Origin of the sequence: Mesorhizobium sp. WSM3873 (genome assembly GCF_001672445.1) — a bacterium.
In the GTDB taxonomy this organism is placed as follows: Bacteria; Pseudomonadota; Alphaproteobacteria; order Rhizobiales; family Rhizobiaceae; genus Mesorhizobium.
The window spans coordinates 1-55,000 of record NZ_LYTM01000003.1; the positions used below are offsets into that span (position 1 = coordinate 1).

Sequence of the window (55,000 nt, forward strand, 5' to 3'; positions counted from 1 at the left end):
GAAACAGAAGTTCAGCAAGATCATGCCGCGCGTTGATGTCGCGCGGATCGCGAACTGCTTGCAGGATCGACAAAACAAGCCGCACTCGGGCCTCCTCTGCTACGAGAAAGCCTCTCAAGAATCCTTCCTTTGCGGCTTGGCAATAGCCAATCAACTTATCTGCGATTCCCCTGCCCTCGAGGGGGGAGAGGTGGCTCGGCGAAGCCGAGACGGATTGGGGGAACCACTAGGCAATCGCCGCGAACGCAAACAGAAAATGGACAAGGCGAAATCATCGTCTCGCCTTGCGCCAAGGGTCGCCGACGCAGGTCTCCTTTGCGTCACTATCGATCAGGGCGCCCTACGCCGCCTTCCTCCACCCATCCCTGATATGCCTGTACCCTTCGCGATACACCGCCTCCGGGCTTTCGGCAAAATCCCGCCACACCTTGGTCGCTGCCGCCAGATCCTTCAGCGAACGCCCGAACGACTCGATGGTCAGCCAGTCGTCATAGCCGCTCTTGCGGATCGCGGCGAAGGTTTCCTTCCAGGGAATATTACCCCGCCCCGGCACGCCGCGGTCGTTTTCCGAGATGTGGATGTGGACGACGTTCCGGCGATTGCGCGTATAGGCGCCGATCGGATCGACCTCCTCGATATTGGCGTGAAAGGTGTCGTACATCGCCTTGATGTGCGGGCGGTCGATCGCGTCGACATGCTCGGAAAGGTCGTCCATCGTGTTGACCAGATAGCATTCGAAGCGGTTCAGCGCTTCGAGCCCGATGGTGACGTCCCTCTTGCCGGCATGATCGCCAATGGCCCGCTGCGAGGCGACCGAGCGCTTCTTCTCGGCCGCTGTCGGCCCGCTGCCGGAAAAGGCGCCCAGCGTGGAATGCAGCGGCCCGCTCAGCCTGTCCGCGCCGAGCGCCGCGCTGCAGTCGATCGCCCATTTCATGTAATCGATGCCGGCCTTGCGCGTCGCGGTATCCGCAGAGATCAGGTTCATCGCCGGGTCGCCCATCGCCGAGACCGCGGTGCGCTCCAGTCCGATGCGATCGAGCATCTCGCCGAGCCTCTGGTAGTCATCCGGTTCGCCCGCGAAGACCGGTATCTCGACGCCGTCGAAGCCGGTTGCCTTGATGTCCTTCAGCAGCGCCTCGTGCTTTTTCGAGACGCTCGTCGTCCACAAGAACATGCACATGCCGATTTTCATCGACACCCCTCCTCTGCGGCCCACCACTTGCGCTAGCGGGTCACAATCCCCCTCATCCGGCCCGTGCCGTCGCCGAACCCGCCTTTATAGCCTCGTCCACGCCCCGTTCTTCTTCGAAGACTTCACGCACGCCTCGATGAAGGCCATGCCTTCGACGCCGTCCGCGATCGTCGGGAAGGCGACATCCGTGGCAAGCTTGCCGCCCTTTTTTCGGGCCGCGCGGATGGCGCGGGCCGCTTCCTGGTAGATATTGGCAAAACCTTCGAGATAGCCCTCCGGATGGCCGGAGGGCACGCGGCTGACGCGCGCCGCTACCGGCATCGCGCCGGCGCCCGCCCGGGTCAGCAACTGCTTCGGCTGGCCGAAGGGCGTGTACCAAAGATAGTTCGGGTCGGCCTGGACCCATTCGAGCCCGCCCTTCGAGCCATAGATCCGCAGCTTCAGCCCGTTCTCGTGGCCGGGCGCCACCTGGCTCGCCCAGATCATGCCCTTGGCCGGATGCTTGTTGCCAACCGGCTTGAAGCGCAACAGCACATTGACGTTGTCGTCGAGCTGGCGCCCCGGCACGAAGGCGTCGAGGTCGGCCGAAAGGGAATCGAGCTCCAGCCCCGAGACGAAGCGGGCGAGGTTATAGGCGTGCGTGCCAATGTCGCCGAGCGCGCCGCCGGCGCCGGCCTGCTTGGGGTCGGAGCGCCATGAGGCCTGCTTCTGACCGGTCGCGGCTAGGTCTTCGGTCAGCCAGTCCTGCGGATATTCCGACTGCACGATGCGGATGTCGCCGAGCATGCCCTTGGCCACCATCTCGCGCGCCTGCCGCACCATCGGATAGGCTGTGTAGTTGTGGGTGAGCACGAACACCTTTCCAGCCTTCTCGACCAGCGCGGCAAGCTTCTTCGCCTCGGCGAGCGAGGTCGCGAGCGGCTTGTCGCAGATGACGTGGATACCCGCCTCCAGGAAGGCCTTGGCCGCCGGCACATGCACATTGTTGGGCGTGACGATCGCCACTGCCTCGATGCCGTCCGGGCGTTTGGCTTCGGCCTTGGCCATCTCGGCATAGGAGCCGTAGCTGCGTGACGGATCGAGCCCGAGTTCTTCGGCCGAGGCCTTCGCGCGCGCCGGGTCCGACGACAGCGCGCCGGCCACCAGCACGAAGTCGTTGTCCATGCGCGCCGCAATCCGGTGCACCGCGCCGATGAAAGCGCCCTGCCCGCCGCCGACCATGCCGTAGCGGATCGGGCCGCCTCCCGTTTCCGATTTCGATGCGCCGACCATGCTTTCGTTCTCCCTCATGTTGGTTAGCTCCCCCTTGAGGGGAGGTCGATCCGCACAGCGGATCGGGTGGGGTCGCCGGGCGTGGATCTCGGCATGAACCGACCCAGCCCGGCCCTTTGGGCCACTCTCCCCTCGAGGGGAGGATAAAGGTGCTAAATCCCCATCATCGCGCGCAGCAGCTTCTTGTCGCTGGTGCCGCCGGCGAAATCATCAAAGGCCCTTTCGGTGACCCGGATGATATGATGCTGGATGAAGGGTGCGCCTTCGGCCGCGCCGTCCTCGGGATGCTTGAGGCAGCATTCCCATTCCAGCACCGCCCAGGAATCGTAGTTGTACTGGGTGAGCTTGGAGAAGATGCCGCTGAAATCGACCTGCCCGTCGCCGAGGGAACGGAAACGCCCGGCACGGTTCACCCAGCCCTGATAGCCCGAATAGACGCCTTGCCGCCCCGTCGGGTTGAACTCGGCATCCTTGACGTGGAAGGCCTTGATCCGCTCGTGGTAGATGTCGATGAACTCGAGATAGTCGAGCTGCTGCAAAAGGAAGTGCGACGGGTCGTAATTGATGTTGCAGCGCTTGTGGCCGCCGACCGCGTCGAGGAACATCTCGAAGGTCGCGCCGTCGAACACGTCCTCGCCTGGATGGATCTCGTAGCCGATATCGACGCCGTTCTCATCATAGACGTCGAGGATCGGCTTCCAGCGCTTGCCAAGCTCGGCAAACGCCTCCTCGATCAGCCCAGGCGGCCGCTGTGGCCACGGATAGAGGTACGGGAAGGCGAGCGCGCCGCTGAAGCTTACCGACGCCTTGAGGCCGAGATTCTTCGATGCCCTGGCGCCGAATTCCATCTGCTCGACCGCCCATTTCTGCCGGGCCTTCGGATTGTTGTGCACCTCCGGCGGCGCAAACCCGTCGAACTGCGCGTCGTAAGCTGGATGCACCGCGACCAACTGCCCCTGCAGGTGCGTCGACAGCTCGGTGATCTCGACGCCGGCTTCAGTGCAGATGCCCTTCACCTCGTCGCAATAGTTTTTCGATGACGCCGCCTTTTTCAGGTCGAACAGCCGTCCGTCCCAGGTCGGGATCTGTACGCCTTTGTAGCCGAGCCCGGCCGCCCATCTGGTGATCGAAGCCAGCGAATTGAACGGCGCGGCGTCGCCCGCGAACTGCGCCAGAAACAGGCCGGGCCCCTTCATCGTCGTCGGCATCGGCATCCTCCCTCTCTCGTTTTCATGGACCAAGCATAGCGCCGATTGAAGCGAGGGCTAGCCTCTTCGACCGTTCGTCTCGGCGCCGACAAGCAGCGGCATTCTGGTATTACCAAATACGGCTGTTTGGTCAAGCGGCCAGAAACAGTTGGAATGCGATCCGCACGATTGCCGAAAGGCAGCTTAATCTATTCAAATCAAAGCATTGACTGATAAATTGAGCCCAATAGGCGGTCTCCTTGCCGTTACTGTGAATTTGCTGTAGAGGTTCTGTCAGGCCCAATTGGTCGAACCAGTTTCGAGAAAAAACACTGGAACGCCGTGGGGAGGAGATCATGCGACGGGCTCGGTGGAGAACGCCGCGAAAAAAGTGACAGGCGAATTCTGGGAAGGATAGACCATGCATCTTTCGACGCACAACTGGATGCGGGCGGAGCCGCTGGAGGTGACGCTGAAGCGCATCAAGAAGTTCGGCTATGAGTCGATCGAGATTTCCGGCGAGCCCGAGCAGTACAAGACCAAGGAAACGCGCGCGCTCCTGAAGGAGCACGGCATACGTTGCTGGGGTTCGGTGACGCTGATGCTGGGCGAACGCAACCTTGCCGCCAAGAACCAGGGCCAGCGGGAGCGATCGGTACAGTATGTCAAAGACGTGCTGACCATGGTCAGCGAGCTTGACGGCGAGATCATCACGCTGGTTCCCGCCACCGTCGGCAAGGTGGTGCCCGACGGCACGGAGGCGGAAGAGTGGGGCTGGGTGGTGGACGCCACGCGCGAATGCTTCGCGCATGCCAAGAAGGTCGGCGTCAAGATCGCCGTCGAGCCGCTCAACCGCTTCGAGACCTACCTCTTCAATCGTGGTGCCCAGGCGCTCGCGCTCGCGGATGCGGTGAGCCCGGAATGCGGCGTCTGCCTCGACGCCTACCACATCCATATGGAGGAATTTAACGTCTATGACGCCATCCGCCAGGTCGGCAAGCGCCTCTACGACTTCCATGTCGCCGACAACAACCGCTTCGCCGCGGGTCTCGGCCAGATCGACTGGCCGAAGATCGTCGGCACGCTGAAGGAGATCGGCTATGACGGCGCGCTGACCAACGAGTTCGTCGCCCCGGTCGACCGCACGCCGGCCGCCCCTTATCCGGAGATGGTGGAGCGCAACCCGGTCGACATCTCGCCCGAGCAGCTCAAATTCATCCAGGATCACGGCTCCAGCGTGCTCACCGAGAAGTTCTACACCGATCAGATGCGCATCACCGCCGAAACGCTGCTGCCGCTGATCAAGTAGAGGGTCCGATTTGAGCTTAGCCCTACCGTCCTCGCCGGGCGGCGGGTCCGGGGATCAAGATGCGTATAAAAAGCGTCCAGGCCTGGTGGGTTCGCATACCGATCGAAGTCGCAAAGCAGCATCGCAGCGACTTCGGTCAGGTGACGACGTTCGACGCCGCCATCCTGCGCGTCGAGACCGACGACGGCCTGGTCGGCTGGGGCGAGGGCAAGAACGCCGCCGGCAGCGCCGGCAGCTACGGCGCGCTGGTCCACATGCTGAATCACGAAATTGCGCCGCAGCTCATCGGCCGCGATCCGGCCGATATCGGTATCATCTGGGAGATGCTCTACAACGGCGTGCGACACCACACGGCGGCCCATGCCGGCCATGCCATGCCCCAGCTGGCGCGGCGCGGCATGAGCGTGGCGGCGATCAGCGCCGTCGACATCGCGCTTTGGGACATCCTCGGCAAGTCACTGGGGCAGCCGGTCTGGCGGCTGCTCGGCGGCCGCAAGGTCGAGCGCATGCAGGCCTATGCCTCGGGCGGCTGGGCGCCAGCCGATACCATCGGCGACCAGCTCAAATCCTATATCGCCAAAGGCGGTTTCAAGGCGCTGAAGATGCGCATCGGCGCCATGGACGGCGCGCCGCATATCTCGGCCGCGCGCGTCCGCGCCGCCAGGGAAGCGATCGGCCCTGATGTCGAACTTATGGTGGACGCGCACGGCACCTACACCGTCGCCGAGGCCAAGCGCTTCATCAGCCTCACCGCCGATCTCGATCTGGCCTGGTTCGAGGAGCCGGTGATCGCCGACGACAAGTCCGGTATGGCCGAGGTGCGCGCGTCCGGTTCGACCCCGATCGCCACCGGCGAGAGCGAGGCGACGCGCTACGCCTTCCGCGATCTGGCCGTGTTGAAATCGGCCGACATCTTCCAGCCTGATCCCGCCTTCTGCGGCGGCATCAGCGAGGCGATGAAGATCGGCACCATCGCCAGCGCCTTTAACCTGCGCTTCGCGCCGCATCTGTGGGCCGGCGCGCCCTGCTTCTTCGCCGGACTGCATGTCTGCGCGGCTTCCCCCGCGACCTTCATCGTCGAGTATTCGCTGGGCGCCAATCCGATGATCCACGATCTCGTCGAGGAGACTGTCGAAGCAAAGGACGGTATGATAGCGATCCCTGAAAAGCCCGGATTGGGTTTCACCGTTTCGGAGCGATTCCTGGAGGCGCACGCGCTACGCATTTGACGATGAAAGAAAAGAACCTTCTTGCGGAACTCGCCGCCTATCTGTTCTCCAACTCGGACAAGGAGTCGGGCCGCACGCCGTCGGAGCGCGAGCTGGCGGAGCATTTCGCCGTCAGCCGCGGCCAGATACGCGAGGCGCTTGCCATCCTCGAAGCGATGCGCATCGTCGAGCGCCGCGCCAAGTCCGGCATCTATATCGATACCAAGCAGGCGAGCGTGGAAGCGTTAGCGCTTTTCGCCCGCGCGGGCCTGCCGCTCGATCCGGTGCAGATCTACGAGACCGTCGAGCTGCGCAAGATCCACGAGATCAAGGCGGCCGAGCTTGCCTGCTCACGCGCCACCGAGGAGAATTTCGAGCGGCTGCGCGAGATCCTGAAGGCTTCCGAGGAGCGCATCGCCGCCGGCGAAGGCCTCGCCAGGGAAGACCGCGAGTTCCACCTCGAGATCGTGCGAGCGACCAAGAACGGTGTCTTCCACAACATCTGCAGCGTCTACTACCTGATGGGCGAGCAGCGCCTGCCGATCTATTTCAACGATCTGGAGCGCAGCATGCGCTCGCATGCCGAACACATCCAGATCTACGAGGCGCTGTTGCGCCGCGACGGCAACCTCGCCCAGGCGCTGATGAGTGCGCACCTGCAAGGAGCCGAGAGCTACTGGAAGGGGATTATAGAAGGTCGCTGGACCGAGCCGAAAAGCGCGGCGCTCGAAAGGGCCTGAGTTTCATGCGCAAGATCCTGTCGACGCACCCGCTACATCCGCGCGCGACAAGCATGCTGGCGGGAGCCGGCCGGCTGGTCGTCGCCTCCGCGCTCGATGCAAGAACACTGGCTGCCGAGGCGAAAGACGCAGACATCGTCATCGTCCGAGCGCCGCTGCCGCCGGAGCTGTTCGCAGGCGCGTCCCTGTTGCGCGCCGCGATCCGCCACGGCGCGGGACTGGACATGATCCCGGTCGAGGCGGCCACCGCCGCCGGCGTGCTGGTGGCGAACGTGCCGGCCGTCAATGCCCGCTCGGTGGCCGAACATGTAATGTTCACGGCGCTGGCGCTGCTCAGGCGCTTCCGCATGATGGATCGCGACCTGCGCGCCAGGGGCTGGCTCGCCGGGCGCGAGCATGCCAATTCGACCAGCGAGCTCGCCGGCAAGACGATCGGCATCGTCGGCCTTGGCGCCGTCGGCCAGGCCGTCGGCCACATCGCCGCGCACGGCTTCGACCTCAATGTCGTGGCGACGACGCGCAGCCTGCGCCCGGCGCCCGAGCGCGTCGGTTTCCTGTCGATAGACGCGCTGGTCGAGCAGAGCGACATCATCGTGCTCTGCTGCCCGCTGACCGAGGAGACACGCGGCCTGATCAGCCGCGAGCGCATCGCCCGCATGAAGCCCAATGCGCTGTTGATCAATGTCTCGCGCGGGCCGGTGGTCGATGACGAGGCGCTGATCGAAGCCCTGCGAAGAGGCCGCATCGGCGGTGCGGCGCTCGACGTCTTTGTGACCCAGCCGCTGCCGCCGAGCCATCCCTATTTCAGCTTCGACAACGTCATCATCACTCCGCATATGGCCGGCATCACCGAGGAATCGATGATGCGCATGGGCGTCGGCGCGGCGAACGAGGCCTTGCTGGTGCTTGCCGACAAGCTGCCGGTCAACCTGCGAAATCCGGAAGTGATCGAGCGTTACCGTCGGCGCTTTCCTGCCCCCTGACTGCGTCCCTGTCACGACCTTATCCGCTCAGCAAAGCCTCCACTGCGGCAGCAATTCCGAGCAGACGTCGGTCGTGCCCATGCCTCGCCACCAGCATCAGCCCAGCCGGCAGCTTCGTGCCCGGCATCGGCAGCGAGATTGCACAGAGATCGAACTGGTTGGCGACCTGCGTGTTGCGCAGGAGCAAGCCTTCCGTCCTGTCGCGTAGCGCTTCGTCGCCGGCCATCGCCGCGATCGACGGGGCGACCATCGGCACGGTCGGCAGAGCAAGCGCGTCGATCGTTTGCAGCCGTTCCGCCATGGCCGCGACCAGTTCCGCCCGGCGGCGCATTGTCCTGATATAGGCGGAAGCGGGAACCGTCAGCGCGCGCGACAAAGGCCCACTGACATGTGGGTCGACGGGCACCGAGGCTCCGGTCGCCAGCCAGTCGGCATGCACTTCCGCACCCTCCATCGACGCGATCGAGGCGCGCATGGTCGCCGCGCGCATCTCGCCAAGGAGGTCATCGATCGATAGATCGGTGACGCGTGCGCCTGCCCGCTCCATCTGGCTGGTGCACGCCTCAAAGGCCACGGCGACCTCCGCTAGCGTGTCGTCAAACAGTCGGCCGCGCGGAACGCCGATGCGCAGACCGGCGAGCGGGATCGGCTGGAGGGGAACTGGCTCCTCTCCCGCCATGATCGCGTCGGCAACCGCGCAATCAGCGACGCTGCGGGCGAGCGGACCGATCGAATCCAGTGTCGCCGACAAGAAAAACGCGCCGTCCAAGGACACGCGCCGGGCCGTCGGCTTGAAGCCGACGACGCCGTTGAGCGAGGCCGGAATGCGCACCGAGCCGCCCGTGTCCGAGCCGATCGAGATCTGGCTGCTGCCTTCGCCTACCGCAACGCCGGCGCCGGACGAAGAACCGCCCGGGATCAGGCTGGCATCCGCCGCATTGCCCGGCGTGCCGTGGTGCAGGTTGTCGCCGATCGCGGTGAAGGCGAATTCGGTCATGTTGGTCTTGCCGAGGATCACCGCGCCCGCCTGGCGCAGCCGGCGCACGATCGCCGCGTCCTGCGCGGCGGGCTGAGCACCGGCGAGCATCAGCGAGCCTGCCCGGGTCGGCTCGCCGGCGACATCGAACAAATCCTTGATCGACACGACCACGCCATCGAGCGGCCCGAGGCAGACGCCGGCTCTTTGCCGCGCGTCGGCTGCATCCGCTGCGGCGAGCGCCGCCTGCGCATAGAGCTTGACGTAGACCTTTTCGTCAGCCGCGCGATTGGCAAGACGTGACAGGATGATTTCGAGACGGTCGCGCACGGATTGCATGTCGATGTCGGACTCCGCAAGGATGCAACGTCTTTAAGGCAGCCGATTTGGCTAGCGGATGGATAACCCGGCAAGGGTGCCTTTGCACCTGCCAGCGATGGAAAGAGACTGATGCTGTACAAAGGCAGTTGCCACTGCGGCAAGGTGGCTTTCGAGGTCGCAGGCGAGCTCGGCGGCGCGGTGCGCTGCAACTGCTCGATCTGCGCGCGCAAGGGGGCGCTGCTTTGGGCCGTGCCGCACGCCAGCATGCGCCTGGTTGCCTGGGCCGACGACCTCGGAAAATACACCTTCGGCAAGGGCGCAATCGCGCATCGCTTCTGCCGGACCTGCGGCATCCATCCCTTCGCCGAGGATGTCAGTCAAGGCAGCGAGCGCAGCGCCTACATCAACATCAATTGCCTCGACGGCATCGATCTCGCCGCCATCGAGGTTTTCGAGTTCGACGGCCGCTCGGCTTAGCCCAGACTGCATCGCCCTGCCGACAAGCCGGCCGTACCGGCTGGCTTGTCGGCGTCCAAGGTTATTTAGCCTGTTTCGGCCCGACGGCGAAAGTCACCAGCGCCGCGAGCAGCGTTGCCATGGCACCGTAGCCGAATGCGCTGGCGACGCCGGCATGGTCGACCAGCAGGCCGCCGAAGACTGCGCCCAGCGCGATCGCCACCTGGAACGTCGCTACCATCAGGCCGCCGGCGCTCTCGGCCTGGTCGGGAGCGGCGCGCATCAGCCAAGTCTGCAGCGCGACCGGCACCGCGCCGAAGGCAAAGCCCCATGCCGCAACAGCGATTGCCGCAATCACCGGTGAAGTGCCGACGGTGAGCATGGCAAGCGCCGACAGCGCGATCAGCAGCGGCGCCAATCCGACCGCAAGCTTCAGATTGCGCTCGGCCAGGAAGGCGCCGGCGAAATTGCCGAAGAAGCCGCCGATGCCATAGGCGAGGAGCACCAGCGAGATGGTCTCGATCGGCATGACCGGCACCGTCTCCAGGAATGGCCGCACATAGGTGAAGCCGGCAAACTGTCCCGAGGCGACGAGCAGCACGACCAGCAGGGCGATGCGGATCGTCCGCCGCTTCAGCACCTCGATCAGCGTGCGAAAGCTCGCCACGGCCGTCGGCGGCAGGCTGGGGATGGTGGCAAGCTGTACGAGCAGCGTCAGCGCGCCGACCACCGCCGCGATCATGAAGGCCGTACGCCAGCCCCAGATGTCGCCGACATAGGCGCCGACCGGCGCCGCGGTGACGGTCGCCACCGATACGCCAGTCAGGATGATCGACATGGCGCGCGGCATCAGCCGCATCGGCACCAGCCGCATCGCCATGGCGGCCGACATCGACCAGAAGCCGCCGAGCGCGACGCCCAGCACCACGCGGGCCAGAAGCAGCATCGTGAGCGAGGAGGCGAAGGCGGCAAGCAGGTTGGAGACGATCAGAAGCACGGTGAGCAGCCACATGACCAGCCTGCGGTCCAGCCGCTTGGTGACGATGGCCATCGTGGGTGCTGCGATCGCGCCGACGACGGCCGTCGCCGTCACGGCCTGGCCGGCGGCGCCTTCGCTGACGCCGAGATCCTGCGCCAGCCGCGTCAGCAGGCTGGCGGGCAGAAATTCGGCGGTCACCAAGCCAAACACGCCGAGCGCCAGCGAGACCACCGCGCCCCATACCGGCTCGCTTCGCTCCTCGGCTTCGGTTCTATCGAGAACGGCGGCGTCGATGACGCCTGTGGCGGGTTCGGTCATGGGAAAATCTCCGTTCTGTTTTGCGGCGCCATTTGGAAGACCGCCAGTTCGGGATCCACCCGTTACAGGCCCGGCGCGCGACGCTGCAGTGCAACATAGGGACTGACGGGCTGGAGTTTCCATGCTAGAAACGCCGAAATGAATTACAATTCGTCCATAACCACATTCCCGGCGTCCGGCGATCCGCTGACCGACATGCTGCGCGGATTGCGGCTCGACGGCGTCGATTATGGCCGCTGCGTGCTGGGCGAACCGTGGGCCGTTTCCTTCCCCGCGCAGAAGGCGGCGCGGTTCCATTTCATCGGCCAGCAGGGCTGCTGGCTATTCTCACCGGCCAAGGAATGGATCGAGCTCTCGGTCGGCGACGCGCTCTTGATCCCGCGTGGCGACGAGCATGTGCTGGCGAGCGCGCCGGGCGTTCCGCCCGTGCCGATCGGCCGCTACACGATCGAGCCGGTCTGCGAGAACATCTATGACGTCTCCAACGGCTGCGACGGCCGCAAGACCTTGCTGTTTTGCGGCAGCATGCATTTCAATCTCGACGGCTCGCATCCGCTGCTCGACATGATGCCCGACCTGATGCAAGCGCATAAGCTGATGGCGAACGCGCCGGGCATCCACCATCTGCTCGATGCGATGGCCGGCGAGGTGACGATGGACCGGGTCGGCTCCGGCGGCATTCTCGCCCGCCTGGCTGACGTGCTCGCCGCCACAATCATCCGCTCCTGGGTAGAGAACGGCTGCGGCGACGCGACCGGATGGATCGCCGCGGTCCGCAATCCTGACGTCGGCAAGGTGCTCGCCGCCATTCATCTGCAGCCCGACCGGGATTGGACGGTGGCGGCCCTGGCCCGATTGATGGGCGCGTCTCGCTCCGCCTTCGCGCAGCGCTTCGCCACCGTGGTCGGCGAGACGCCGGCCAAATATGTGCTGCGCGTGCGCATGCATCAGGCGCGGCAATGGCTCGCCCGCGACGGGATGCGGGTGTCGGTGGTGGCGGCGAAACTGGGCTACGATTCGGAAGCTTCCTTCAGCCGCGCCTTCAAGCGGGTGATGGGTGTCGCGCCGAGCCATCTGCGCAACGGCGGCGGCGGCGAGCAATCCTGACAGCCGGCGTTCAGGTCGCTACCAGGCTGGAGGAATTGCCAAGTCTTTTGGACGACGCATCATTCTCCACCGACAGGAAGCGCCTAAGCTGGCCACAGGAGGAACCGCTCATGGCTAACCAACTCGCAGCACTTGCGCTCGCCGCGCTCACCATCTCTCCTGGGCAGGCATTCGGCCTTGAAGACAGCTATCTGCCGGCCGACAAGATCCCTTATGTCGTTGAATCGCCGGACCAGCCGCAGCGCCTCGGCCCGCTATGGGGCTCGCGAGCCGAGGGCGCGGCCGGCACGCTGCTCAAAGTTCCCGGCAACTGGCGCGCGCCGGTCCACGCGCACACCGCCGACTATCGCGCCGTGGTCATCAAGGGGCTCTGGGCGCATTGGCAGATCCAAGGCGGCGAGGCGACCAGGGTCGAGCTGCCGCCGGGCTCCTACTGGACCCAGAAAGCCAACGAGATGCATGACGATGCCTGCCTGTCCGACACCGAATGCGTGATCCTGCTGATCAACGACACGCCCTACGAGACCTATCTGCCGAAGTAAGTGCAAGCCGACAGCATTCGGCCGGTCCGCCCGCTATCCGGCGTGCCGCAAGCTGACGCCGGTGCCCTTATCGAACAGCACCACCTTGTCCGCGTTCCAGGCAAAGCGGACCGGCTGCTCGATCTCGACGGCGGTTCTCGCCGGCACGGTGGCTCTCAGCATCGTGTCGCCGACCCTCAGCGTCACGATCTTCTCGACGCCGTGGTTCTCGATGTCGTGGACCTTAGCCTCGACCGGCGCGCCGCCTTCCAGATAGACGTCCTCCGGACGGATGCCGAAGACGAGCGGGCGACCGTCGCTCGCGCCGCTCGTCTTTAGCCCCCAAGAAACCCTGGCGCCCCCGCCAACCGGCAATTCGAAACTCATCGGCGCCATCACCGCGCGGTCGTCGACCAGCTTGCCGTCGATGAGGTTCATCGGCGGCGAGCCGACGAAGCTTGCGACATAGGTATCGCGCGGATTGTTGTAGATCTCCTGCGGCGTGCCGGTCTGCACGATGCGGCCATGGTTCAGCACGCCGACCTTGTCGCCCATCGACATCGCTTCGATCTGGTCGTGGGTGACGAACAGGAAGGTGGCACCGAGCTGCATCTGCAGGTTCTTCAACTCCGTGCGCAGCGCCTCGCGTAGCTTGGCGTCGAGCGCCGACAGCGGCTCGTCCATCAGGAACACGCGTGGTTTGCGCACGATCGCGCGGCCGATCGAGACCCGCTGCATCTCGCCACCGGAGAGCCGGTCGGTCTTGCGGTCGAGCAGGTGCTCGATGCGCAGCGTGCGGGCGGCGCGCGCGACGCGGTCCTTGATCTCGGCATCCGGCAGCCGGCGGATCTTTGGCTTCAGCGGAAACTCGAGATTCTGCCGCACCGTGTAGCGCGGATAGAGCGAATATTGCTGCAGCACCAAGGCCACGTCGCGCTCGGCCGCGCTCCAGTCGGCGACGTCGACGCCGTCGATGAAGACCTGGCCCTCGGTCGGTTTCTCGAGGCCGGCGATCATCCGGAGCGTCGTCGTCTTGCCGGCGCCGGTTTCGCCCAAAAGCACGAAGAACTCGCCATCGGCGATATCGAGGTTGAGACCCGTCAGCGCGGTATGGCCGCCGAACTTCTTGGTGATGTTCTTCAGTTCGATATGGGCCATTACAGCCTTACTCCCAGCGACTTGCCGCTTGCCGTGTCGAAGAAATGCGCCTGCTCGGGGTCGATGCGGGCATGAACCTTCTCGCCCGGACCCGACACGTAGCCGGCCTTGGTGCGGGCGCGCAGCATCTTGGAGCCGACCTTGAGGTCGACAATGTCGAAGGAGCCGAGCGGCTCGATAATTTGCGCTTCGACCGGCACGTAGCCAGGAGCGGCATCATGCCGGACGAGCACGCCTTCCGGACGGATGCCGAGCGTCAAGCCACCATTGGAATGCCCGTTGAGCCTGGAGAGGAGCTCGCGCGGGAACTCGAAACCCGTCGGCGCACCGCCGACGGTGACGGAGGCGGCGCCGGCCTGATCGGTGACGCTCGCCTCGGCGATGTTCATCACCGGGCTGCCGACGAATTGCGCCACGAACAGGTTTGCCGGATGCGAGTAGACCTCGTCCGGCGTGCCGACCTGCTGGATGAAGCCCTCGTGCATGATGACGATGCGGTCGGCCAGACTCATCGCCTCGATCTGGTCGTGGGTGACATAAATCGTGGTCGATCCCTGCTTGATGTGCAGCCGCTTGATCTCGGCCCGCATTTCCTCGCGCAGCTTGGCGTCCAGCGCGCCGATCGGCTCATCCATCAGCATCGCCTTCGGCCGCCGCACCAGCGCGCGGCCGATCGCCACGCGTTGCATGTCGCCGCCCGAAAGCGCAGACGGCCGCTTGTCGAGCAGGTCGGTGATCCGCAACACCCGTGCGATCTCGCGCACCGAGGTGTCGACCTCACCGCTGCTCATCCGCGTGGCCCGCAACGGAAAGGCGATGTTCTCGAACACCGTCATATGCGGATAGAGCGAGAAGGACTGGAACACCATGGCGATGTCGCGGTCGGCGGCTTTCAGATGCTGCACCGCCTTGCCGTCGATCAGGATGTCGCCCTTATCGATCGTCTCGAGCCCAGCAATCGCGCGCAGCGTCGTCGTCTTGCCGCAGCCCGACTGTCCAAGCAGCACGATGAACTCATTGTCGGCGATGGCGAGGTTCAGATTATGGATGACCTGGACCGCACCGAAGAATTTCTCGATGCCGCGAAGTTCGATCTGCGTCACTGCCCGGCCCCCTCATGCGTCACGGCGCCGGTTTCCTCTCTCTGCTCCGGTGCGATTTTCGACGTGATGTTGAAGCCGATCAGCCCGATCAGGATGATCGTCACCCCATAGGAATGCAGGCTGAGGCTCCATGGCTGGCAGAGCGCGACGATGCCGAGCACCATGAGGATCTGCGATGCCGGCAAAAGGTACTTCTCGTTGACGGCGCGAAAACTCATTTGCGGATCGCTCCGAAAGTCACGCCGCGAAGCAGGTGGTTGCGCAGCAGGAAGGTGAAGATCGCAACCGGCAGCAGGAACAGGAACGTGCCCGCCGCGATCGTGGTCCAGTCCGGCAGGCCGGAGCCGATCTGCGACGGGATGAAGGGCGGCGCCGTCTGGGCGCGCCGGTTGGTCATGATCAGCGCGAAGGCGTACTCGTTCCAGGCGGTGATGAAGCAGAACACGGCGGTGGCGGCGATGCCGGTTGCGGCCTCGGGCAGAACGATCTTGAAGAAGGCCTGCATGCGCGTATAGCCGTCGACAAGTGCTGCCTCCTCATACTCTTTCGGGATCTCATCCATGAAGCCCTTCATCAGCCAGACCGAGAAGGACAGGTTGAAGGCGACGTAGAGGATGATCAGGCCGATATGGGAGTCGTTGAGGCCAACTGCCCGGTACATCAGGAACATCGGGATGGCGACGACCACCGGCGGCAGCATGCGCGTCGAGAGGATGAAGAACAGAAGGTCCGCCTCGCCGGCAATCTTGAAACGCGAGAAGCCGTAGGCGGTGAAGGTTCCCATGCCGACGGCGAGAACGGTGCTGACCACCGCCACGATCAGGCTGTTCATGAACCGGTCGGGATATTGCGAAAGCTGCACATCCTTGCCGACCTTCAGCACCCGCTCGCCGCCGTCGTAGATGCGCTTTTCCCACCAGGGCGCGGCTTCGTAGACTTGCGGGTCGACGGTCTTCTGCATCTGCACGCGCTTGGTGAAGAGCCGCACGAACGGCGTCACCTCGGGCTCGAACAGCACGGTTGGCGGCACGCTGACGGCGAGCTCCTTCGGCTTGAATGCCGTCGAGGCGATCCAGTAGATCGGTGCGAGGAAGACCAGCGTGGCGATCAGCACCGCGGCGATGGCGACACGGTTGAGCGCGACCTCGGAAGAAGTGCGGACAGCGGCCATCTCAGCGCTCCTTCACCTTGTTGAGATACTTCACGTAGAGGTTGGTGATGGCCAGCACCATGATCAGCACGATGTAGGCGAGCGCGCAGGATTTGCCGGTGTCCCACTGCTGGAAGGCCTGCTTGTAGAGCCGGATCGCGATCAGCTCGGCGGTCGGCTGAGTCGTCATCGTGTAGGCGATGTCGAAGGTCTTGAAGGCTTCCATGGTGCGGAAGATCAGCGCGATCAAAAGGATCGGCGAGACCAGCGGCAACGTGATGCGGGTGAAGGTGTACCACCAGCTGGCGCGGTCGATCGCCGCGGCCTCGTAGAGGTGCTGCGGCACCGCCGACAGACCGGCGAGCGACAGCAGCATGACGAAGGGCGACCACATCCAGATGTCGGTGATCGCGACGGCGTAGAGGGCGCTGTCGGGATTGGAGAGCCAGGCGAAGTCGCCGAGGCCGAAGACGTAGTTGATCGGTCCCCAGGACGGGCTGTAGAGCAGCTGCCAGAACAGGCCGACGACCGCCGCCGACATCATCATCGGCAGCAACAGCAAGGTCGTGATCAGGCCCTTCATCGGAAAGCTGCGGTTGAGCAGAAGCGCGAGGCCGAAGCCTACGATCATCTGCCCGGCCACCGACACGATCACATATTTCGCGGTGATGACGAAGTTCGACCAGATGTGACCGTCGCTGAGCAGCTCGCGGTAATTCTGCAGGCCGACGAACTGCCAGGGCTCGCTGCGGTTCGCGGCGAAGTTGGTGAAGGAATAGCCGAGCGAATAGATCAGCGGAAAAATGTTGAAGACGATGAGGAAAACCAGCGTCGGGATGATGAACATGTTGCGGATGGTCAGATCCGACCAGCCTCGCGCGGCGGCCCTGGATGCTGGATCAAGATTGGTAAGGGCTACCGAAGCCAACGGTCGTTCTCCCTGAAAAACAGGAATGCCGGAGGGGAAACCCTCCTCCGGCGTTCTGACTGTGACGCCTACTTGTAGCGGTTGTATTTGGTGAACGTCGCCTTCCAGTCGGCGGCGGTCTTGTCGAGCGCTTCCTGGGCGGTGCCCTTGCCGCCGACCACGAACGGATAGATGTTCTGGTTCAGCTGATCGAGCACTTCGGCATATTCAGGCGTTGCCCAGAAGTCCTTGACCATGAACATCGTGTCGTAGAAGGCCTTGTTATACGGCGTAGCGTTCTGGAAGGCCTCCGACTTAAGCACGGCCTGGCTGCAGGTATAGCCGCCGAGCTCGGCCCACTTCTTCTGGGTCTCGTCCTTGATGAACCACTCAAGGAATTTCATCGCCTCGTCCTTGTTCTTCGAGTACGAGACGACGGAGATGCCCTGGCCGCCGAGAGCGGCGAACCGCTTGCCGTCCGGACCGGCCGGGTTGGCGAAGAAGCCGGTCACGTCGGCGTAGGGGTTGGTGGCCTTGTTCACCAGCGGCGGGAAGAAGGCGAAGAAGTTCATGCTCATCGCGGCGAGCCCGCCGGTGATGGCCTGGTTGTCTTCCACGAAGAACGTCTTGCCCCAGCCGGGAGGCGTGAATTTGTAGAGTTCCTTGTACATTTCGAGGCCGGCGACGGCCTCCTTGGAATTGGTGATGCCGTCGACCTTGTAGGTCGCGTAGTCGCCGAGATCGCCGCCATAGCTGAAGATCGCGCTTTCGACGCCCATCGCCATCGCGTCATACGAGTTGTCGGTGTAGATCGCGACGCCGTAGCGCTTCTGGTCCGGACGATGGAAGAACTCGGCGATGTCGCGCAGCTGCGCATAGGTCTTGGGAACATCGAGGTCGTAGCCGTACTTCGCCTTGAAGGCTTCCTTCTCCTTCGGGTCCTCGAACCAGTCCTTGCGGTAAGACCAGCCGATCGCATCGCCTTCCAGCGGGATCGCCCAGTACTTGCCGGAACCGCCCGGGTACTCGGCATAATATTTGATGGTGGCGGGCGCCATCACATCGCCAAGCTTATGCTTGTTGAAGAAGTCGGTCAGATCCACATAGTGGCCCTGCGTCGAGCCGGCGCCCAGCCATTGCGAGTCGCCGACCACCATGTCGTAGGCGTCGCCATGCGCGTTGAACTCGGTGAAGGCCTTGGTCTGGAAATCAGGCCACGGCGTGGTCTGCACCGTGACTTTCACGCCCGTCTCGGCCGTGTAGTCGTTGACGAGTTCCTGCAGATAGTTCGCCGGATCCCATTCCGCCCAGAAGATGGTGAGTTCCTTGTCTTGCGCGCGGACGGATGTCCCGCAGGCAAGCGCCAGCCCGATACCAGCGATCACGCTGGTCACTATCTTGCGCATAGTTTTCCTCCCTTGTGCGCCTTCTACCTTGTCATGCGGGCCGGCATAGCGGTCGGCCCTGGCAGTTCCTCCCGTGACGGCATTTTCCGGTTTCGGGCCTCCTCGCCCGACCGGAAAAATCGATCGCAACCTTCACCTTCGCTCCGCTTTACGCGTCCTGATCTGGTATTACCAATTCAAGAGGGACGTCAAGTTCTTTCTTGTGCAGTCCAAAACGGCTCCACGAGCCGCTCAAAGCGATATCCCTCTGTTTTCTATAATTTTTCGTACTCCTTGATATGCGGAGACCTTGTCTCCAGCGGTGTATTGCACTCATTGTTGTTGACATCCTCTCCAATCTGGTCGAACCAGATTCAGGACATGTCTATTTCAGCTGATGCCGAACCTCCAGTCGCCTTCGCTCCTGATTCCGCCACCGCCGTGCGCACCAGCGCGCCCGCCGCCCACTCGGCGACCGCCATCATGTCACGGCTGTCCAGCCCCCACATATCCTTCAGCACGATCAGCACCTCGACACCGAACATCATCGACAGCGCCTGGGCAAGACGCTTGAACTGGCGCGGCTTGAGCTGACCCTTGAGCGGAGCGATCGCGTCCTTCAGGAGGTCGATCCGATGGCCGCGCTTGAAAGCCGGTTCGGCGCCTAGCGTTCCAGCCTGCCGTCTCGCCCACTGGTCGAGCGAAAGCTTGAGCGCCGCCTTGAACGTCGCCTCGAAAGCCTCGATGCGCGGCATGGCGGAGGCGAAGAGTTCGGCAACCCGCTGTTCCGGATCTTTCGAATTCGATTTCCAGGTCAGGATCGGTCCGAGCCCCTCGTCGACGACCGCCTGCACCAGCGCGGCCTGGCTCGGAAAGTAGCGATAGGCGGTCGCGCGCGACACTTCCGCAGCCTCTGCAACCTCGCTGACCGAAGGCGTCGCGCCGGACTGCATCAGCCGCGTCGCCGTTTCCAGCATCAGCCGCCTGGTACGGGCGCGGGCCCCCTTCCCGGCTCTCAGCTGCTCGGCGTCATCGGAAGCGGCTTGTTGACGTGAGACATCCATATCAATACGATACGCGCGTCTCAAAAAATTGCAATGGCCGGACCAAGCGCCGGGCCCGAAGCGGCAGGCCGCACCGCCGAGCAGGCCGGCTAACCGAGGAGACGACGGGGAAAGGCGAATGAAGCGTATCTATGTGGTCGGCACCGCCGACACCAAGGGTGAGGAGCTTGCCTTCCTGGCCGACGCCGTCGCCGCCGGCGGCGGCTCGGTCGTCCGCGTCGATATCGGCACACGCGGCGCGACCGTCCCGGTGGATGTCGCGGCAAGCGAGGTCGCCGCGCATCATCCCGATGGAGCCGGCGCCGTGCTCGGCACTGACGACCGCGGACCCGCCGTTGCCGGCATGGGTGTCGCCTTTATCCGCTTCATCCAATCGCGCGACGACGTCGCCGGCGTGATCGGCATTGGCGGCGGCGGCGGCACATCGATTGTCACCGCCGGGATGCGCGCGCTACCGCTCGGTCTACCGAAGATCATGGTCTCGACGCTGGCCTCCGGCGATACCGCGCCTTACGTCGATGTCTCCGACATCGTCATGATGCCGTCGGTAACCGACATGGCCGGCCTCAATCGTCTGTCGCGCGTCGTGCTGCACAACGCCGCCCAGGCGATCGCCGGCATGGCGGCGAGGCCGGCCCCGTCGACTGCCGGCAAGCCGGCGCTCGGCTTGACCATGTTCGGCGTCACCACGCCCTGTGTCACGGCAATCGTCGAGCGCTTGCGCGCCGACTATGACTGCATGGTCTTCCATGCGACCGGCACAGGTGGCCGCTCGATGGAGAAGCTTGCCGATAGCGGCCTGCTCGCCGGCGTCCTTGACATCACCACAACCGAGGTCTGCGATCTGCTGTTCGACGGCGTGCTGCCGGCGACGGAGGACCGCTTCGGCGCCATTGCTCGCACGAAACTGCCCTATGTCGGCTCGGTCGGCGCGCTCGACATGGTGAACTTCTGGGCGCCGCCGACCATTCCCGACAAATATCGCGGGCGGCTGTTCTATGAGCATAATCCGAATGTCACGCTGATGCGCACTACCGCCGAGGAGAGCCGCCGGATCGGCGAATGGATCGGCGGCCGCCTCGCCCGTTGCGACGGCCCGGTGCGCTTCCTGATCCCGGAAAAAGGCGTGTCGGCGCTCGATGTCGAAGGCGGCGCCTTCTTCGATCCGCAAGCCGATGCGGCGCTGTTCGAGGCCATCGAGCACACCATCAAGCCGACCGGGAACCGTATCGTGACGCGCCTGCCGCTGCACATCAACGATCCTGCATTCGCCAAGGCCGCGGCCGAGGCTTTCCTCGACATCGCCAAGAAGTGAGATCCGACAAACATGGCCGCCATCCCGCGCAAAACCATACTGGAAAGGTTCCGCAAGATGATCGCCGATGGCGTGCCGATCGTCGGCGGCGGTGCCGGTACCGGCCTGTCCGCCAAGGCCGAGGAAGCCGGCGGCATCGATCTCATCATCATCTACAATTCCGGCCGTTACCGCATGGCCGGGCGCGGCTCGGCCGCCGGCCTGCTCGCCTATGGCAATGCCAACGAGATCGTCAAGGAAATGGCCTATGAGGTGCTGCCGGTGGTAAAGAAGACGCCGGTGCTGGCCGGCGTCAACGGCACCGACCCCTTCGTCATCATGCCGCTGTTTCTCGCCGAACTGAAGACGATGGGCTTTTCCGGCGTGCAGAATTTTCCGACCGTCGGCCTCTTCGACGGCACCATGCGGCAGAGTTTCGAGGAGACCGGCATGGGTTTTGGCCTCGAGGTCGACATGATCGCCGAGGCGCACAAGCTCGACCTGCTCACCACGCCTTACGTCTTCAACCCCGACGAGGCGCGCGCCATGACCAAAGCGGGCGCCGACGTGGTCGTAGCCCATATGGGCGTGACCACAGGCGGCTCGATCGGCGCGACCTCGGCGAAGTCGCTGGATGCCTGCGTCGAGGAGATCGACGCCATTGCCGACGCCGCGCGCTCGGTGCGCAAGGACGTCATCCTGCTTTGCCATGGCGGGCCGATCTCCATGCCCCATGACGCGCGCTACATCCTCGAGCGCGGCGAAAGACTGCACGGCTTCTACGGCGCAAGCTCGATGGAACGGCTGCCGGCCGAGGCGGCGATCGCCAGGCAGACGGCGGATTTCAAGGCAGCGGCAATCGGCAAAGCGAAAATGCCAGCAACTAGCAAGGGATGAGGCAATGGCCGACAAGAGCAAGGTGTTCGTTTATCCGAAGGAGGTCAGCGCCTTCGGCTTCGACTGGGGCAAGCTGGCGCTCACGGTCGCGCCGGAAGTGAACGGCGCGGAGCGCTTCTCCGGCGGCGTCGTCGACCTGCCGCCCGGCAAGGGGCACACCCGCCACAACCACCCAGGCGCGGAGGAGATCATCTTCGTGATTTCCGGCCATGGCGAACAGGTGGTCGAGGACGAGAAGGGCAATCCGGTGGTCGCCAAGGTCGGTCCCGGCTGCACCGTCTATGTGCCGGAAAGCCGCTTCCACTCGACGCTCAACACGGGCGATCAGCCGATGCAGCTTTTCGTCGTCTATTCGCCGGCCGGCCCCGAGCTGGCGCTGCGTGACCTGCCGGATTTCAAGCTGCTGCCGCGAGAGGCAAGCAATTGATGGCAAATCGCTTGCGGGCGTTATTCGCCCACCGGTTTGCTTGGCAATCACCTTTCGAGGTATGTACGGGGCCCGGCGAACAGGTGTGCGAAGGCATCGCGAACAGTCTCGTGCGAGTTGCCGCGAATAGCACCTCCAGGCTAAGCCCAGAATGCATCCCAGGCGTAGAGGTCGTAGAAGTGTTCCCGGCCATCGACTACCTTGCCGGCCCTGATGTCGAAGACGATGCAACAGAGCACTTCAAGCTGTTTGCCGTTGCGTTCCCCGGTATTGCGATGGACGCCGACTACACGTCCGTCCTCACTTTCCATGACATGCAGAAGATTCGCCCTGAAGGTGCCAAGGGTTTGCCCGCCATAACGGCCGAACTGGGCAAAAGTCGCCTCACGGCCTTTGTAGTCCCCGGCGATCGGATTCCTTCCCGGGCTGTGCCACGTGCATTTCTCGTCGATGATTTGCGCAAGCGTGTCCATGTCTCCGGAGTTGAAGGCGGCGTAACCCCGCCGAATGAGCTCGGAGTTCTGATTTCTTGATGCTACGTCTGCCATAACTTCCTCCTGCTACCGGCCCGACGTAATCGGTCTGGTAGGAGGCGCCGGGCCACAACTCAAGTCAGCAAGATACACCCGGGATGGCGGGCGCGCACGACGAAGCTTGTTTCCCATCAATCCAGAAGCCGCCCCGAGGTTTGAACTCGGTCATTCGGAGTGATTGGTTTCCCGAGCGCGCTCTAGGCTACCCCACCCCTGTTCCACCCACGCCCGCGATCGCCGAACATCGCATAGCCTGTGTCGGTCACCGCCACGGTATCCTCGAGCTTGATGAAGCCGCGCGTCGAGTGAAGCATGGTGGTCTCGACCGAAAGCACCATGTTCTTTTCCAGCGGCTTGGCCGCATAGGTGCCTTCATAGGTGACCGGATGGTTGGTCATCAAAAACGGCGCTTCATGCGTGATCAGCCCCATGCCGTGGGCGAAGAAATCCGTATAGGCCGCGACCTTGGAAGCCTTCAGCACGCTCTCGGCATGCGCGATCATGTCGCCGCCGAGCGTGCCGGCTTTGACCTTGGAGAACGCGGCCTGCTGCACCGACTCGATTTCGGACAGCAGATCCTCGAGCTCGGCATCCGGCTCGCCAAGAATACCCATGCGGCAGAGGTCGCCGATATAGCCGTGATAGTTGCCGCCGGAATCGATCGACAGCACCTCGCCCTGCTTCCACGCCTGGCTCGACGCAGCACGGTTGTGGCTGGCACCCAGTGTCAGCAGACAATATTCGAAATGCGCGCCGCGATTGGTCTCCTCGCGCCGTAACTGCTCGATGATGTCGGTCTTGGTCGTGCCCTCGCGCGCCCAGGCGATCGTCGCCAGCATCGAATCGGTGATCAGTTCGGAGGCGATGCGCAGCTTCTCCAGTTCGGCCTCGGTCTTGACGGCGCGCATGCGCTCCAGCATGCCGGTGGCATCGATCAGCTTTGCATCCGGCAAGGCCTTGCGGATCAGCGAGTAAGCGTCCGAGGGCAGGAAAGCAGGCTCGATGCCGATGCGGGCAGCACCCTTGCCGATCTTCTGCAGATGCTCGACGGCAAGGTTGGCAGCGTCGAGCGTGCCCCAGCAGGCTGCATGCAATGTCGGTGTCCAGAACGGATGGTTCTCGTGCTCGCCGCCTTCCATCTTGTTGCCGATATAGGCAGCATGCTCCGGCCCGCCTTTTTCATAGAGGACGATCGGCAGGTAGCGGCTATGGCCGATGGCGTCCATCGCCGCGAAAAAGATGAACTTGTAGCCGCCAAGCAGATATTGCGTGTTGTGCTTGGAGGTGGCGAAAAGCACATCGATGCCGGTCTCCTCCATCAGCCGGTCCACCCGAACCTGGTCGAACGGGATGCCGCTGGCCTCGGTTTTGCCCGGAGCGATGTTCATCTTTCCCTCCCTGATTTCCTCGGTCGCTCAAGCAGTCAAACATCCTGAAACTGCCGTTTGCGGCCAAATCTGAACCATCTTGACCGTTCTGGTCCAGCCAGCGTTGACAGCATCCGGCTGATCCCGCCCTCTCCTACTTGGCTTGAGACCGCGTACGGCTTAGTCTGGTCCTACCAGATAGTCGCGACCGCAGACCGAATATAACTGGTCCAGCGGACGAAAATTTCAGAGCCAAGCCAGCATGCGCCAAATCCGTCTCTGGCGAAACCTTTGCCAAGGGCCATAATCCCGCTGATTTTGAGGTTGCCCGCGCCGGTCGCGGGTGAAGAGGGGAGCTTGAGGATGTCCGGATTGCCGATTTCACGCCGCGGCCTGCTGGCCGGCTCGGCACTGCTTCTGGCCTCGACCGCGTTGCCGGCCATCGGCCGGGCGCAGACGCCGAAGAAGGGCGGCAGGCTGATCGTGGCCGCCGACTCCGAGCCGCGCAACCTCAATCCGGCTATTGTCGCTTCCAACGGCGTCTTCTTCATCTCCAGCAAGGTGGTCGAGACGCTGGCCGAGGCCTCCTTCGACAGCAAGGACGGGCTTCAGCCGCGCCTTGCGCTTTCCTGGGAAGGCGCGGCCGACGGCCGGTCGGTGACCTTCAAGTTGCGCGACGGCGTCAAATGGCATGACGGCAAGCCCTTCACCTCCGCCGACGTCGCCTTCTCCGCGCTGCAGGTCTGGAAGCCTCTGCAGAATCTCGGCCGCACGGTGTTCAAGGACCTTGAAGCCGTCGACACGCCCGACAAGCTGACGGCCGTGTTCAAATTCGCCAAGCCGACGCCGTTCCAGCTGATCCGCAACGCGCTGCCGGCATTGAGCAGCGTCGTGCCGAAGCACGTCTATGAGGTGGGCAAGATCGAGGACAACCCGGCCAACAACGCTCCGGTCGGCACCGGTCCGTTCAAATTCGCCGAATATAAGGCCGGCCAGTACTATCGGCTTGCGCGGAACGATGCCTATTGGGACAAGGACGAGCCCTATCTCGACGAGATCGTCTACCAGGTGCTGCCCGACCGAACCTCTGCGGCTGCGGCGCTCGAGGCGGAAGAAATCCAGCTCGCCGCCTTCTCCGCCGTGCCGCTCGCCGACCTCGACCGCATCTCAAAGGTGCCGGGCCTGAAGGTCATCACCAAGGGCTATGAGGGGCTGACCTACCAGCTCGTCGTCGAGATCAACCATCGCCGCAAGGAACTGGCGGACCTGAAAGTGCGGCAGGCGATCGCGCATGCCATCGACAAGGATTTCGTCGTCAAGACAATTTTCCTCGGCTACGCCGCGACCGCAACCGGTCCGGTGCCGAAGAACGATCCGCAATTCTACACTGCTGACGTCCCGATCTACCCCTTCGACGTCGCCAAGGCCAACGAGCTGCTCGACGAGGCCGGCTACAAACGGGCCGACGACGGCAAGCGCTTTGCACTGAAGCTGCTGCCGGCGCCCTACTTCAATGAGACCAAGCAGTTCGGCGATTACCTGCGCCAGGCGCTGGCCGTAATCGGCATCGACGCCCAAATCGTCAATAACGACTCGGCCGCCCATATGAAGGCGGTCTATACCGACCATGCCTTCGACCTCGCCGTCGGCCCGCCGGTGTTCCGAGGCGACCCGGCGATCTCGACCACCATCCTGGTGCAGAGCGGCATCCCCGACGGCGTGCCCTTCTCCAACCAGGGTGGCTACAAGAACGCCGACCTGGATGCGCTGATCGCCAAAGCGTCAGAGACGCTCGACACATCCGCCCGCACCGGGCTGTACAAGGAATTCCAGAAAATGGTGGCGGCCGACCTGCCGCTGATCAACGTCGCCGAGTGGAGCTTCATTTCCGTCGCCCGCGACACTGTCGGCAACATCGCCAACAACCCGCGCTGGGCGGTATCGAACTGGGCGGACACCTTTTTGGCGGGTTGATCCGCACTTGCGGATTGCCTGCCTGGGTGCTGAGCTTTGAGAATGAGAGTTCCGTCGCGCGCCCCTCTGTCCTGCCGGACGCGGCATCCAAGGGTTGGCCCTGATATGGCGTCGCCATGACCCGAGCCCTCACCCTCCTGCGCCGCCGTCTCGTCGGCAGCGTCTTCGTGCTGCTGATCGTCGTCATCGGCAGCTTCCTGCTGCTCGAAGCTGCCCCCGGCGACGCGGTCGACGCCTATATCGTCTCGACCGGCGGCGATGCCGGCATGATCGAATTGCTGCGCCACCGCTGGGGCCTCGACCAGTCGGAGCTGACCCGGCTCGCCAACTATCTCTGGGCGCTCTTGCACCTCGACCTTGGCCAGTCTGTCACCTTCTCGCGGCCGATCCGCGACGTCATCCTCGAACGCCTGCCGAGCACGCTCATCCTGATGGGCAGCGCCACCGCGCTCTCCTTCGGCCTCGGCTCGGCGCTCGGCATCTATGCCGGTGCGCGTCCCGGCAGCTTTCGCGACCGCTTCCTGTCGATCGGCTCGCTGGCGCTCTACGCCGTGCCGGGCTTTTGGCTCGGCCTTGTGCTGATCGTCGTCTTCGCCGTCGACCTGCGCTGGCTGCCGATCGGCGGCTTCGAGACCGTCGCATCGGCCAAGACCGGGGTGGCGCGGGCCCGCGACATCGCCGCCCATCTTGTGCTGCCGGTCTCGGCGCTCGGCTTCATCTATCTCGCGCTCTATCTGCGCATGATGCGCGCCGGCATGGCGGAAGCCTGGCGGCAGGATTTCGTGCTTGCCGCCCGTGCCAGGGGCTTGCCGCGCCGGCGCATCGTGCTTGCGCATGTCGCCCGCAACGCGCTGCTGCCGCTGGTCACCATGCTCGGCTTGCAATCGGCGCAGATGCTGGGCGGCAGCGTTGTCATCGAAAGCGTCTTTGCCGTCCCCGGCCTCGGCCGGCTGGCGCAGGAAGCCGTCGCCGGACGCGACACGCCGCTGCTGCTCGGCATCATTTTGGTGAGTGCCGTGCTCGTTATCGTCATCAACCTCCTGGTCGATCTCGCCTACGCCTTCCTCGATCCGCGCGTCGGTGCCGGCGAGGCGGTCGCATGAAGAGGCTGCATCGCTTTTTCCAGACGCCGGAAGCGATCGCCGGCGCACTCATCCTCACCTTGCTCGTCGCGATCGCGCTGGCAGCGCCGCTGCTCTTTCCGGGCGACCCGCAAGCGATCGCCGGCCCGGCCTTGCTGCCGCCGTTGCAAAATTGGTCGCTGCCGCTCGGCACCGACCGGCTCGGCCGCGACGTGCTGGCCGAACTTTTCCACGGCGCGCGCACCTCGCTGGCGGTTGGACTAGCGGCGGCCGCAGCTGCGCTTCTGGTCGGCGCGGTGGTGGGCACGCTGGCCGGTTTCGCCGGCGGCTTGATCGACGAGGTGCTGATGCGCATCACCGACGCCTTCCAGACCGTGCCTAGTTTTTTGCTGGCGCTGGCGTTCGTCAGCATCGTCGGCCCCTCGCTTGGTGTGGTGATCGCGGCCATCGCGCTCGGCGCCTGGACCGGGCCGGCGCGGGTGGCGCGCGCGGAAGTGCTGTCGATCCGCGAGCGCGACTATGTCGCCGGCGCTCGCGTCATCGGCATGCATCCGCTCGAGATTGCCTTTCGCGAGGTGCTGCCCAATGCGCTGCCGCCGGTGCTGGCGCTTTCCTCGGTGATCGTCGCGGCCGCCATCCTCACCGAAGCAGCGCTTTCCTTCCTCGGCCTCGGTGATCCCAACCGCGTCACCTGGGGCGGCATGATCGCCGAAGGCCGCACTGTCTTGCGCACCGCGCCTTTCCTGTCGATCGTTCCCGGTATCGCGCTGGTGCTGACCGTTCTCGGCGTTTACCTCGCCGGCGAGGGCGTGGTGGAAAGCACCGCGGTACGCAGGAGCCTCTCGTGACTGCGCTGCTTTCGATCCGCGATCTGACGGTGCGGTATCGGCGCGAGGGCGTCGAGGTAACGGCGCTGAAGGGCATCAGCCTTGATGTGGAAGCCGGGGAACGCCTTGCGATCATCGGTGAGAGCGGCTCGGGCAAGAGCACGCTGGCGCTGGCGGTTGCGGGATTGTTGGCGGAAGCGGCCGAGGTTGGAGGTTCGATCGAGTGGCAGAAACCTCGATCGTCTCATTCCGTGACAGCTTCGCATTTTCAGCCCTTAGGTGGCCGCGACATCGGCTTCGTCTTCCAGGACCCCTCCGTCAGCCTCGACCCGGTGATGCCGGTCGGCAAGCAAATCGCCGAGGTCGCACGCACGCATCTCAACCTCACCTGGCGCGAGGCCTATGCCAAAGCCAAAACCCTGCTCGGACGCGTCCGCTTGCCCGACTCCGAAGCCGCCTTGCGCGCCTATCCGCACCAGCTGTCCGGCGGCCAGAAGCAGCGCGTTGCAATCGCCGCGGCCATCGCCGCCGCCCCGAAACTGCTGATTGCCGACGAGGCGACCAGCGCGCTCGACACCATCGTCCAGGCCGAGATCGTTTCCCTGATCCGCGGGCTGGTCAACGAGGACGGCCTGACGCTCGCCTTCATTAGCCACGACATCGCGCTCGCCGCCACGCTCGCCGAACGCATCGCGGTGCTGCGCCATGGCGAGTTGGTCGAATTGGGCGACACGGACCAGATCCTCAACGCGCCGCGCCATGCCTATACGCGCATGCTGCTCGATGCCCATCTCGGCCTCGACGCCAAGCCGCTTCTTGACCGGCAAGGCGCCTCGGCATGACCGTGCTCGCCGTCTCCAATCTCTCCAAGCGCTATCGCCGCGGCGGCAAACCTTTTGCGGCGGTCGACGATGTCTCGTTTGAGATCGGCCCGGCCGAAACGCTGGCCGTCGCCGGCCCGTCCGGCAGCGGCAAGTCGACGATTGCGCGGCTGGTACTGCGCCTGCTAGAGCCCGACGCTGGGCGCATCCAATTCGAGGGCGCGGACTTGCTTATCTTGTCGGGCGCCGCGTTGCGCGCCCGCCGTGCCCGCCTCCAGATGGTCTTCCAGGATCCGCTCGCCGCCTTTAACCCGCGCTCCACGGTGGCGCGTGCGCTGGACGACCCGTTGCGCATCCACGGCATCGCCTCGCGCTCGGAGCGCCCGCGCCGCATCGCAGCTCTCTTGGAGCGTGTCGGCCTCGATGCCGGCCTTGCCGCGCGCGCGATCCACGAGATTTCCGGCGGCCAGCGCCAGCGGGTAGCGATCGCCCGCGCCATCACCACCCGACCGTCGCTGATCGTCCTCGACGAGGCGGTCTCGGCGCTCGACGTTTCGGTGCGCGGACAGATCCTGGACTTGCTGCTCGACCTGCAAAGACAGGAACAGATCGCCTATCTCTTCATTTCGCATGATCTCGGCGTAATCCGCGCCCTCGCGCATCGCATCGTTCTCCTCGATGCCGGCCGGGTCGCCGAGAGCGGCGACGCCCGCACCGTCATCGCCAGCCCGCAATCGGCGGTCGGCAAGGCGCTGGTGGCGGCAACCCCGAGGCTGAATAGGATCAAAACACCATGACCGACTCCGCCGCAGCCATTGCCGAAAACCTGTCGCGCGAGCTCGACTCCGCCTTTCGCAACCGGGGCGATCTCTATCGCCTCTTCCTCGATGAGCTGACCGCCGAGCTTGGCGCCGAGAAGGCCGAAGCATTAATGATCCGCACCATCGAAAAGCGCGGCCGGGAAGTTGCAGCGGCCGCTTTCGCCGGTTTCGGCCCCAATGATGCGCTGGCGATCGGCGAGGCGTTCCTTTCCATCAGCCCGGATGGCGGGCGCATGTATCCGACCGACGTCGAGCGCGGGCCGGACCGCATCGCTTTCAAGGTGAAGCGCTGCCCGCTGAAGGATGCGTGGGTCGAGGCCGGCGTCAGCGACGAAAAGCTTGCCACGCTCTGCCGCATCGCCGGCGCCTTCGACCGCGGACTGTTCGAAGCAACCGGCGTGCGCTTCGCCAACGTGACCTGGACGCCGGGCCACGGCTCCGGCTGCTGCCACATCGCGCTGACCAACCGCGACACCTAGCGAGCCGACGATTTGACTTTCGGCCGAAGACGTGCAGTTCCGCGCCGGATTCGTCGCCGGCACCGACGGGAAAGTCGGCGCTCAATGCCTGAGGCGATCGCGCATCGCATACCACAGCATGCCGAGCACATAGAGCGGCCCGCGCAGCGCCGTGCCGCCGGGGAACGGCAGCGGCGTCAGCGTCGAGAACAGGTCGAGCCGCGAGGCATCGCCGGTGATCGCTTCCGCGAGCAGCTTGCCCGACAGCGTCGACAGGATGACTCCCTTGCCGGAATAGCCATGCGCGAAATAGACCTCGCCATAATGCCCGACATGCGGCAGGCGCGACGTCGTCACAGACACGAGCCCGCCCCAGGCATGGTCGATCCGGCACCCCCTAAGCTGCGGAAAGGTCTTTTCCATATGCGGCCGCACGAAGCCGGCAATGTCGGCCGGCGGCGAAGGCGTATAGCGCTCGCCGCCGCCGAACAGCAGGCGGCCATCCGCGGACATGCGGTAGTAATTGACCACGAAAAGCGTGTCCGAAACCGCAGCGTTGGACGGGATGACGTTGCGCGCGCCCAACGGCTCGGTAGCGACGATGTAATTGCCGATCGGCATGATGCGGCTGTTGACGCGCGGCTCGAGCCCGTTGAGCAGCGCATCGCCGGCCAGCACCACATGCCTGGCACGGACCGAACCCTTGTCGGTGAACACCCGGATAGCGGGCTCGCGCTCCAGCCGGACGGCGACCGAGTTCTCGTGGATGGTGACGCCAGCGGCAGAAGCGGCCCCGGCGAGCCCCAGCGTGTAGTTCAGCGGATGCATGTGTCCGCCGAGCGTCTCGAAGGATGCACCGAGATAAGGCGTATCGACCATGCGCCGCGCCTCCGCCGCCGACAGGATCTCGACATGCGGGAAGTCCATCACCTTGGCGAGGCACTCGGCCTCCTCCTCGAATTCGCGCATGTCGGAGCCGTTGACCGCGCCGACCAGATGGCCGGTCAGCCGCAAGTCGCACTCGATGCCGTGGCGCTCGATAATGTCGAGCACCAAGCCTCGCGCCTCGAAGGCGAGGTCGAACAGCGCCTTCGCCCGCTCCGGCCCGAACGCCCTGACCAGCTCCTTGGCGCCCTTGCGCAGACCGGGGATTATCTGGCCGCCATTGCGCCCAGAGGCACCCCAGCCGATCTTGCCGCCTTCGAGCAGCACCACTTTAAGGCCGCGTTCGGCCGCATGGAGCGCCGCCGAAAGCCCGGTGCAGCCGCCACCGACGACCACCAGGTCGGCTTCTGCATCGCCGGTAAGCGCCGGATGGTCCGGCGCCGCATTGGCAGTCGCCACATAATAGGATTTGCCGATATCAAGACCGGAATTGAAACCCGTCGAAGCCATGGTCACACCTTGAGCAGCAGATGGTCGCGTTCCCACGACGTCACCACGGTCTGGAACAGGTCGAGCTCTACGCTTTTCACGCGCAGATAGGTTTGGAAGAAATCCTCCCCGAGCAGCACCCGCACCGGCTCGCAGGCGGCGAAACGGTCGAGCGCTTCCTCCATGGTCTTGGGCAGCGTGCTCTGGCTGCGATAGGCGTTGCCGAAGGCCTCCGGCGAGCGGGCCAGCTTCTCCTCGACGCCGAGATATCCGGCGATGAGCGAGCCGGCCATGGCGAGGTAGGGATTGGCGTCGGCGCCGGGCAGCCGATTCTCCACCCGCCGCGCGGCGCGCCCGCCCATTGGCACCCGCAAGCCGCAGGAGCGGTTATCATGCGACCATTCAATATTGGCCGGCGCGCTGTGGCCCGGCCGGATGCGGCGATACGAGTTCACGTTCGGTGCAAACAGCGGCATGATTTCAGGCACGTATTTCTGCAGGCCCCCGATGAAGTGCGCGAACATTTCTGTGTCCTCGCCGTCTTTGCCGGCAAACAGGGGCTCGCCGCGCTCGTCGACGATGGACATGTGAAGATGCATCGAGCTGCCGGCCTGCGTCGCGATCGGCTTCGCCATGAAGGTGGCGTGCATACCGCTCGCCTGCGCCGCCTGCCTGGCCATGCGCTTGAACAACAGCACCTTGTCGGCCAGCGCCAGCGGGTCGCCATGGAGGAAGTTGATCTCGAGCTGCGCCGTGCCGGATTCGTGGATCAGCGTGTCGAGGGGCAGGCCGGCGGCCGCGGCGTGGTCATAAAGGTGACGCGTCACCGCTTCGAACTCCTCCAGCGCCTGCATGTCGTAGGGATGCTGCACGCTTTCGGGCCGTCCGTTGCGCCCGACTGGCGCGGTCAGCGGCCGATCCGGGTCGGGATTTGGTGCCGTGAGGTAGAATTCGAGCTCCGGCGCCATCACGGCGTGCCAGCCGCGCCGGCGGTAAAGATCGAGCACGGCCCTCAGCACATGGCGCGGCGAAGCCATCCACGGCCGTCCGTCCATGTGAAACGTATCGGCAAAGACATAGGCCTTGCCGGCCCTGCCGCCGGGCGCAACGCTGAGCGTCGACAGGTCGGGCACCATGCGCATGTCGGGGTCCTGATACGCGAACCCTTCATCGATGGAGCCGGAATAGCGGCCGTCGATCGCGACCAGGAAAGCGCTGCTCGGCAGGTAGAGCGCACGGTCCTCGAGCGACTTCAGGAACTTGGCCGCCGGCAAGGCCTTGCCGCGCAGCACACCGTTGACATCGGGCACGAGGCACTCGACCTCGCTTATTCCATGCGTGGTCAGCCAGCTTTGCGGATCGGCACTGGGAAATGAGGAATTCAGTTTGTCAGGCATCGGTCATGTCCGTACGAAGGAGAAGTCGCTTCGGCGGGCATGTCCGTTTCGGTTTGAGCGCTGAGTAAGCTACGTGATCTGAACGACGGACGCCCGCCTGATGGCCGGCCAACAGGCCGGATCGAGCACTCCGCATACCCCCTCGGTCCAGCCGTCGCGAACGACGTGGGAACCGACCTTGGTCTCTTCCGCGCGTTGCAGATTCTCGTGCCGGCAACAGCGCATGACTAGTGATGCCCCGCCGAAAGACGGTTTCTTGCGGCCGAAATTGAAAACAGCCGAGAGCCGGAGCGGCTTTTTTCCATTTGCACGGCAACCTCTTCACGGAACCTGGCCTATGGTTTGACCGATCGTTGCTTCGGGCGCAAGCCCACCCGCTGGGACCACTCCGCGCGTTGCACGGCCAAAGGAACTCGCTGCCGGTTTTGATGTTCCCACTGAGCACGCCACCAGCGCACAGCGCGGCCGACGGAATTCAGCACGATCAGGAGCGATGAGATGGAATGCAGGATCGAAACGGGGGCATGTTTTTGCGGGGCGATCGCGGCCGAGATGCAGGGCGATCCGTTCTGGATCTGCTTCGACCATGATGACGACTGCCGCCGGGCGATCGGAAGCCCGCTGACCATCTGGATCGGTTACCGGCCGGACCAGTTCCGCTTGACCCGCGGCCAGCCCAGGGAATTCTCGAAGACCCAGGGCATCGTCCGCAGCTTCTGCGAGAAATGCGGCACCTCGATCGCCTATCGCGACGAGGGTCTGAACGACGAGCTTTATGTCACCATCGGCTTCTTCGACCATCCGGAGCGGTTTCGGCCACAAGCCCACGCCTATTGGCGGCTGCGTCTGCCCTGGCTGGAATTTTCCGACGATCTGCCGCGTATCGACACCTACTCGCGACGCCGCGATCCGGCATTTGGAAATCCCGTCGACCGGTAGATCGCTCGCCAAGCGCGCCTCAGCCGATGCTTTCGCCGCCGTCGACGACCAGCGCCTGGCCGGTCATGAAGGACGAGCGGTCGGAGACCAGGAACAGGATTGCTTCGGCGATCTCCTCCGCGCTCGCCCAGCGCCCCATCGGGATCTTGGTACGGACATAGTTTTCAATTGCGTTGCGCCCGCCCATCTGGGTGATGAACGGCTCGTTGAACGGCGTGTCGACCCAGCCCGGACAGAGCGCGTTGATGCGCACATTGTGCTTGGCGTAGTCGAGCGACATCTGCCTGGTCATCGCCACCACCGCATGTTTGGACGTGGCATAGGCGATCATCTCGCGATCGTAGAAGACGCCGGAATTGGACGCAGTGTTGAGGATGACGCCGCCGCCCTGCGCGATCATCGCCGGCATGACGGTCTTCGCCGCGAGGAACTGCGCCCGCACATTGATCCGCCACGACGCGTCCATGCCGTCGGTGCTGACTTCCGTCAGCGTGCCGCCGACCTGGATGCCGGCATGGCTGTGCAGGATATCGATCCGGCCGTGCTTGCCGAGCGTTCCCGCTATGAGGTCCTCGACCGCCGTGTCGTTGCCGACATCAGTCGCAACCGCTTCGGCGCGGCCGCCGGCTGCGCGGATAGCGGCCGCCGTGGCCTCGCCTGCCGCCGGATCCCGGTCGGCGATCACCACGACAGCCCCTTCCCGCGCCATGATCATGGCGCCGGCGCGCCCGATGCCCGACCCGGCGCCCGTCACCACGGCGATGCGATCTTTCAAAATCATGGATCTGTCTTTCAAGGCGATGGTTTTCGTCGGCCGAGCTGCCATTGCGCGAGCAGGACGAGCAGCACCGAGGCGGCGAGCACGATCGTCGCGATGGCGTTGATCTCCGGCGTCACGCCGCGTCGGATCGAAGCAAAGACATAGATCGGCAAAGTCGTCTGCGCGCCGGCGACGAAGAAGGCGATGATGAAGTCGTCGAAGGAGAAGGTGAAGGCGAGCAGGAAACCGGCAATCACCGCCGGCATGATTTGCGGCAGCACGATCGAGCGGAACGTCGTCAACGGTGTCGCATAGAGATCGCTCGAGGCCTCGACCAGGTTGCGGTCAAGGCTGCTGAGCCGCGTGCCGACGATCATCGTCACCAGCGCCATCGAGAACAGGCCGTGCGCGGCGATGATCGAGCCGTAGCCGAGCGCCAGGCGCGGCGGCTGGTCGGTCGGCCAAACCGAAGCGAGGAACGGATTGACGACGGCGAAGAGCTGCACCAGGGCTACCAGCGTCGAAATGCCGATGACCACACCCGGCACAACGATCGCGGCACCCAGCAATGCGTCGAACACGCCCCTTGTCCGCGCGCCGACACGCTGCAGCCCGAGCGCCGCGGCAGTGCCGCAGAAAGCCGCGAGCAGCGCGCTGGTGGTGGCGATGAACAGGCTGTTCTTCAGCGCCTCGACCAGGAACGGGTTCGACAGCGCCTTGCCGTACCATTGCTCGGAGAAGCCGGTGAACTCGCTGGCGTGGTGGCCGGCATTGAAGGAGAACAGCACGACCAGCGCGATCGGCAGATAGAGGAACGCAAAGACGGCAACGACGAAGGCGCGCATCAGATCAGGTCCACGCGGCGGGCGCCGGAAAGCCGGGTCGAGATGCGGTTGGCGATGATCAGCACCACGACCGAGACCAGCACCAGCGTGATGGCAATCGCCGATCCGAACGGCCAGTTGCGTGACTGCAGGAAGAGGTCGACCAAGGCGTTGCCGATGAAGAACACCTTGCCGCCGCCAAGCAGCGTGGGGATCAGATACTCGCCGAGCAGCAGGATCATCACCAGCGAAAATCCGGTCATCACGCCCGGCAACGACAGCCGGAGCGTGACGCCGAGGAAGGTCGATAGCGGCGTAGCACCCAGATCGGCGGAAGCCTCGAGCAGCCGCCGGTCGAGCCGCTCGAGGCTGACATAAATCGGCAGGATCATCAGCGGCAGATAGCCATAGACGATGCCGAGCAGCACCGCGCCAGGCGTGTTGATCAGCCTGAGATCCTCGATGCCTATATAGGCGAGCAGGGCGGGAATGCCGCGCCCGCCAAGGATGTACATCCAGGCATAGGTGCGCATCAGAAGGCTGGTCCAGAACGGGATGACGATCAGCGCGAGCAGGATCAGCCGCCAGCGCTGCGGCGCGCGCAGCGCCAGGTAGTAGGCGACAGGATAGCCGACGAGGAGGCAGGCCAGCGCGCCGACCGGCGCCAGCACCATCGTGTTCCAGAAGGCGGTCGCCCGTGCCGGCAGGTTGGCATATTGAGCGAAGGTGAACGCTGCCTGGTAGCCGCCCTCGGGTGCCCGCTCACCGACGCTGAAGACGGCGATGGCGACGAACGGCAAGACCAGGAACACGACGAGCCACAGCGTCGCCGGAGCGAGCAGCAGGGCCGTCAGAAGATTTTTGCGAAGGAACCTGCCGCGCATTGAAAAAGCCGCTTCGGCGCCGGCGGGCCTCTGCCCGCCGGCGGTAAGAACTTGACCGGAGTTGGTGCCCTGATTCACGCGGCCTTGAAGCGCGCCATCAGCTCGGCGCGGCCCGGATCGGTCAGCGTCGCGGCGGCGCCGAACTCGAGCGGCTTCAGAAGCTCGGCGGCCGGATAGAGAATCGGGTTCTCGAGCACCTCCTTCGGCAGCAGCGCGTTGACCCGCGCGTCGGTCGAGGGCGCGCCATTGGCCAGATGCTCCTTGACGGCGACCTTCGGGTTCATCAGGTAGTTGAGCAGCGCATAGCCGGCCGGCTTGTTCGGCGCGTCCTTCGGGATGGCGTAGAAGTCGGTCCAGATCTCGCCGCCCTCCTTGCCGAGCACATAGGCGATCTCAGGAATATCGCGATGAAGCTGCGCGCCGTCATTGGTCCAGCACATCGTCATCCAGGCGTCGCCCGAGCGCATCGACGGCTGATAGTCGCTCGACACCGCGAACAGATGCGGCTTGACCTTGAGCAGCAGTTCCTCGGCCTTGGCGAGCTCGTCCTGCTTCAGCGAGTTGAACGAGTAGCCGTGATATTTCAGCGCATTGCCGATCGTGGTCAGCTGGTAGTCGTGCACCATGGTGCGGCCATCGCCTTCCGCCATGGCAGTATCCCAGAATTCCTTCCAGCTCGACATCGGCTTGGCGAGCTTCTTGGTGTTGACGGCAAAGCCGGTCGTGCCCCAGTTCTTCGGCACGGCGTAGATCGTGCCGTCGATCGTGCCTTCCGCGGTGAAGCGGGCATCTTCCTTGCTGCCGTCGAAATTGCCGAGCTTGGCCATGTCCAGCGGCTCGATGATGCCGAGCTTCTTATAGGTCGAGATGGTGTAGTTGGTCGGCACGAACAGGCTCCAGCCCGAGCCGCCGGCCTGCAGCTTGGCCAGCATCTCTTCGTTCGAACCGAAGACGTTGACCTCGACGGCCACGCCCGTCTCGGCCTTGAAGTTCTCGAAGGTCTGCGGGTCGTGATAGTTCGGCCAGGTGGCGATAGACATGCGGTCGCCGAAGTTCTCGGCAGCAAAGGCCGGTGTCGGCCTGATGCCGAGCTCGCGCGCCATCACCGCGGTCGCGACGCCAAGACCGGTGAGGCCAAGGAAGTCGCGCCGGCTGATCGATCCGCGCTTCAGGCGCATCAATTGGTCGACGAATTTTTCGGGGCTTATCGGCAGTCCGTCACGATAGGATTTTGACATGTTGGTCTTCCCTCTGGTTGGTCCCGTTGTTCTTAGGGCGCGGAAACGCCAGCGGCGCTCCGGCGGCGAAGCCGATGGCGACGGGTTCGCCCGGCTTGAAAAGGTTGCCCCGGCCAGTCACGTGATCGGCCTTGGTAAGCAATGATCCAATGCCCTGCACTTCGATCGCGTATTCCGCGGTCGAGCCAAGAAAGATGCGGTTCCGGACAATGCCCTTGAGGCCGCCGCCGCCGGGCGCCGAGAGGCTGAGCGATTCCGGCCGAAGGCTGACGGATACGGCCTCGCCCCGGCTGAGCGGTACCCGCTTGCGCGCCGAAATCACCGTGCCGTCGGCGAGCGCCACGTCGACGAGGTCGCCGGAGAGCCCGGCCACCTTGCCGCTGAGCAGATTCGTCTTGCCGACGAAATCGGCAACGAACAGATCGGCCGGCTCGTCATAAATCTCGCTCGGCTGGCCGAGTTGCACCACGCGGCCGCCATTCATGACGCACACGAAGTCACTCATCGACAGTGCCTCCTCCTGGTCGTGGGTGACCAGAACGAAGGTGATGCCTATCTCCCGCTGCAGGTTCTGCAGCTCGATCTGCATGTCTGTGCGCAGCTTCTTGTCGAGCGCCGCCAGTGGCTCGTCGAGCAACAGCACCGCAGGCTTGTTGACCAGCGCCCGGGCGAGCGCGACGCGCTGCTGCTGGCCGCCGGAGAGCTCGTGGATCTTGCGGCGTCCGTAGCCGGCAAGCTGCACCATGGCCAATGCCTCACCTGCCTTCAGGCTGATCTCGCGCGACGACAGACGCGGCCTTGCCTGGCGCAGTCCGTAGGAGATGTTCTCCTCGACATCGAGATGCGGAAACAGCGCGTACTGCTGGAACACCATGTTGACCGGACGCCGGTAAGGCGGCGTTCCGGCCATGTCGCGGCCGCGGATCAGCACCTGGCCCTCGCTCGGCTGCTCGAAGCCGCCGATCATGCGCAGGCATGTCGTCTTGCCGCAGCCGGATGGTCCGAGCAGGGCGACGAAGGCCGCGGGCGGGATGGCAAGGTCGATGCCGCTGACCGCCGTGACGGCGCCGTAGCGCTTGGTCACCGCGCGAAACTCGATATCGGGCACTGCAGTCAAGCCACGGGCTCCAGCGACAGCGTGAGGCAATCTTTGCAAAGCTAGCAGAGCCAATGGCGGCTAGTATATACCTCGCGGGTGGTATATTTAATTGATTTTAGCATTTCGAGGGGTATGAATTGAGCGCCTCCCGCAGCGACGACTACAACGCGCTCGGCGCCGTGATTGCCACGGCGCGCGAGCCCGGCGATCATTTCGGCAAGGCGATCGTCGGCTGGCTGCGCGGGCATGTCCGCTTCGATCACTGCGTCGTCTTCGGCTATCGGGGTGCTGCGCGGCCGCCGCTTCTGTTCGAGACCTTTTCGCCGGCCGAAAGCCACATCTTCGTCGCGCTCTATCAGGAAGGGCCCTATCTGCTCGACCCCTTCCATCACGCCGCGGTCGAGCGCAGGGAAGGCTTCTGGCGCATGCGCGAGTTGGCGCCGGACCGCTTCTATGCCAGCGAGTACTACCGCTCGTACTACAGCCAGACCCGGCTCGCCGAGGAGGTCGGCTTCTTCATTCCGCTGGCCGGCAAGGATGCGCTGGTGCTGTCGCTGATGCGGCTGCGCGCCTCGGGGCCGTTCGGAACAGCCGACGCCAGGCTGTTGCGCGACATGGCTCCCGCGGTGGTCGGCTTCTGCCGACAGCGCTGGCCAGCCTTGCCTGCCGAAGAGACCACGGTTGCGCCGCCGGGCGAAGCCGCGGCGGTGACCAATGAGCTGGATCGCGCCCACATCTGGAAGAGCCTGTCGCTGACCTCGCGCGAGAAACAGGTCGTCGACCTGGTGCTCCAAGGTCACTCGACGGAATCGATCGCCAGGGCGCTCAGGATCGTCCCAGGGACCGTGAAGGTCCATCGCCGCAACATCTATCGCAAGCTCAAGATCAGGTCGCAGGCCGGCCTCTTCGCGCGCTTCGTCGAGATCATCGACGCGCGCATCGGATAGTGCGTCTCCAGCTAACTGGAACCGCTCCACGGCGCGCATGCCCAGGGGCGCCGTTCGGGTCAGGCAGGAGGCCGCCCCTGCCTCACTTGCGGCGCCGCGCGTTAACCGTCTATCGTGCGATCGAGGGCCGCCGGCCAAGTGTCGTGGTTGCAGACAGAGCGGCTAAACCAGATTTCAGGGACGGACGAAGTAGCGCATAGCCAATGGCCGACAAAACACAATTCGGACTGACTGCCCTCGACACAGTACCGCTGCATGAGAAAGTCTATCTGGAACTGGTGCGGGCGCTGATGTCGGGTCAGCTCCAGCCCGGCCAGAAGCTGACCTCGCGCAAGCTCGCCAAGGAGCTCGGCACCAGCGACATGCCTGTGCGCAGCGCCTTCATGCGGCTGCAGGCGCTCAGGGCGCTGAGCCCGATGCCGAACGGCAGCGTCGAGGTGCCGATGATTTCGGCGGACCGTTTCCAGCAGCTCACCGACGTGCGCACGGTCCTGGAAGGCACGGCCACTGAGCTCGCCACCGGCCTCATCAACGGCAACAACCTGCGCGCCATCCGCCGTCATTGCGCCGAACTCACCCAGGCCGCCCGCAGCGGCGACATCGACGACTACCTGCGCAAGAATCACGACTTCAAATTCTCGATATACCGCCACTGCGGCAACGAGCAGATGATCTTCCTGATCGAGACCGTGTGGATGCAGGTGGGCCCCTTCCTCCGCAACCTGCGCATCGGCTTCGAGGACGACCTCGCCGGCATTCTCGGCATCGACTATCATGAAGAGGTCGTGGCGGCGATCGAGGTCCAGGACGGCGAACGAGCCCGCGCGGCCATCGTGCGCGACATCGACGAGGGCGCGACGCACATTCTCAAACAGATCAAGTTTCCTGAATTGCGGCACTAATGCCTCAGCGTAGATCGAGGGATTGCGATACCGGCAGCCAGCTCACCGTTGACCGCGCAAATGCCCCCTTGGCTTTCCCCTAGCGGCCAGCTATGTTGCGATCGCAGATCGCAGCTATGGACCCAAAATGCCGCCCGATATCCCAGCTAGTGAATTGAAAAAATGAAGGAACATCGCCTGGAACCATCCGTGGCGACCTTCATAAACTCACAAGCTGTAGAATGGATATCGTAGCCGGAACGGCTGCAGCACCTCCGAAAGAACAGGGGCTGGAAATTGGGCGATGCAATTGCGGACGTTTTGAACTGGCTTGAAAGCAGAAGCGACATCCAGAGCCTGCGGGCCGCGGTGTGCGACCTGAACGGCATCATGCGCGGCAAGCGCATCCCGGTCGAGCAGGCGCGCAAGGCGCTCGAAGGCAAGCTGCGCATGCCTTATTCGCTGATCGGGCTCGACATCTGGGGAGAGGACATCGAAGGCAACGCCCAGGTTTTCTCGACCGGTGACGCCGACGGGCTTTGCCATTGGACCGGACGCGGCATCCTGCCCGTCAACTGGACGGCGCATCCGACGGCGCTTTTGCCCCTGTGGCTCGCCGATGAGGCCGGCGCACCCTATCTCGGCGATCCGCGCCGCGCGCTCGCCCGCATCCTCGACCGCTACGCAGCGCTTGGTCTGACGCCGGTTACCGCGACCGAGCTTGAATTCTATCTCGTCGATCCGACATCGCAGCGTCCGGTCGGTCCTGTCTCGCCGGTCACCGGCCGGCGTCTCGATTCCGATGCGGCGCTTTCGATCGACGAAATCGACGATTTCGAAGGCTTCATCCACGACATCTACGAAGCCTGCCGCATGCAGGGCATTCCGGTCGATACGGCGATCGCCGAGAACGGCGTCGGCCAGTTCGAGATCAACCTCAACCACGTTCCGGATGCCTTGCGCGCCGCGGACGACGCCGTGCTTTTCAAGCGCACGGTCAAGGGCATCGCGCGCAAGCACGGCTTTGCCGCCTGCTTCATGGCCAAGCCCTATGGCGAGCGCGCCGGCAACGGTTTCCATGTTCATTTCAGCGTGCTCGACAAGGACGGCCGCAACATCTTCGACGACGGCAGAGACCAGGGCTCCGACACCATGCGCCACGCCGTCGGCGGCCTGCTCGCGGCCATGGCCGAAAGCACGCTGGTGTTCGCGCCGCATTTCAATTCTTATCGCCGGCTGCGGCCACGGTCCTATGCGCCGACGGCTGTCGCCTGGGGCTACGAAAACCGCATGGTGGCGATCCGCATTCCAGGCGGCCCGTCTGCCGCGCGCCGCATCGAGCATCGCGTTTCCGGGGCCGACGCCAATCCCTATCTGGTGCTGGCGGCGATCCTGGGTGCCGCGCTGATGGGCATCGAGCGGCAGCTGTCGCCTGGCGAGCCGACCGGCGGCGAGGGGCAGGGCCTCACGCTTGCCAAGCTGCCGCCTGACTGGGCCTCGGCGATCGCCGCCTTCGAGACCGGCAAGCGCGTCGCCGAAATCTTCCCGGCCGTGCTGCGCGACGCTTTCATCGCCTGCAAACGCCAGGAGTTGAACACCTTCGCGCTCAATGTCAGCGACTTCGAGATCGAGACCTATCTCGAAAGCGTCTAACCTCGCGCGGGGCTATTCTCCCGACCGGGCCCGCTGGCGCTCTTGCACGATGACGGCCAGGATCAAAAGCGCGCCCTTGGCGAGCAGCTGGTAGAAGGTCGGCACGGAGGTCAGGATCATGCCGTTGTTAAGGACGCCGATGATCAGCACACCTAACATCGCGCCGATGATCGTGCCCTTGCCGCCCTGCAGCGCGCAGCCGCCGAGGATCGCGGCGGTGATAGCCTCGAGCTCCAGCCCCTGGCTGCCGGAGGCGGGCTGTCCGGACATGGTGCGGCTGGCGAGCACCAGACCCGCCACCGCCGCGGCGAAGCCGCTCATCGCATAGATCGAGATCTGATAGCGGCGGATCGGGATGCCGGCGAGCCGCGCCACCGTCGGATTGCCGCCGAGCGCGTAGATATTGCGGCCGACGACCGTCTCACGGGTGAAAACGATGAAAGCCGCCATCGCCGCGATCAGCAGCCAGATGGCGAAGGGCAGCCCGAACAGCGTGCCGATGCCCAGCGCGCGCAGGCTGTCGCCGGTGATCGGTATGGAATTGCCGTTGTTCATCAGATAGGCGAGGCCGCGGAAGGCCGACATCGTGCCAAGCGTCGCGATCACCGCATTGACCGGCCCGTAGACGATGATCAGCCCGTTGACTGCGCCTGCCAGCAATCCGGCGAGCAGGCCGGCGAGGATGCCGGCGGGGATCGAGCCGGTTTCCTGGGCGGCGACGGCCAGCACCATCGTGCTCAGGCCGACGATCGACCCGACCGAGATGTCGAGCCCGCCCGATACGATGACGACGGTCTGCGCCATTGCCAGGATGCCGAGAATGGTGACCGCGAGGCCTATGTTGATCAGGTTGCGCGGCGTGAAGAAGACGTCCGGCCTCAACACGCCAAAGATCGCCAGCAGCACGACCAGAGCGATCAGCAGGCTGATGTTTTGCGCGCCGATGCGGCCAAACAGGCTGGCCGGCGCGCGCTCGCGTCCGGCGGTCGCGGTATCGGTCACGACACCCTCCTTTCGATTGCTTTCTTGTCCGAGCGCATGGCCAGCGCCAGCACCGCCTCCTCGCTCGCCTCTTGCCACGGCAGCTCGCCGCTGATGCGACCGCTCTGCATGACCAGGACGCGGTCGGCGAGGCCGAGCAGCTCCGGCATCTCCGAGGAGATGAGCAGGATGGCGAGGCCCTGGTCGGCCAGGCTCTCGATGAGCCTGTAGATCTCCGCTTTGGCGCCGACATCGATGCCGCGCGTCGGCTCGTCGAGGATGAGCACCGCCGGCCCCCGTGCCTGCCAGCGCGCGAAGACGACCTTCTGCTGGTTGCCCCCGGACAATTTCCCGACCGCCTGCTCGATCGACGGCGTCTTGACCCTGAGCTCGGCGACATGGCGGGCGACCAGCGCGCGCTCGCGCCTGCGGCTGAAGAAGCCGTAGCGCGACACCTTGTCGGGCACCACGAGGCTGACATTGTCGCGCACCGCCTGCATAAAAAGCAGGGCTTCCTGCTTGCGGTCCTCCGGCACCAGCCCGATTCCGGCGGCAACCGCATCCGCCGGCTCGCGCGGCCTGTAAGGCCGGCCGCCGACGGCCATTCGCCCGGAGAGCAGAGGATCGAGGCCGACGATCGCACGCGCGACTTCCGTCCGCCCCGCGCCGACCAATCCACCCAGGCCGACGATCTCGCCGGCCCTGACCTCGAAGCTGATCCCGTCGACGCGGCGTGTCGTGACGCCTTCGAGCGCCAGCCGGACCGGCCCGAGCGCGCGCACTTTTCGGTTGAACAGGTCGCTTACCGGCCTGCCGACCATCAGCCGCACCATGCGCTGCTCGTCGAGCGCCGCGATTGGTTCGTCGGCGACGCGGCTGCCGTCGCGCATCACCACGCACCGATCGGCAAGCTCGATGATCTCGCGCAGCCGGTGCGAGATGTAGATCACCGCGACGCCGTCGGCCTTCAGGCGCCGGATGACGCGGAACAGCCGTTGCGCCTCGTCCTCCGTCAAAGACGAGGTCGGCTCGTCGAAGGCAAGCAGCCGCGCGCCCGGCCGCAGCGCGCGCATGATTTCGATCAGCTGCCTGAGCGCCGGGCTCAGGCCATGGCAGCGCTGCCCGGGCGAAAGCACGTCGACCACGCCAAAGGTGCGCAACAGGTCGAGACTGCGCCTTTCGAGATCAGCGCGGTCGAGAAAAATTGCGCCCCGCGCCTTGATGTCCCCGATGAAGATGTTTTCCGCCACCGTAAGCTCCGGGATGATCTCCGGCTCCTGATGGATGACGCGGATGCCCGAGCCGTGTGCGGCGCGCGGCGAGCTGAGCTGCACCGGCTGCCCGTCGACCAGAACCCGGCCGCTATCCGGCCGATGCTCGCCCTCCAGCACGCGCATCAGCGTCGACTTGCCGGCGCCGTTCTCGCCGATCAGCGCGGTGATCTCGCCGACGTTGAAAGCGACCGACACGTCGCGCAGCGCCTGCACGGCGCCGAAGCGCTTGCTGACGCCGTCGACGGAAACGACGGGCACGGTCATGGGCGGGAGGCTCCCTTTGAAGCCGCCCGCCCGAAGGCCATCCGCTCCGAGCCCGAAAGGGAGCCTAGGACTTGCAACCGAGAGTGTCCTTGAACTTGGCGAAGTTCTCGCCGCTGATCAGCGTGGCGTCCTGGAAATAGTCCTTCTGCATCTCCTTGCCGGTGGCTTGGTCGTAGAGCGCCTGGATGGCGGCGGCGCCGTGCTTGGCGCTGTCTAGCCACATCGTGCCGCGGAAGCCCGTCGGCTTGCCGGAACCGAAGGCCTCGCAGGAGCGGGAGCCGTCGATGCCGATGCCGATGACGTTCTCCGGCTTCATGCCGGCATTCTCTGTGGCGCGCACGCCGCCGAGCACGCCGTCGTCATTGCAGGAGTAGAAGATCCACTTCTCGGCGTCCGGATTGGCCGTCAGCGTCGTCGACACGACATCGATCGAGTTGACCATCGTATTGTCGTAGGGAATCGAGACGATGCGCGACTTGATCTCCGGGATCGCCGCGACCAACGCTTCCTCCGCGCCCTTGTTGCGGCGCATGCAGGTGTCGGCCTTCTGGTCCTCGATCGAGCCGACGCGGACCTTGGAGAGGTCCTTGTCCCAGCCTTCGGCCTTGACGATGCGGGCAATCTCGCCGCCGACCTGCTTGCCGATGTTGAGCGCGTTCATGCCGACATAGGCGACCGGCGTGCCGTCGGCGAAGGCGATGTCGTCGTCGACAGCAATCAGGCCGATCTTGGCGGCCTTTGCTTTGTCGGCGACGACCGGGCCGAGCGAGCGGTCCGGCACCACCACGGCGATGCCCTTGACGCCGTCGCCGACATAGGTGTCGAAGGTGGTGACGGCGAGGTTGGCGTCGAACTGAACGTCCTGGACAAGCAGGTCGACGCCGAGCTCGGCGGCCTTGTCCTTGGCGCCCTTCACCTCGCGGACGAACCAGGGATGGTCGCCCATCTTGTTGATATAGCCGAACTTCATCTTGTCCTGCGCGCCGGCGTCGTGGACCGTCAGCGCGACGGCTGCGGTCGCGGCCACAGCAAGCCACGTCCTGATCATGCGTTTCATGGTTTCCTCCTCCATCGATCCCGGCCGGCGGGAGTCCTTTTTGCTTGAAGACGTTTCCGGCGACCGGCCGCCGGTGCGAAACCTCATTCGTGGTAGAGAACCGAGCGCCCGCCATCGATGACGATGCAGGCCGCGTTGATGAACGGGGCCTCGTCGGAGCCGAGGAAGACGGCAGTCATCGCCACCTCCTCCGGCCGCCCGATGCGGCGCGGCGGGTGCAGGTCGTAGGTGCGCTGGCGCTCCGCCTGCGGATCAGGAAAGGTGTTCCAGTAGTCGACCGCGATCTGCGTCTCGATGTAGCCGGGTGCGATCGCGTTCACGCGAACACCTTCGGCCGCGTATTGAACGCCGAGCGATCGTACCAGGCCGAGCAGTCCGTGCTTGGCAACCGGATAGGGAAAGGTCGAGGGGATGATCGCGAAAGAATGGCACGAAGCGATCGCCACGATCGAACCCTGCGTCTGAGCCCGCATCGCCGGCAGCACGGCGCGCGCCGAATACCACACCCCGTCGAGATCGACGGCAAAGCAGCGCCGCCATTCCTCTTCCGTGGTTTCCAGCGGCTCGTGGAAAACGTTGATGCCGGCATTGGCGACCAGCACGTCGATGCGGCCGAAGGTGGCAAGCGCTTGCTCGGCCATCGCTTTGCAGGATGCGATATCGGCGACGTCGGTCTCCACGAACAGCGCCCGAGCGCCGGCTTCGACCAGCGACGCGGCAACGCTCTTTCCGCTGAGCGCATCCTTTTCGGCCACGACGATGGCCGCACCCTCGGCGGCCATCGCGCGCGCCGTCGCCTCGCCGATGCCGCGCCCGGCGCCGGTGACAATCACCACCTTGTCCTTCAGTCGCCCGGCCATGGTCACCAGTCCACGATGGTGCCGTCGGCAAGGACGGCATTGGTGGTGTGCATGACCTCCGGCCTGTAGGGATGCCGATCGGCGACCGCTTCGTCGACCTCGACGCCGAGCCCGGGCGCATCCGGCACCTGCCAGCAGCCGTCGATCATGCGGATCGGCCCTTTCACCACCTCGAAATACCAGGGCACGGCACCGACCATCTCTTCCTGGATCAGGTGATTGGGCGTGGAGACCGCGAAATGCAGCGCCGCCGCGCCGGCGATCGGACCGAGCGGATTGTGCGGCGCCACACCCACCGAGACCGCCTCGGCCATGGCGGCGATTTTCTTCGCCTCGAGCAGGCCGCCGCAGTGGCAGATGTCCGGCTGCACGATGTCGACCGCCCTTGCCCGGAAAAGGTCGTCGAATTCGGGACGATCGATCAGCCGCTCGCCGGTGGCGATCGGCACGCGCGATTTGGCGACGAGCTGCGCCAGCGCGCCGGTCTCACCCGGCGGCAGCGGCTCCTCGACGAACATCGGTCGGTAGGGCGCAAGCGCGTCGATATAGGCGAGCGCGGTGGAGGCCGAGGCGGGACGGCCGTGGAAATCGACCATGATCTCGACTTCGGGACCGACTGTCTTGCGCAGCGCCTCCATTAGGCGGCCGACCTTGTCGACCTCGACGAGCGGCGCATGATAGTGGCTGTAGGGGATGAAGACGGCCTTCAGCGCGCGATAGCCCGTGGCCACCACTTCGGAGGCGCGCCGCACCAACGGCTCGGTCTCCAACGTTTCGTAGACGGCGCGCATGTCGCCGAGGCCGAGATGCGTGTAGACCTTGACCCGGTCGCGCACCTTGCCGCCGAGCAAGCGCCAGACCGGCTGATCGAGCCATTTGCCAAAAATGTCCCAGAGCGCCAGCTCGATGCCGGAAACCGCCGACATGCCGATGACGCCGAGCCGCCAGAACGAGTGCTTTTTGAGGATGCGCACCGCCTGCTCGATGTCGCGCGGGTCGCGGCCGACCAGAAGCGGCGCGAGGTCGTTGACGGCGCCGACGACGGCCTGGGTCTTCCATTCCAGCGTCGCCTCGCCCCAACCGTAGAGGCCCGGCTGGTCGGTCTCGACACGCACAAACACCCAGTTGCGCATATCCGCGTTCACGACGCGCGTGGTGATGGCCACGATCCTCAAGCGCAACTCCTCCCATGACGCTAATTAGATCATATGAAATTGAAATATCATATGATAAAAAATGGCGTCAAGCCGGAAACGTCACCCTCTGGCGTGAAGATCGTCGGCGGCGATGTCAAGCAGCCTGTTCATGGCGCCGCGGGCGCCGGCGGTATCGCGGACGCGGATCGCCTCCAGCACCGCGACATGCGCCGACAGCGCGCGCGATTGCGCCTCCATCAACGGATTGGTGACCAGGAAGGTGGCGCGCAGGGCAGCTTCCAGCATGCCGACCAGCCCCTTGAGCACGACATTATGGCTGGCGGCGATGACGCCCTTGTGGAAGGCGAGGTCCGCCTGGCAGACCGCGTTGAGGTCGCCCGGGATATTGTCGCGCATGCCGACGACCGCGCGTTCGATTTCGGCGAGATCGGCGGCGCTGGCGCGCCTTGCCGCAAGCTCGGCCGCCGCCGGCTCGAAGATGCGGCGCGCCTCGAGCAGGCCGGAAACCAGCTCCTCGTCATCCTGGATGGAAGGGTGCCAGCCGAGCACCACCGGGTCGAGCAGGCGCCAGCTGTCGCGCGGCAGCACGCGCACGCCCGCCCGCCGCCTGGCCTCGACAAGACCTTTCGCCGACAGCACCTTGACCGCTTCCCGAACCGAGGTGCGGCTGACGCCCAGCATGGCGCAGAGCTCCTCCTCGCGCGGCAAGGCTGCACCGGGAGCATAGTCGCCGCCCAGGATGCGGCTGCCCAGCACGCTGACGACGGCGTTGTGCACGCTTGCGCCGCCCTGGTCGACCGAAGGCATCCACCCGGTTGCGTCCGAAGGAACGATATTTTCCACGCAATCCTCTCCCGATAGAGCAAGTTGCTGCCGGCAGTTGTATGAAAGCTTACGTCTTATGTAAATCACTCATTCATATGATCTGTTATGATCATAGGAGCGGGTCGGTGATGCTTTCGGTTCGGGAAATCCGGCCGCCACCGGCGTCAGCCCGCACCGACGGGCGCGTTCAGCGCGCCGCCCACACAAGTCCGCGGCGCAGGATGGTGCGCATCTGCGGCACCTCGAATTCCTTGGCCGCGTGGCCGAGCGACGAATAGAACACCCGCCCTTTGCCGTGCCGGCGCTTCCAAATCACGGGCATGACAACGCCGGCGATCCACGGCGCGTGCTCGCCCGAGAAGGTGGTGGTCGCCAGCACGTCGTTCGATGGATCGACATGCATGTAATATTGCTCGGAGCGGTATTGGAAATCGTCGATGCCTGCCACGATCGGGTCGTCGCGCCGCACGATATTCACACGATAGTCGATGATGTTGCCGGGATGGGCGACCCACTGGCCGCCGCACATGAACTGGTAGTCCGTCGATTCGCGAAACGCGTCGCCCATGCCGCCGTGATAGCCGCCGAGGCCGACGCCGTTTTCGACCGCTTTGGTGAGGTTCGCCTCTTCGGCCTTGGCGATCTTGGACATGGTGTAGATCGGCACGATCAGGCTGAGGTCGGCGATCGCCGGGTCGGCGAACACCGCGGTCGTATTTTCCAAGCGCACGGCAAAGCCTTCCTCCTGAAGCATCGCTTTGACGACTCGCGCCCCGGCTTCGGGTTCATGCCCTTCCCAGCCGCCCCATACGATCAGTGCCTGCCGCATCTTCCGCTCCTTATGCATTTGGCCGCGCGGCCGGATATAGGGCGCGAGGCGCCGGGCTGACCATCGCCGAGTCGAGCTTGAAGGGAAAGTGAGGCGAACGAAAACGGCCCGCGCGACGCCCGATCGCCCGACGCTCGTCCTGGTTCAGCGGAAGCTCTGCGCCAAGTTACCGAGCTAATCCCTGCGATCCTGCCGCGGGCAGATCAGACCGTGTCGAGGTCGAGGAGCTGCGTGGCCACGGCACGTTCCTCGTCGGCCGGAATGACAAGAACATCGACGCTGGACTCTCGCGCGCTGACCAGCGCTTCGCCGCTGCGATTTAAACCGTGGTCGACCACGACACCAAGCCAGGCAGCAGCCTCGCAGATCTCTTGCCGGATCTGCCATGCATTTTCGCCGATGCCGGCGGTGAACACGAGCGTGTCGAGGCCTCCAAGCGCGGCCGCGAGCGATCCGATCTCACGTCCGGCGCGATAGACGAAGAGCGCGACGGCGCGCGCCGCCGCCGGGTCTTTCGACCCAAGCAGCGCCTGCATGTCTCCGGAAATGCCGGATACGCCCAGCAGGCCGGACTGCTCGTAGAGCAATTCGGTCACTCGGTCGGCCGACAGCTTGCGCTCCTGCAGAAGGTGCAGGATCACGCCAGGATCGATGGCGCCGCAACGGGTGCTCATGACGAGGCCGTCAAGCGTCGAAAAACCCATGGTCGTGGCGAGGCTTACCCCTGCCTTCATCGCACACAGGCTCGCGCCGCTGCCGAGATGGGCGGCAATCGTTCGGCCACCGGCAGCGTCGCCGTCGCGCTCGCGGAGCTTCGCTGCGATGTGCCTGTAGGAGAGCCCGTGGAAGCCGTAGGAGACGATGCCCCGTTCCGACATCTCGCGCGGCAAGCCATAGAGCCTGGCAAGCTCCGGACGCGCCGTGTGAAAGGCCGTATCGAAGCAGCCGACTTGCTTGGCTTCCGGCAAAAGCCGACCGGCCAGATGGACGATCTCCAGGTTGATCGCCTGATGGATCGGTGCGAGCGGCTCAAGCCTATGCAGCGCGTCGAGCGTGCGCTCGTCGAGCAAGGTCGCTTGGGTAAGTTCTTGCCCGCCATGGACGATGCGGTGCCCGACAGTGCCGATCCGGCGCAAAAGAGCGTGATCCTCGAGATAGGAAGCTATGGCCTCGAACGCCTTGGCCATCCCGATCGGTCCGTCTCCCAGGCTCCTGTCGATTTCGCGTGACAATTCTGAGGGCGCGACATGCAATTGTGGATGATGTCCGATCGACGACACGCTGCCGCGCACCAGCAGGTGAAGCTCGCTTCGCTGCTGAAACACGGCGAACTTCAGGCTTGAGGAGCCGCCGTTGAGGACGAGAATGGCATCGGTCATGGTCGGCCGGTCCCGGCCAATCGTGCGCTCGTCCATTTGGCCTGACGCTTCGGCATCGACTACTGCTCCCATTTCCAGCCGAGGACCTCGGGCATGTCCTGCCCATTCTCGCGGATATAGGTCCGGTGCTCGATCAGCTTGCCTTCCATCGCCTGCTTCAGCCGAATATGCGCGCCGGCCGGCTCGGGAATGCGGTCGAGCACGCCCAAGACGAGATGATAGCGGTCGAGGCCATTGAGCACGGTCATGTCGAAGGGCGTCGTCGTCGTCCCTTCCTCATTGTAGCCGCGCACGTGGATGTTGTCGTGGTTGGTCCGCCGGTAAGTCAGGCGATGGATGGTCCATGGATAGCCGTGATACGCGAAGATGACTGGCTTATCGGCCGTGAAAAACGCGTCGAATTCACGATCCGACAGGCCGTGCGGGTGGTGTTCCTTGGGCTGCAAAGTCATCAGGTCGACTATGTTGACCACCCGCACCTTGAGGCCGGGAACGTGGCGTTTCAGAATTTGGACCGCGGCCAGCGTCTCGAGCGTCGGCACGTCGCCGGCGCAGGCCATCACCACATCCGGCTCTGCCCCGCCGTCGGTCGACGCCCACTCCCATATGCCGATACCGGCCTTGCAGTGGACTTTCGCCTCGGTGATCGACAGCCACTGCCAGGAATTGGCTTTGCCGGCGACGATCACGTTGATGCGGTTCCATGTCCGAAGCACATGATCCGTCACGCAAAGCAGGCTGTTGGCATCCGCCGGCAGATAGACGCGCACGATGTCCGCCTTCTTGTTCAAGGCGACATCGATGAAGCCCGGATCCTGATGGCTGAAGCCATTGTGCTCCTGCTGCCAGACATGGCTCGACAACAAATAGTTCAAGGACGCAATCGGCCGCCGCCACGGCAGCTTGCCGCAGGCATCCAGCCATTTCGCATGCTGGTTGAACATGGAATCGACAATGTGCGTGAAGGCCTCGTAGCAGGAGAACAGGCCGTGCCGGCCGGTAAGCAGATAGCCTTCCAGCCAGCCCTGACAGGTATGCTCGGACAGGATTTCCAGAACCCTGCCTTCGCGGCCGAGATGCACATCTTCGGGCAGAATCTTTTCCATCCAGGCGCGCTCGGTCACCTCGAAGACGTCCTGCAGCCGGTTCGAAGCCGTCTCGTCGGGACCGACAATGCGGAAGTTTTTGGCGCTTTGGTTCAATGCCATGACGTCGCGCAGGAAACCGCCCATCACACGGGTCGACTCTGCTTTCACGCCGCCGGGCTGCTGGACAGATACGGCATGCTCTTGCAGGCTTGGCAGTTGGAGGGAGCGGCGCAGCAGGCCGCCATTGGCATGCGGATTGGCGCTCATGCGTCTGCCGCCTTGCGGGGCAGTGGCGCGGATCATGGCCACTGGCGCGCCCTCGGCATCGAAAAGCTCTTCGGGCCGATAACTTCTCAGCCACTCCTCGAGCATCTTCAGATGCGCAGGGTTTTCGGCGAGACCGGAGAGCGGAACCTGATGCGCGCGCCAGAATCCTTCGGTCTTCAGCCCGTCGACCTCCTTGGGGCCTGTCCAGCCCTTCGGGCTTCTAAGGATGATCATCGGCCATTTCGGCCGGCCGTCGGCAGTCTCTCCGCCGCTGCGCGCCGCCTGCTGAATTGCCTGGATGCGGTCCAGCGCATCGTCGAGTACGACGGCCATCCGCTCATGCATCAGGGGCGGATCGTCACCCTCGACGAACAGCGGTTCGTAGCCATAGCCGACGAATAGCGCCCGCAATTCTTCGTCAGAGATGCGGGCGAGAATGGTGGGACTGGCGATCTTATAGCCGTTGAGATGGAGGATCGGCAGCACCGCGCCGTCCTGCGCCGGGTTGAGGAACTTGTTGCAGTGCCAGGATGTGGCGAGCGGGCCGGTTTCCGCCTCGCCGTCGCCGACGACGCAGGCGACGATAAGATCCGGGTTGTCGAAGGCCGCGCCAAAGGCATGCGAAAGCGCGTAGCCGAGCTCGCCGCCTTCATGGATCGACCCGGGCACATCGGGAGCGGCATGGCTCGGGATGCCTCCCGGAAAGGAAACTGCCGGAAGAGCGTCCTCATTCCGGCCTCTTCGAGGGAAATATCCGGATTGATCTCGCTATAGGTGCCTTCGAGATAGCTGTTTGCAACCATGGCCGGTCCGCCATGGCCGGGGCCGCAGATGTAAATAACGTTGACATCGCGAAGTCTGATCGCGCGGTTGAGATGCGCGTATATGAAGCTGAGGCCCGGCGAGGTTCCCCAATGCCCAAGCAGCCTGGGCTTGACGTGCGCCAGCCGAAGCGGCTCGCGAAGCAGCGGATTGTCGAGTAGATAGATCTGCCCGACAGTCAGGTAGTTGGCGGCACGCCAGTAGGCATCGATGTCGTGCAGCTCCTGTGCGGACAAGCGATTGGTGCTGGGATGCGTGGTCATGTCCGTTTCCTTCGCTGTTCCAAACTCACCCGGCTGAGACACAACGCATGGACGTCACCGCCGGTTCATGACCGGTCGGCGCCGCGAGCGGGCCCCATTGGGACACGCGGCCCACCGCCAGGACATGAACTGGTAGCGTCGATGCGCGAAACGCGTCGGGCAATGCCGCGTTATAGCCGCCGAGGCCAGCGCCGTTTCGACCGCTTTGGTGAGGTTGGCCTCTTCAGCTTTGCAAGCTTTGCACCATCAGGCCGACTTCGGCACCGCCGACTCCACGAAGGCCCCGGTGGTGCTTTCCACGCGCACGGCGAAGCTCTCTCCTCGAGCATCGTTCCGACGACGCACGCCCGGGCGACCATCGCAGCAAAAAGTCGAGTCGACCTTGAGGGCAATGTAGGGCCGCAAACGCAAACGGCCTGCGTTGGCGGGCCGGTCTGGATTGGTGTGGGGATTTGGCTTGTCTGCCGGCGCGGCGTCGGTTCGCTGCTTGCGGGCCTGATGACCGCTCACATCAGCCGGCCCAGTATGGCCAGCTACAAAAACGCCCGCACGAGGCGGGCGTTTTTGGATTGGTTGCGGGGACAGGATTTGAACCTGTGACCTTCAGGTTATGAGCCTGACGAGCTACCGGGCTGCTCCACCCCGCGTCAAGATAGAGGTAAGTTTGCGCTTACCGTATTCAAGGGACCGCCCAATGAAAGGGCCGCTTGCGCGGCCCGGGATCCCGTTTGGCGGGCCTCATGCATGTCGCTCAAAAGTGTTAGCGGTTTTGAGGCAACGACATGCATCACAACAATCGCAAGGAGAAGATTTGTCTGCATCCAATCCGGATGTGAGATGAACGTGCGCTTGGCAGACCTGGCAGCGACCTACTCTCCCGCGTCTTGAGACGAAGTACCATCAGCGCTGGAGCGTTTCACGGCCGAGTTCGGAATGGGATCGGGTGCAGCCGCTCCGCCATAACCACCAGGTCGGCGAAACGCACGTTCAAATCGAGAAGCTGTTCAAGCGCGATCCAAAGGATCGTCGCCAAGCGCGATCCAAAGGATCGTCGCCAAGCGCGATCCAAAGGATCGTCGCAGCGCGATCCAAAGGATCGTCGTTTTTGTGCCAAGGCGACGTCTGCGTTTTGCCTACGGGCGAAGCCCGCAAGCGCGACTGCGCGTCGCCGGTCGTCCGGCGCCTCGCGGAGCATAGGCCCGTAAGGGCCGCTCATGCGTGAGCGCTGGCAGACCATCCGACTTTGTCGGATGGATATTAGGAATGAGAACGATCAAGCCGATCGAACTATTAGTACCGGTAAGCTTCAAGCGTTGCCGCTCTTCCACACCCGGCCTATCAACGTGGTCGTCTTCCACGGTTCTCAGGGAATACTCGTTTCAAGGTGGGTTTCCCGCTTAGATGCCTTCAGCGGTTATCCCGTCCGGATATAGCTACCCTGCAATGCGGCTGGCGCCACAACAGGTCCACCAGAGATCCGTCCATCCCGGTCCTCTCGTACTAGGGACAGATCCTTTCAATATTCCTACACCCACGGCAGATAGGGACCGAACTGTCTCACGACGTTCTGAACCCAACTCACGTACCGCTTTAAATGGCGAACAGCCATACCCTTGGGACCTGCTCCAGCCCCAGGATGCGATGAGTCGACATCGAGGTGCCAAACAACCCCGTCGATATGGACTCTTGGGGGTCATCAGCCTGTTATCCCCGGCGTACCTTTTATCCGTTGAGCGATGGCCCTTCCACACGGGACCACCGGATCACTATGACCGACTTTCGTCTCTGCTCGACTTGTCAGTCTCGCAGTCAGGCAGGCTTATGCCATTGCACTCAGCGAACGATTTCCGACCGTTCTGAGCCCACCATCGCGCGCCTCCGTTACTCTTTAGGAGGCGACCGCCCCAGTCAAACTACCCACCATACATTGTCCCGGACCCGGATAACGGGCCGCGGTTAGACATCCATAGTGATAAGGGTGGTATTTCAAGGGTGGCTCCACCTGAGCTGGCGCCCAGGCTTCAAAGCCTACCACCTATCCTACACATGCCACTACGAATGCCAATGTAAAGCTATAGTAAAGGTGCACGGGGTCTTTCCG

The 55,000-nt window shown here is 64.3% G+C and carries 50 protein-coding genes, 1 tRNA gene, 2 rRNA genes and 1 pseudogene (1 of these 54 cut by a window edge); 21 read left to right on the forward strand and 33 right to left on the reverse strand.

All coding sequences use genetic code 11. The features are described 5' to 3' along the window. Nucleotides 1-340: 340 nt before the first annotated feature. From A9K71_RS02645 to A9K71_RS02655, 3 genes are all read right to left on the reverse strand, one after another. Entirely contained in the window at nt 341-1,192 is an 852-nt protein-coding gene (locus A9K71_RS02645) for a sugar phosphate isomerase/epimerase (RefSeq protein ID WP_066990444.1), read from the reverse strand. 84 nt (nt 1,193-1,276) lie between these two features. Beyond that, nucleotides 1,277-2,464: a Gfo/Idh/MocA family oxidoreductase gene (locus A9K71_RS02650; RefSeq protein ID WP_066990447.1), complete on the reverse strand. Its 1,188-nt coding sequence runs from the start codon at nt 2,462-2,464 to the stop codon at nt 1,277-1,279. A 152-nt stretch (nt 2,465-2,616) separates the two neighbouring features. Then, nucleotides 2,617-3,672 (reverse strand): sugar phosphate isomerase/epimerase, encoded by a 1,056-nt coding sequence (locus A9K71_RS02655; protein ID WP_066990451.1) that lies wholly within the window; start codon nt 3,670-3,672, stop codon nt 2,617-2,619. Between the two features lie 400 nt (nt 3,673-4,072). Here A9K71_RS02655 and A9K71_RS02660 point away from each other — a divergent pair, with 400 nt between their 5' ends. Genes A9K71_RS02660 through A9K71_RS02675 form a run of 4 tightly spaced genes read left to right on the forward strand, consistent with a single transcriptional unit; the run spans nt 4,073 to nt 7,891 of the window. Beyond that, complete coding sequence (locus tag A9K71_RS02660; RefSeq protein WP_066989944.1) at nt 4,073-4,960, forward strand: sugar phosphate isomerase/epimerase; 888 nt, start codon at nt 4,073-4,075, stop codon at nt 4,958-4,960. A gap of 59 nt (nt 4,961-5,019) precedes the next feature. Further along, a complete protein-coding gene (locus A9K71_RS02665) occupies nt 5,020-6,189 on the forward strand; it encodes a mandelate racemase/muconate lactonizing enzyme family protein (protein WP_066989946.1) in 1,170 nt (389 codons plus the stop codon). 2 nt (nt 6,190-6,191) lie between these two features. Beyond that, nucleotides 6,192-6,908: a FadR/GntR family transcriptional regulator gene (locus tag A9K71_RS02670; protein WP_066989949.1), complete on the forward strand. Its 717-nt coding sequence runs from the start codon at nt 6,192-6,194 to the stop codon at nt 6,906-6,908. Between the two features lie 5 nt (nt 6,909-6,913). Continuing rightward, a complete protein-coding gene (locus A9K71_RS02675) occupies nt 6,914-7,891 on the forward strand; it encodes a hydroxyacid dehydrogenase (protein WP_066989952.1) in 978 nt (325 codons plus the stop codon). A gap of 19 nt (nt 7,892-7,910) precedes the next feature. Here A9K71_RS02675 and A9K71_RS02680 read toward each other — a convergent pair whose 3' ends face one another. Next, nucleotides 7,911-9,206, reverse strand: coding sequence for an amidase (locus A9K71_RS02680; protein ID WP_066989954.1), 1,296 nt, complete (start codon nt 9,204-9,206; stop codon nt 7,911-7,913). A gap of 111 nt (nt 9,207-9,317) precedes the next feature. Here A9K71_RS02680 and A9K71_RS02685 point away from each other — a divergent pair, with 111 nt between their 5' ends. Continuing rightward, nucleotides 9,318-9,665, forward strand: a complete 348-nt coding sequence (locus A9K71_RS02685; RefSeq protein WP_066989957.1) for a GFA family protein — start codon at nt 9,318-9,320, stop codon at nt 9,663-9,665. A 61-nt stretch (nt 9,666-9,726) separates the two neighbouring features. Here the strand turns inward: A9K71_RS02685 and A9K71_RS02690 are convergent, their stop codons facing one another. Beyond that, entirely contained in the window at nt 9,727-10,941 is a 1,215-nt protein-coding gene (locus tag A9K71_RS02690; protein ID WP_066989960.1) for an MFS transporter, read from the reverse strand. A 138-nt stretch (nt 10,942-11,079) separates the two neighbouring features. Between A9K71_RS02690 and A9K71_RS02695 the strand changes: the two genes are divergently transcribed. Together A9K71_RS02695 and A9K71_RS02700 are read left to right on the forward strand one after the other, a co-directional pair. Continuing rightward, nucleotides 11,080-12,048: an AraC family transcriptional regulator gene (locus A9K71_RS02695; RefSeq protein ID WP_066989963.1), complete on the forward strand. Its 969-nt coding sequence runs from the start codon at nt 11,080-11,082 to the stop codon at nt 12,046-12,048. Between the two features lie 110 nt (nt 12,049-12,158). Next, on the forward strand, nt 12,159-12,590 hold the full coding sequence (locus tag A9K71_RS02700) for a DUF4437 domain-containing protein (protein ID WP_066990454.1): 432 nt from the start codon (nt 12,159-12,161) through the stop codon (nt 12,588-12,590). Nucleotides 12,591-12,623: 33 nt separating this feature from the next. On the opposite strand, the gene A9K71_RS02705 is transcribed toward A9K71_RS02700, so the two are convergent. The 7 genes from A9K71_RS02705 to A9K71_RS02735 all read right to left on the reverse strand — a co-directional run bounded on the left by A9K71_RS02705 (nt 12,624) and on the right by A9K71_RS02735 (nt 19,336). Next, nucleotides 12,624-13,727: an ABC transporter ATP-binding protein gene (locus tag A9K71_RS02705; RefSeq protein ID WP_066989965.1), complete on the reverse strand. Its 1,104-nt coding sequence runs from the start codon at nt 13,725-13,727 to the stop codon at nt 12,624-12,626. After that, nucleotides 13,727-14,830 (reverse strand): ABC transporter ATP-binding protein, encoded by a 1,104-nt coding sequence (locus A9K71_RS02710; RefSeq protein WP_066989968.1) that lies wholly within the window; start codon nt 14,828-14,830, stop codon nt 13,727-13,729. The genes A9K71_RS02705 and A9K71_RS02710 overlap by 1 nt, the downstream gene beginning before the upstream one ends. Further along, on the reverse strand, nt 14,827-15,048 hold the full coding sequence (locus A9K71_RS02715; protein ID WP_066989971.1) for a hypothetical protein: 222 nt from the start codon (nt 15,046-15,048) through the stop codon (nt 14,827-14,829). Before A9K71_RS02715 ends, A9K71_RS02710 begins: the two co-directional genes overlap by 4 nt. Beyond that, nucleotides 15,045-16,001 (reverse strand): carbohydrate ABC transporter permease, encoded by a 957-nt coding sequence (locus A9K71_RS02720; RefSeq protein ID WP_066989974.1) that lies wholly within the window; start codon nt 15,999-16,001, stop codon nt 15,045-15,047. Before A9K71_RS02720 ends, A9K71_RS02715 begins: the two co-directional genes overlap by 4 nt. Nucleotide 16,002: 1 nt before the next feature. Continuing rightward, nucleotides 16,003-16,908: a sugar ABC transporter permease gene (locus A9K71_RS02725; RefSeq protein ID WP_066989977.1), complete on the reverse strand. Its 906-nt coding sequence runs from the start codon at nt 16,906-16,908 to the stop codon at nt 16,003-16,005. Nucleotides 16,909-16,976: 68 nt separating this feature from the next. Beyond that, complete coding sequence (locus A9K71_RS02730) at nt 16,977-18,293, reverse strand: extracellular solute-binding protein (RefSeq protein WP_066989980.1); 1,317 nt, start codon at nt 18,291-18,293, stop codon at nt 16,977-16,979. A 353-nt stretch (nt 18,294-18,646) separates the two neighbouring features. Continuing rightward, nucleotides 18,647-19,336: a TetR/AcrR family transcriptional regulator gene (locus tag A9K71_RS02735; protein ID WP_066989983.1), complete on the reverse strand. Its 690-nt coding sequence runs from the start codon at nt 19,334-19,336 to the stop codon at nt 18,647-18,649. A gap of 118 nt (nt 19,337-19,454) precedes the next feature. On the opposite strand from A9K71_RS02735, the gene A9K71_RS02740 reads away from it, so the two are divergent. From A9K71_RS02740 to A9K71_RS02750, 3 genes are read left to right on the forward strand one after another with little or no spacing between them, the layout of a single operon-like run. Further along, the gene (locus tag A9K71_RS02740) at nt 19,455-20,651 is read left to right on the forward strand and encodes a Tm-1-like ATP-binding domain-containing protein (RefSeq protein WP_066989986.1); all 1,197 of its coding nucleotides are present in this window, start codon (nt 19,455-19,457) and stop codon (nt 20,649-20,651) included. A 12-nt stretch (nt 20,652-20,663) separates the two neighbouring features. Then, nucleotides 20,664-21,527 (forward strand): phosphoenolpyruvate hydrolase family protein, encoded by an 864-nt coding sequence (locus A9K71_RS02745; RefSeq protein ID WP_066989989.1) that lies wholly within the window; start codon nt 20,664-20,666, stop codon nt 21,525-21,527. Between the two features lie 4 nt (nt 21,528-21,531). Continuing rightward, nucleotides 21,532-21,954: a cupin domain-containing protein gene (locus tag A9K71_RS02750; RefSeq protein WP_066989992.1), complete on the forward strand. Its 423-nt coding sequence runs from the start codon at nt 21,532-21,534 to the stop codon at nt 21,952-21,954. Between the two features lie 140 nt (nt 21,955-22,094). Here the strand turns inward: A9K71_RS02750 and A9K71_RS02755 are convergent, their stop codons facing one another. Together A9K71_RS02755 and A9K71_RS02760 are read right to left on the reverse strand one after the other, a co-directional pair. Then, nucleotides 22,095-22,502 (reverse strand): nuclear transport factor 2 family protein, encoded by a 408-nt coding sequence (locus A9K71_RS02755; RefSeq protein ID WP_066989995.1) that lies wholly within the window; start codon nt 22,500-22,502, stop codon nt 22,095-22,097. A gap of 182 nt (nt 22,503-22,684) precedes the next feature. Beyond that, nucleotides 22,685-23,875, reverse strand: a complete 1,191-nt coding sequence (locus tag A9K71_RS02760; RefSeq protein WP_066989998.1) for a Xaa-Pro peptidase family protein — start codon at nt 23,873-23,875, stop codon at nt 22,685-22,687. A gap of 342 nt (nt 23,876-24,217) precedes the next feature. Here A9K71_RS02760 and A9K71_RS02765 point away from each other — a divergent pair, with 342 nt between their 5' ends. The 6 genes from A9K71_RS02765 (at nt 24,218) to A9K71_RS02790 (ending at nt 29,858) form a co-directional block, all read left to right on the forward strand. Then, entirely contained in the window at nt 24,218-25,828 is a 1,611-nt protein-coding gene (locus A9K71_RS02765) for an ABC transporter substrate-binding protein (RefSeq protein ID WP_066990000.1), read from the forward strand. Nucleotides 25,829-25,944: 116 nt separating this feature from the next. Then, the gene (locus A9K71_RS02770) at nt 25,945-26,931 is read left to right on the forward strand and encodes an ABC transporter permease (RefSeq protein WP_066990003.1); all 987 of its coding nucleotides are present in this window, start codon (nt 25,945-25,947) and stop codon (nt 26,929-26,931) included. After that, a complete protein-coding gene (locus A9K71_RS02775) occupies nt 26,928-27,758 on the forward strand; it encodes an ABC transporter permease (protein ID WP_066990006.1) in 831 nt (276 codons plus the stop codon). Before A9K71_RS02770 ends, A9K71_RS02775 begins: the two co-directional genes overlap by 4 nt. After that, on the forward strand, nt 27,755-28,579 hold the full coding sequence (locus A9K71_RS02780; RefSeq protein ID WP_066990009.1) for an ABC transporter ATP-binding protein: 825 nt from the start codon (nt 27,755-27,757) through the stop codon (nt 28,577-28,579). Before A9K71_RS02775 ends, A9K71_RS02780 begins: the two co-directional genes overlap by 4 nt. Next, nucleotides 28,576-29,355, forward strand: a complete 780-nt coding sequence (locus A9K71_RS02785) for an ATP-binding cassette domain-containing protein (protein ID WP_066990012.1) — start codon at nt 28,576-28,578, stop codon at nt 29,353-29,355. Before A9K71_RS02780 ends, A9K71_RS02785 begins: the two co-directional genes overlap by 4 nt. Beyond that, nucleotides 29,352-29,858, forward strand: a complete 507-nt coding sequence (locus A9K71_RS02790) for an L-2-amino-thiazoline-4-carboxylic acid hydrolase (protein WP_066990016.1) — start codon at nt 29,352-29,354, stop codon at nt 29,856-29,858. Before A9K71_RS02785 ends, A9K71_RS02790 begins: the two co-directional genes overlap by 4 nt. A gap of 81 nt (nt 29,859-29,939) precedes the next feature. On the opposite strand, the gene A9K71_RS02795 is transcribed toward A9K71_RS02790, so the two are convergent. Both A9K71_RS02795 and A9K71_RS02800 read right to left on the reverse strand, forming a co-directional pair. Continuing rightward, the gene (locus tag A9K71_RS02795) at nt 29,940-31,232 is read right to left on the reverse strand and encodes an FAD-binding oxidoreductase (protein ID WP_066990019.1); all 1,293 of its coding nucleotides are present in this window, start codon (nt 31,230-31,232) and stop codon (nt 29,940-29,942) included. 2 nt (nt 31,233-31,234) lie between these two features. Then, nucleotides 31,235-32,608 carry a glutamine synthetase family protein gene (locus tag A9K71_RS02800; protein WP_066990022.1) on the reverse strand — a complete coding sequence of 458 codons (1,374 nt, stop codon included), beginning with the start codon at nt 32,606-32,608 and terminating at the stop codon, nt 31,235-31,237. 498 nt (nt 32,609-33,106) lie between these two features. Between A9K71_RS02800 and A9K71_RS02805 the strand changes: the two genes are divergently transcribed. After that, nucleotides 33,107-33,547 (forward strand): GFA family protein, encoded by a 441-nt coding sequence (locus A9K71_RS02805; RefSeq protein WP_066990025.1) that lies wholly within the window; start codon nt 33,107-33,109, stop codon nt 33,545-33,547. A gap of 19 nt (nt 33,548-33,566) precedes the next feature. Here A9K71_RS02805 and A9K71_RS02810 read toward each other — a convergent pair whose 3' ends face one another. The 5 genes from A9K71_RS02810 to A9K71_RS02830 all read right to left on the reverse strand — a co-directional run bounded on the left by A9K71_RS02810 (nt 33,567) and on the right by A9K71_RS02830 (nt 38,370). Next, nucleotides 33,567-34,328, reverse strand: a complete 762-nt coding sequence (locus tag A9K71_RS02810; RefSeq protein ID WP_066990027.1) for a glucose 1-dehydrogenase — start codon at nt 34,326-34,328, stop codon at nt 33,567-33,569. An 11-nt stretch (nt 34,329-34,339) separates the two neighbouring features. Then, a complete protein-coding gene (locus A9K71_RS02815) occupies nt 34,340-35,152 on the reverse strand; it encodes an ABC transporter permease (RefSeq protein ID WP_066990030.1) in 813 nt (270 codons plus the stop codon). Beyond that, nucleotides 35,152-36,015, reverse strand: a complete 864-nt coding sequence (locus tag A9K71_RS02820; RefSeq protein WP_066990457.1) for an ABC transporter permease — start codon at nt 36,013-36,015, stop codon at nt 35,152-35,154. Before A9K71_RS02820 ends, A9K71_RS02815 begins: the two co-directional genes overlap by 1 nt. A 74-nt stretch (nt 36,016-36,089) precedes the next feature. Continuing rightward, nucleotides 36,090-37,253 carry a spermidine/putrescine ABC transporter substrate-binding protein gene (locus A9K71_RS02825; protein WP_066990033.1) on the reverse strand — a complete coding sequence of 388 codons (1,164 nt, stop codon included), beginning with the start codon at nt 37,251-37,253 and terminating at the stop codon, nt 36,090-36,092. Beyond that, nucleotides 37,234-38,370, reverse strand: coding sequence for an ABC transporter ATP-binding protein (locus A9K71_RS02830; protein WP_066990036.1), 1,137 nt, complete (start codon nt 38,368-38,370; stop codon nt 37,234-37,236). The genes A9K71_RS02825 and A9K71_RS02830 overlap by 20 nt, the downstream gene beginning before the upstream one ends. A 119-nt stretch (nt 38,371-38,489) precedes the next feature. Between A9K71_RS02830 and A9K71_RS02835 the strand changes: the two genes are divergently transcribed. The 3 genes from A9K71_RS02835 (at nt 38,490) to A9K71_RS02845 (ending at nt 41,833) form a co-directional block, all read left to right on the forward strand. After that, on the forward strand, nt 38,490-39,299 hold the full coding sequence (locus A9K71_RS02835) for a helix-turn-helix transcriptional regulator (RefSeq protein WP_066990039.1): 810 nt from the start codon (nt 38,490-38,492) through the stop codon (nt 39,297-39,299). A 203-nt stretch (nt 39,300-39,502) separates the two neighbouring features. Then, on the forward strand, nt 39,503-40,201 hold the full coding sequence (locus tag A9K71_RS02840; RefSeq protein ID WP_066990043.1) for a GntR family transcriptional regulator: 699 nt from the start codon (nt 39,503-39,505) through the stop codon (nt 40,199-40,201). Nucleotides 40,202-40,477: 276 nt separating this feature from the next. Then, on the forward strand, nt 40,478-41,833 hold the full coding sequence (locus A9K71_RS02845) for a glutamine synthetase family protein (RefSeq protein ID WP_066990046.1): 1,356 nt from the start codon (nt 40,478-40,480) through the stop codon (nt 41,831-41,833). Between the two features lie 12 nt (nt 41,834-41,845). On the opposite strand, the gene A9K71_RS02850 is transcribed toward A9K71_RS02845, so the two are convergent. The 9 genes and pseudogenes from A9K71_RS02850 to A9K71_RS02890 all read right to left on the reverse strand — a co-directional run bounded on the left by A9K71_RS02850 (nt 41,846) and on the right by A9K71_RS02890 (nt 52,899). Continuing rightward, entirely contained in the window at nt 41,846-42,835 is a 990-nt protein-coding gene (locus tag A9K71_RS02850; RefSeq protein WP_082953629.1) for an ABC transporter permease, read from the reverse strand. Continuing rightward, nucleotides 42,832-44,352, reverse strand: coding sequence for a sugar ABC transporter ATP-binding protein (locus tag A9K71_RS02855; RefSeq protein WP_066990049.1), 1,521 nt, complete (start codon nt 44,350-44,352; stop codon nt 42,832-42,834). The genes A9K71_RS02850 and A9K71_RS02855 overlap by 4 nt, the downstream gene beginning before the upstream one ends. 64 nt (nt 44,353-44,416) lie before the next feature. Continuing rightward, the gene (locus A9K71_RS02860; RefSeq protein WP_082980319.1) at nt 44,417-45,409 is read right to left on the reverse strand and encodes a substrate-binding domain-containing protein; all 993 of its coding nucleotides are present in this window, start codon (nt 45,407-45,409) and stop codon (nt 44,417-44,419) included. 83 nt (nt 45,410-45,492) lie between these two features. Further along, complete coding sequence (locus A9K71_RS02865) at nt 45,493-46,269, reverse strand: SDR family oxidoreductase (RefSeq protein WP_066990055.1); 777 nt, start codon at nt 46,267-46,269, stop codon at nt 45,493-45,495. 2 nt (nt 46,270-46,271) lie between these two features. Further along, nucleotides 46,272-47,435 carry a galactonate dehydratase gene (dgoD, locus tag A9K71_RS02870; RefSeq protein ID WP_245299514.1) on the reverse strand — a complete coding sequence of 388 codons (1,164 nt, stop codon included), beginning with the start codon at nt 47,433-47,435 and terminating at the stop codon, nt 46,272-46,274. A gap of 90 nt (nt 47,436-47,525) precedes the next feature. Further along, on the reverse strand, nt 47,526-48,269 hold the full coding sequence (locus A9K71_RS02875) for a FadR/GntR family transcriptional regulator (protein WP_082953630.1): 744 nt from the start codon (nt 48,267-48,269) through the stop codon (nt 47,526-47,528). Nucleotides 48,270-48,438: 169 nt separating this feature from the next. Then, a complete protein-coding gene (locus A9K71_RS02880) occupies nt 48,439-49,080 on the reverse strand; it encodes a ThuA domain-containing protein (RefSeq protein WP_066990466.1) in 642 nt (213 codons plus the stop codon). A gap of 203 nt (nt 49,081-49,283) precedes the next feature. Then, nucleotides 49,284-50,459 (reverse strand): acetate/propionate family kinase, encoded by a 1,176-nt coding sequence (locus A9K71_RS02885; RefSeq protein ID WP_066990469.1) that lies wholly within the window; start codon nt 50,457-50,459, stop codon nt 49,284-49,286. A 59-nt stretch (nt 50,460-50,518) separates the two neighbouring features. After that, nucleotides 50,519-52,899 (reverse strand): annotated as a pseudogene (locus A9K71_RS02890) (phosphoketolase family protein). A gap of 141 nt (nt 52,900-53,040) precedes the next feature. Here A9K71_RS02890 and A9K71_RS31110 point away from each other — a divergent pair. After that, nucleotides 53,041-53,499 (forward strand): hypothetical protein, encoded by a 459-nt coding sequence (locus A9K71_RS31110; protein ID WP_156752574.1) that lies wholly within the window; start codon nt 53,041-53,043, stop codon nt 53,497-53,499. Here A9K71_RS31110 and A9K71_RS02895 read toward each other — a convergent pair. From A9K71_RS02895 to A9K71_RS02905, 3 genes are all read right to left on the reverse strand, one after another. After that, nucleotides 53,470-53,546: transfer RNA gene (locus tag A9K71_RS02895), tRNA-Met, on the reverse strand. The genes A9K71_RS31110 and A9K71_RS02895 overlap by 30 nt on opposite strands. Before the next feature lie 209 nt (nt 53,547-53,755). Continuing rightward, nucleotides 53,756-53,870, reverse strand: a 5S ribosomal RNA gene (rrf, locus tag A9K71_RS02900). Nucleotides 53,871-54,168: 298 nt separating this feature from the next. Further along, a 23S ribosomal RNA gene (locus tag A9K71_RS02905) occupies nt 54,169-55,000 on the reverse strand; it runs 2,059 nt beyond the window's last position.

Bases quoted from the DNA above. Each gene is read 5' to 3' on its own strand.
- A9K71_RS02790 (WP_066990016.1), top strand. From the start codon at position 29,352: ATGACCGACTCCGCCGCAGCCATTGCCGAAAACCTGTCGCGCGAGCTC.
- A9K71_RS02730 (WP_066989980.1), bottom strand. From the start codon at position 18,293: ATGCGCAAGATAGTGACCAGCGTGATCGCTGGTATCGGGCTGGCGCTT.
- A9K71_RS02755 (WP_066989995.1), bottom strand. From the start codon at position 22,502: ATGGCAGACGTAGCATCAAGAAATCAGAACTCCGAGCTCATTCGGCGG.
- A9K71_RS02690 (WP_066989960.1), bottom strand. From the start codon at position 10,941: ATGACCGAACCCGCCACAGGCGTCATCGACGCCGCCGTTCTCGATAGA.
- A9K71_RS02675 (WP_066989952.1), top strand. From the start codon at position 6,914: ATGCGCAAGATCCTGTCGACGCACCCGCTACATCCGCGCGCGACAAGC.
- A9K71_RS02880 (WP_066990466.1), bottom strand. From the start codon at position 49,080: ATGCGGCAGGCACTGATCGTATGGGGCGGCTGGGAAGGGCATGAACCC.
- A9K71_RS02660 (WP_066989944.1), top strand. From the start codon at position 4,073: ATGCATCTTTCGACGCACAACTGGATGCGGGCGGAGCCGCTGGAGGTG.
- A9K71_RS02655 (WP_066990451.1), bottom strand. From the start codon at position 3,672: ATGCCGACGACGATGAAGGGGCCCGGCCTGTTTCTGGCGCAGTTCGCG.
- A9K71_RS31110 (WP_156752574.1), top strand. From the start codon at position 53,041: ATGCGCGAAACGCGTCGGGCAATGCCGCGTTATAGCCGCCGAGGCCAG.
- A9K71_RS02715 (WP_066989971.1), bottom strand. From the start codon at position 15,048: ATGAGTTTTCGCGCCGTCAACGAGAAGTACCTTTTGCCGGCATCGCAG.
- A9K71_RS02760 (WP_066989998.1), bottom strand. From the start codon at position 23,875: ATGAACATCGCTCCGGGCAAAACCGAGGCCAGCGGCATCCCGTTCGAC.
- A9K71_RS02700 (WP_066990454.1), top strand. From the start codon at position 12,159: ATGGCTAACCAACTCGCAGCACTTGCGCTCGCCGCGCTCACCATCTCT.
- A9K71_RS02840 (WP_066990043.1), top strand. From the start codon at position 39,503: ATGGCCGACAAAACACAATTCGGACTGACTGCCCTCGACACAGTACCG.
- A9K71_RS02865 (WP_066990055.1), bottom strand. From the start codon at position 46,269: ATGGCCGGGCGACTGAAGGACAAGGTGGTGATTGTCACCGGCGCCGGG.
- A9K71_RS02855 (WP_066990049.1), bottom strand. From the start codon at position 44,352: ATGACCGTGCCCGTCGTTTCCGTCGACGGCGTCAGCAAGCGCTTCGGC.
- A9K71_RS02815 (WP_066990030.1), bottom strand. From the start codon at position 35,152: ATGCGCGCCTTCGTCGTTGCCGTCTTTGCGTTCCTCTATCTGCCGATC.
- A9K71_RS02820 (WP_066990457.1), bottom strand. From the start codon at position 36,015: ATGCGCGGCAGGTTCCTTCGCAAAAATCTTCTGACGGCCCTGCTGCTC.
- A9K71_RS02765 (WP_066990000.1), top strand. From the start codon at position 24,218: ATGTCCGGATTGCCGATTTCACGCCGCGGCCTGCTGGCCGGCTCGGCA.
- A9K71_RS02665 (WP_066989946.1), top strand. From the start codon at position 5,020: ATGCGTATAAAAAGCGTCCAGGCCTGGTGGGTTCGCATACCGATCGAA.
- A9K71_RS02645 (WP_066990444.1), bottom strand. From the start codon at position 1,192: ATGAAAATCGGCATGTGCATGTTCTTGTGGACGACGAGCGTCTCGAAA.
- A9K71_RS02795 (WP_066990019.1), bottom strand. From the start codon at position 31,232: ATGGCTTCGACGGGTTTCAATTCCGGTCTTGATATCGGCAAATCCTAT.
- A9K71_RS02720 (WP_066989974.1), bottom strand. From the start codon at position 16,001: ATGGCCGCTGTCCGCACTTCTTCCGAGGTCGCGCTCAACCGTGTCGCC.
- A9K71_RS02885 (WP_066990469.1), bottom strand. From the start codon at position 50,459: ATGACCGATGCCATTCTCGTCCTCAACGGCGGCTCCTCAAGCCTGAAG.
- A9K71_RS02810 (WP_066990027.1), bottom strand. From the start codon at position 34,328: ATGATTTTGAAAGATCGCATCGCCGTGGTGACGGGCGCCGGGTCGGGC.
- A9K71_RS02705 (WP_066989965.1), bottom strand. From the start codon at position 13,727: ATGGCCCATATCGAACTGAAGAACATCACCAAGAAGTTCGGCGGCCAT.
- A9K71_RS02685 (WP_066989957.1), top strand. From the start codon at position 9,318: ATGCTGTACAAAGGCAGTTGCCACTGCGGCAAGGTGGCTTTCGAGGTC.
- A9K71_RS02775 (WP_066990006.1), top strand. From the start codon at position 26,928: ATGAAGAGGCTGCATCGCTTTTTCCAGACGCCGGAAGCGATCGCCGGC.
- A9K71_RS02695 (WP_066989963.1), top strand. From the start codon at position 11,080: ATGAATTACAATTCGTCCATAACCACATTCCCGGCGTCCGGCGATCCG.
- A9K71_RS02860 (WP_082980319.1), bottom strand. From the start codon at position 45,409: ATGAAACGCATGATCAGGACGTGGCTTGCTGTGGCCGCGACCGCAGCC.
- A9K71_RS02670 (WP_066989949.1), top strand. From the start codon at position 6,192: ATGAAAGAAAAGAACCTTCTTGCGGAACTCGCCGCCTATCTGTTCTCC.
- A9K71_RS02800 (WP_066990022.1), bottom strand. From the start codon at position 32,608: ATGCCTGACAAACTGAATTCCTCATTTCCCAGTGCCGATCCGCAAAGC.
- A9K71_RS02805 (WP_066990025.1), top strand. From the start codon at position 33,107: ATGGAATGCAGGATCGAAACGGGGGCATGTTTTTGCGGGGCGATCGCG.
- A9K71_RS02785 (WP_066990012.1), top strand. From the start codon at position 28,576: ATGACCGTGCTCGCCGTCTCCAATCTCTCCAAGCGCTATCGCCGCGGC.
- A9K71_RS02825 (WP_066990033.1), bottom strand. From the start codon at position 37,253: ATGTCAAAATCCTATCGTGACGGACTGCCGATAAGCCCCGAAAAATTC.
- A9K71_RS02740 (WP_066989986.1), top strand. From the start codon at position 19,455: ATGAAGCGTATCTATGTGGTCGGCACCGCCGACACCAAGGGTGAGGAG.
- A9K71_RS02770 (WP_066990003.1), top strand. From the start codon at position 25,945: ATGACCCGAGCCCTCACCCTCCTGCGCCGCCGTCTCGTCGGCAGCGTC.
- A9K71_RS02735 (WP_066989983.1), bottom strand. From the start codon at position 19,336: ATGGATGTCTCACGTCAACAAGCCGCTTCCGATGACGCCGAGCAGCTG.
- A9K71_RS02750 (WP_066989992.1), top strand. From the start codon at position 21,532: ATGGCCGACAAGAGCAAGGTGTTCGTTTATCCGAAGGAGGTCAGCGCC.
- A9K71_RS02650 (WP_066990447.1), bottom strand. From the start codon at position 2,464: ATGGTCGGCGCATCGAAATCGGAAACGGGAGGCGGCCCGATCCGCTAC.
- A9K71_RS02745 (WP_066989989.1), top strand. From the start codon at position 20,664: ATGGCCGCCATCCCGCGCAAAACCATACTGGAAAGGTTCCGCAAGATG.
- A9K71_RS02680 (WP_066989954.1), bottom strand. From the start codon at position 9,206: ATGCAATCCGTGCGCGACCGTCTCGAAATCATCCTGTCACGTCTTGCC.